Source organism: Seohaeicola zhoushanensis, from assembly GCF_014656415.1.
In the GTDB taxonomy this organism is placed as follows: domain Bacteria; phylum Pseudomonadota; class Alphaproteobacteria; order Rhodobacterales; family Rhodobacteraceae; genus Seohaeicola_A; species Seohaeicola_A zhoushanensis.
Genome location: NZ_BNCJ01000022.1, coordinates 1 through 54507 on the forward strand (window position 1 = coordinate 1; position 54507 = coordinate 54507).

General features: G+C 64.4%; 59 protein-coding genes and 1 tRNA gene (1 of these 60 only partly in view). 37 read left to right on the top strand and 23 right to left on the bottom strand.

The features are described 5' to 3' along the window. Positions 1 to 168: 168 nt before the first annotated feature. From IE266_RS27210 to IE266_RS22380, 4 genes are all read right to left on the bottom strand, one after another. Positions 169 to 303, bottom strand: coding sequence for a hypothetical protein (locus IE266_RS27210; RefSeq protein WP_268249769.1), 135 nt, complete (start codon positions 301 to 303; stop codon positions 169 to 171). A 105-nt stretch (positions 304 to 408) separates the two neighbouring features. Beyond that, positions 409 to 2037: a chaperonin GroEL gene (gene groL, locus IE266_RS22370; RefSeq protein ID WP_189682363.1), complete on the bottom strand. Its 1629-nt coding sequence runs from the start codon at positions 2035 to 2037 to the stop codon at positions 409 to 411. A 44-nt stretch (positions 2038 to 2081) separates the two neighbouring features. Beyond that, entirely contained in the window at positions 2082 to 2369 is a 288-nt protein-coding gene (locus tag IE266_RS22375) for a co-chaperone GroES (protein WP_008556373.1), read from the bottom strand. A 196-nt stretch (positions 2370 to 2565) separates the two neighbouring features. Next, positions 2566 to 2802 carry a hypothetical protein gene (locus IE266_RS22380; RefSeq protein WP_189682364.1) on the bottom strand — a complete coding sequence of 79 codons (237 nt, stop codon included), beginning with the start codon at positions 2800 to 2802 and terminating at the stop codon, positions 2566 to 2568. 148 nt (positions 2803 to 2950) lie between these two features. Here IE266_RS22380 and IE266_RS22385 point away from each other — a divergent pair, with 148 nt between their 5' ends. Further along, positions 2951 to 3685, top strand: a complete 735-nt coding sequence (locus IE266_RS22385) for a Crp/Fnr family transcriptional regulator (protein ID WP_189682365.1) — start codon at positions 2951 to 2953, stop codon at positions 3683 to 3685. 59 nt (positions 3686 to 3744) lie between these two features. Here IE266_RS22385 and IE266_RS22390 read toward each other — a convergent pair whose 3' ends face one another. From IE266_RS22390 to IE266_RS22400, 3 genes are all read right to left on the bottom strand, one after another. Beyond that, a complete protein-coding gene (locus IE266_RS22390) occupies positions 3745 to 3933 on the bottom strand; it encodes a hypothetical protein (protein ID WP_189682366.1) in 189 nt (62 codons plus the stop codon). A 214-nt stretch (positions 3934 to 4147) separates the two neighbouring features. Next, positions 4148 to 4561 (bottom strand): hypothetical protein, encoded by a 414-nt coding sequence (locus tag IE266_RS22395; protein WP_229864394.1) that lies wholly within the window; start codon positions 4559 to 4561, stop codon positions 4148 to 4150. Further along, entirely contained in the window at positions 4558 to 4983 is a 426-nt protein-coding gene (locus tag IE266_RS22400; protein ID WP_189682367.1) for a hypothetical protein, read from the bottom strand. The genes IE266_RS22395 and IE266_RS22400 overlap by 4 nt, the downstream gene beginning before the upstream one ends. Before the next feature lie 271 nt (positions 4984 to 5254). Between IE266_RS22400 and IE266_RS22405 the strand changes: the two genes are divergently transcribed. From IE266_RS22405 to IE266_RS22500, 20 genes are all read left to right on the top strand, one after another. Then, positions 5255 to 5569: a hypothetical protein gene (locus tag IE266_RS22405; protein WP_189682368.1), complete on the top strand. Its 315-nt coding sequence runs from the start codon at positions 5255 to 5257 to the stop codon at positions 5567 to 5569. Next, the gene (locus tag IE266_RS22410; protein WP_189682369.1) at positions 5566 to 5952 is read left to right on the top strand and encodes a hypothetical protein; all 387 of its coding nucleotides are present in this window, start codon (positions 5566 to 5568) and stop codon (positions 5950 to 5952) included. The genes IE266_RS22405 and IE266_RS22410 overlap by 4 nt, the downstream gene beginning before the upstream one ends. Further along, a complete protein-coding gene (locus IE266_RS22415) occupies positions 5949 to 6425 on the top strand; it encodes a hypothetical protein (RefSeq protein ID WP_229864396.1) in 477 nt (158 codons plus the stop codon). The genes IE266_RS22410 and IE266_RS22415 overlap by 4 nt, the downstream gene beginning before the upstream one ends. Further along, a complete protein-coding gene (locus IE266_RS22420; RefSeq protein WP_189682370.1) occupies positions 6422 to 7426 on the top strand; it encodes a hypothetical protein in 1005 nt (334 codons plus the stop codon). The genes IE266_RS22415 and IE266_RS22420 overlap by 4 nt, the downstream gene beginning before the upstream one ends. A 34-nt stretch (positions 7427 to 7460) precedes the next feature. Next, positions 7461 to 8303: a transglutaminase-like domain-containing protein gene (locus IE266_RS22425; RefSeq protein WP_189682422.1), complete on the top strand. Its 843-nt coding sequence runs from the start codon at positions 7461 to 7463 to the stop codon at positions 8301 to 8303. A 118-nt stretch (positions 8304 to 8421) separates the two neighbouring features. Beyond that, positions 8422 to 8838, top strand: a complete 417-nt coding sequence (locus tag IE266_RS22430; protein ID WP_189682371.1) for a hypothetical protein — start codon at positions 8422 to 8424, stop codon at positions 8836 to 8838. A 130-nt stretch (positions 8839 to 8968) separates the two neighbouring features. Further along, positions 8969 to 9277: a hypothetical protein gene (locus IE266_RS22435; protein WP_189682372.1), complete on the top strand. Its 309-nt coding sequence runs from the start codon at positions 8969 to 8971 to the stop codon at positions 9275 to 9277. 221 nt (positions 9278 to 9498) lie between these two features. Beyond that, positions 9499 to 10380 carry a transglutaminase family protein gene (locus tag IE266_RS22440; protein WP_189682373.1) on the top strand — a complete coding sequence of 294 codons (882 nt, stop codon included), beginning with the start codon at positions 9499 to 9501 and terminating at the stop codon, positions 10378 to 10380. A gap of 1138 nt (positions 10381 to 11518) precedes the next feature. Next, positions 11519 to 12673: a M20 family metallopeptidase gene (locus IE266_RS22445; RefSeq protein ID WP_189682374.1), complete on the top strand. Its 1155-nt coding sequence runs from the start codon at positions 11519 to 11521 to the stop codon at positions 12671 to 12673. A gap of 28 nt (positions 12674 to 12701) precedes the next feature. Further along, complete coding sequence (locus IE266_RS22450) at positions 12702 to 14138, top strand: 4-hydroxyphenylacetate 3-hydroxylase family protein (RefSeq protein ID WP_189682375.1); 1437 nt, start codon at positions 12702 to 12704, stop codon at positions 14136 to 14138. 5 nt (positions 14139 to 14143) lie between these two features. Continuing rightward, the gene (locus tag IE266_RS22455; RefSeq protein ID WP_189682376.1) at positions 14144 to 14830 is read left to right on the top strand and encodes a GntR family transcriptional regulator; all 687 of its coding nucleotides are present in this window, start codon (positions 14144 to 14146) and stop codon (positions 14828 to 14830) included. Next, on the top strand, positions 14830 to 15822 hold the full coding sequence (locus IE266_RS22460) for an extracellular solute-binding protein (RefSeq protein ID WP_189682377.1): 993 nt from the start codon (positions 14830 to 14832) through the stop codon (positions 15820 to 15822). Before IE266_RS22455 ends, IE266_RS22460 begins: the two co-directional genes overlap by 1 nt. 83 nt (positions 15823 to 15905) lie before the next feature. Further along, the gene (locus IE266_RS22465) at positions 15906 to 16985 is read left to right on the top strand and encodes an ABC transporter ATP-binding protein (protein WP_189682378.1); all 1080 of its coding nucleotides are present in this window, start codon (positions 15906 to 15908) and stop codon (positions 16983 to 16985) included. Next, the gene (locus IE266_RS22470; protein WP_189682379.1) at positions 16985 to 17845 is read left to right on the top strand and encodes an ABC transporter permease; all 861 of its coding nucleotides are present in this window, start codon (positions 16985 to 16987) and stop codon (positions 17843 to 17845) included. Before IE266_RS22465 ends, IE266_RS22470 begins: the two co-directional genes overlap by 1 nt. Continuing rightward, positions 17845 to 18648, top strand: a complete 804-nt coding sequence (locus tag IE266_RS22475; protein WP_189682380.1) for an ABC transporter permease — start codon at positions 17845 to 17847, stop codon at positions 18646 to 18648. Before IE266_RS22470 ends, IE266_RS22475 begins: the two co-directional genes overlap by 1 nt. An 11-nt stretch (positions 18649 to 18659) precedes the next feature. After that, positions 18660 to 19166, top strand: a complete 507-nt coding sequence (locus IE266_RS22480) for a flavin reductase family protein (RefSeq protein ID WP_189682381.1) — start codon at positions 18660 to 18662, stop codon at positions 19164 to 19166. A gap of 3 nt (positions 19167 to 19169) precedes the next feature. Then, positions 19170 to 19517 (top strand): RidA family protein, encoded by a 348-nt coding sequence (locus IE266_RS22485; protein ID WP_189682382.1) that lies wholly within the window; start codon positions 19170 to 19172, stop codon positions 19515 to 19517. A 27-nt stretch (positions 19518 to 19544) separates the two neighbouring features. Continuing rightward, on the top strand, positions 19545 to 20816 hold the full coding sequence (locus IE266_RS22490) for an NAD(P)/FAD-dependent oxidoreductase (protein ID WP_189682383.1): 1272 nt from the start codon (positions 19545 to 19547) through the stop codon (positions 20814 to 20816). Positions 20817 to 20819: 3 nt separating this feature from the next. After that, positions 20820 to 21518 carry a DUF1028 domain-containing protein gene (locus tag IE266_RS22495; RefSeq protein WP_189682384.1) on the top strand — a complete coding sequence of 233 codons (699 nt, stop codon included), beginning with the start codon at positions 20820 to 20822 and terminating at the stop codon, positions 21516 to 21518. Beyond that, positions 21515 to 22375: a carbon-nitrogen hydrolase family protein gene (locus tag IE266_RS22500; protein ID WP_189682385.1), complete on the top strand. Its 861-nt coding sequence runs from the start codon at positions 21515 to 21517 to the stop codon at positions 22373 to 22375. The genes IE266_RS22495 and IE266_RS22500 overlap by 4 nt, the downstream gene beginning before the upstream one ends. 59 nt (positions 22376 to 22434) lie before the next feature. Here the strand turns inward: IE266_RS22500 and IE266_RS22505 are convergent, their stop codons facing one another. Beyond that, positions 22435 to 23034, bottom strand: a complete 600-nt coding sequence (locus IE266_RS22505; protein WP_189682386.1) for a TetR family transcriptional regulator — start codon at positions 23032 to 23034, stop codon at positions 22435 to 22437. Positions 23035 to 23170: 136 nt separating this feature from the next. Between IE266_RS22505 and IE266_RS22510 the strand changes: the two genes are divergently transcribed. The 4 genes from IE266_RS22510 (at position 23171) to IE266_RS22525 (ending at position 30253) form a co-directional block, all read left to right on the top strand. Further along, the gene (locus IE266_RS22510) at positions 23171 to 24373 is read left to right on the top strand and encodes an efflux RND transporter periplasmic adaptor subunit (protein ID WP_189682387.1); all 1203 of its coding nucleotides are present in this window, start codon (positions 23171 to 23173) and stop codon (positions 24371 to 24373) included. Positions 24374 to 24384: 11 nt separating this feature from the next. Further along, entirely contained in the window at positions 24385 to 27528 is a 3144-nt protein-coding gene (locus IE266_RS22515; RefSeq protein ID WP_189682388.1) for a multidrug efflux RND transporter permease subunit, read from the top strand. 91 nt (positions 27529 to 27619) lie between these two features. Then, positions 27620 to 29002: an efflux transporter outer membrane subunit gene (locus IE266_RS22520; RefSeq protein ID WP_189682389.1), complete on the top strand. Its 1383-nt coding sequence runs from the start codon at positions 27620 to 27622 to the stop codon at positions 29000 to 29002. A 117-nt stretch (positions 29003 to 29119) separates the two neighbouring features. Beyond that, positions 29120 to 30253 carry an acyl-CoA dehydrogenase family protein gene (locus IE266_RS22525; protein ID WP_189682390.1) on the top strand — a complete coding sequence of 378 codons (1134 nt, stop codon included), beginning with the start codon at positions 29120 to 29122 and terminating at the stop codon, positions 30251 to 30253. Between the two features lie 2 nt (positions 30254 to 30255). Here IE266_RS22525 and IE266_RS22530 read toward each other — a convergent pair whose 3' ends face one another. Genes IE266_RS22530 through IE266_RS22540 form a run of 3 tightly spaced genes read right to left on the bottom strand, consistent with a single transcriptional unit; the run spans position 30256 to position 32528 of the window. Continuing rightward, positions 30256 to 31218 (bottom strand): glutathione S-transferase family protein, encoded by a 963-nt coding sequence (locus IE266_RS22530; protein WP_189682391.1) that lies wholly within the window; start codon positions 31216 to 31218, stop codon positions 30256 to 30258. A gap of 3 nt (positions 31219 to 31221) precedes the next feature. After that, positions 31222 to 32055, bottom strand: a complete 834-nt coding sequence (gene ygiD / locus IE266_RS22535) for a 4,5-DOPA-extradiol-dioxygenase (RefSeq protein WP_189682392.1) — start codon at positions 32053 to 32055, stop codon at positions 31222 to 31224. A 50-nt stretch (positions 32056 to 32105) separates the two neighbouring features. Then, the gene (locus tag IE266_RS22540) at positions 32106 to 32528 is read right to left on the bottom strand and encodes a DoxX family protein (RefSeq protein WP_189682393.1); all 423 of its coding nucleotides are present in this window, start codon (positions 32526 to 32528) and stop codon (positions 32106 to 32108) included. Positions 32529 to 32645: 117 nt separating this feature from the next. On the opposite strand from IE266_RS22540, the gene IE266_RS22545 reads away from it, so the two are divergent. Then, the gene (locus IE266_RS22545; protein ID WP_189682394.1) at positions 32646 to 33542 is read left to right on the top strand and encodes a LysR family transcriptional regulator; all 897 of its coding nucleotides are present in this window, start codon (positions 32646 to 32648) and stop codon (positions 33540 to 33542) included. 12 nt (positions 33543 to 33554) lie between these two features. On the opposite strand, the gene IE266_RS22550 is transcribed toward IE266_RS22545, so the two are convergent. Beyond that, entirely contained in the window at positions 33555 to 34163 is a 609-nt protein-coding gene (locus tag IE266_RS22550; RefSeq protein WP_229864398.1) for a TetR/AcrR family transcriptional regulator, read from the bottom strand. 117 nt (positions 34164 to 34280) lie between these two features. Here IE266_RS22550 and IE266_RS22555 point away from each other — a divergent pair, with 117 nt between their 5' ends. Genes IE266_RS22555 through IE266_RS22570 form a run of 4 tightly spaced genes read left to right on the top strand, consistent with a single transcriptional unit; the run spans position 34281 to position 38168 of the window. Beyond that, positions 34281 to 35597, top strand: coding sequence for a flavin-containing monooxygenase (locus IE266_RS22555; RefSeq protein ID WP_189682396.1), 1317 nt, complete (start codon positions 34281 to 34283; stop codon positions 35595 to 35597). Then, positions 35594 to 36490, top strand: a complete 897-nt coding sequence (locus tag IE266_RS22560; RefSeq protein WP_189682397.1) for a bile acid:sodium symporter family protein — start codon at positions 35594 to 35596, stop codon at positions 36488 to 36490. Before IE266_RS22555 ends, IE266_RS22560 begins: the two co-directional genes overlap by 4 nt. After that, complete coding sequence (locus IE266_RS22565) at positions 36487 to 37410, top strand: SDR family oxidoreductase (protein WP_189682398.1); 924 nt, start codon at positions 36487 to 36489, stop codon at positions 37408 to 37410. Before IE266_RS22560 ends, IE266_RS22565 begins: the two co-directional genes overlap by 4 nt. After that, a complete protein-coding gene (locus IE266_RS22570) occupies positions 37407 to 38168 on the top strand; it encodes an SDR family NAD(P)-dependent oxidoreductase (protein WP_189682399.1) in 762 nt (253 codons plus the stop codon). The genes IE266_RS22565 and IE266_RS22570 overlap by 4 nt, the downstream gene beginning before the upstream one ends. A gap of 122 nt (positions 38169 to 38290) precedes the next feature. Here the strand turns inward: IE266_RS22570 and kce are convergent, their stop codons facing one another. Continuing rightward, entirely contained in the window at positions 38291 to 39220 is a 930-nt protein-coding gene (kce, locus tag IE266_RS22575) for a 3,5-dioxohexanoate:acetyl-CoA acetone transferase (protein WP_189682400.1), read from the bottom strand. A 116-nt stretch (positions 39221 to 39336) separates the two neighbouring features. Between kce and IE266_RS22580 the strand changes: the two genes are divergently transcribed. Beyond that, positions 39337 to 40113 (top strand): SDR family oxidoreductase, encoded by a 777-nt coding sequence (locus IE266_RS22580; protein WP_189682401.1) that lies wholly within the window; start codon positions 39337 to 39339, stop codon positions 40111 to 40113. Between the two features lie 151 nt (positions 40114 to 40264). Here the strand turns inward: IE266_RS22580 and IE266_RS22585 are convergent, their stop codons facing one another. The 5 genes from IE266_RS22585 to IE266_RS22605 all read right to left on the bottom strand — a co-directional run bounded on the left by IE266_RS22585 (position 40265) and on the right by IE266_RS22605 (position 45445). Next, a complete protein-coding gene (locus IE266_RS22585) occupies positions 40265 to 40996 on the bottom strand; it encodes a proteasome-type protease (protein WP_189682402.1) in 732 nt (243 codons plus the stop codon). 39 nt (positions 40997 to 41035) lie between these two features. Beyond that, the gene (locus tag IE266_RS22590; protein WP_189682403.1) at positions 41036 to 41833 is read right to left on the bottom strand and encodes a transglutaminase family protein; all 798 of its coding nucleotides are present in this window, start codon (positions 41831 to 41833) and stop codon (positions 41036 to 41038) included. A gap of 14 nt (positions 41834 to 41847) precedes the next feature. Beyond that, positions 41848 to 42789 carry an alpha-E domain-containing protein gene (locus IE266_RS22595; RefSeq protein ID WP_189682404.1) on the bottom strand — a complete coding sequence of 314 codons (942 nt, stop codon included), beginning with the start codon at positions 42787 to 42789 and terminating at the stop codon, positions 41848 to 41850. 3 nt (positions 42790 to 42792) lie between these two features. Beyond that, positions 42793 to 44220, bottom strand: coding sequence for a circularly permuted type 2 ATP-grasp protein (locus IE266_RS22600; RefSeq protein ID WP_189682405.1), 1428 nt, complete (start codon positions 44218 to 44220; stop codon positions 42793 to 42795). A 244-nt stretch (positions 44221 to 44464) separates the two neighbouring features. Further along, the gene (locus IE266_RS22605) at positions 44465 to 45445 is read right to left on the bottom strand and encodes a DMT family transporter (protein WP_189682406.1); all 981 of its coding nucleotides are present in this window, start codon (positions 45443 to 45445) and stop codon (positions 44465 to 44467) included. 132 nt (positions 45446 to 45577) lie between these two features. Between IE266_RS22605 and IE266_RS22610 the strand changes: the two genes are divergently transcribed. Next, entirely contained in the window at positions 45578 to 46090 is a 513-nt protein-coding gene (locus tag IE266_RS22610) for an SRPBCC family protein (protein WP_189682407.1), read from the top strand. A 375-nt stretch (positions 46091 to 46465) separates the two neighbouring features. Here IE266_RS22610 and IE266_RS22615 read toward each other — a convergent pair whose 3' ends face one another. Together IE266_RS22615 and IE266_RS22620 are read right to left on the bottom strand one after the other, a co-directional pair. Beyond that, positions 46466 to 47053 (bottom strand): HEPN domain-containing protein, encoded by a 588-nt coding sequence (locus IE266_RS22615; protein ID WP_268249778.1) that lies wholly within the window; start codon positions 47051 to 47053, stop codon positions 46466 to 46468. After that, positions 47050 to 48129 carry a ParA family protein gene (locus IE266_RS22620; RefSeq protein WP_189682409.1) on the bottom strand — a complete coding sequence of 360 codons (1080 nt, stop codon included), beginning with the start codon at positions 48127 to 48129 and terminating at the stop codon, positions 47050 to 47052. The genes IE266_RS22615 and IE266_RS22620 overlap by 4 nt, the downstream gene beginning before the upstream one ends. 284 nt (positions 48130 to 48413) lie before the next feature. Here IE266_RS22620 and IE266_RS22625 point away from each other — a divergent pair, with 284 nt between their 5' ends. Further along, positions 48414 to 49343 (top strand): ABC transporter ATP-binding protein, encoded by a 930-nt coding sequence (locus IE266_RS22625; RefSeq protein ID WP_189682410.1) that lies wholly within the window; start codon positions 48414 to 48416, stop codon positions 49341 to 49343. After that, positions 49340 to 50101: an ABC transporter permease gene (locus tag IE266_RS22630; RefSeq protein WP_189682411.1), complete on the top strand. Its 762-nt coding sequence runs from the start codon at positions 49340 to 49342 to the stop codon at positions 50099 to 50101. Before IE266_RS22625 ends, IE266_RS22630 begins: the two co-directional genes overlap by 4 nt. Before the next feature lie 225 nt (positions 50102 to 50326). On the opposite strand, the gene lipB is transcribed toward IE266_RS22630, so the two are convergent. Further along, positions 50327 to 51004 carry a lipoyl(octanoyl) transferase LipB gene (gene lipB / locus IE266_RS22635; protein ID WP_189682423.1) on the bottom strand — a complete coding sequence of 226 codons (678 nt, stop codon included), beginning with the start codon at positions 51002 to 51004 and terminating at the stop codon, positions 50327 to 50329. After that, positions 51001 to 51648: a DsbA family oxidoreductase gene (locus IE266_RS22640; RefSeq protein WP_189682412.1), complete on the bottom strand. Its 648-nt coding sequence runs from the start codon at positions 51646 to 51648 to the stop codon at positions 51001 to 51003. Before IE266_RS22640 ends, lipB begins: the two co-directional genes overlap by 4 nt. A gap of 150 nt (positions 51649 to 51798) precedes the next feature. On the opposite strand from IE266_RS22640, the gene IE266_RS22645 reads away from it, so the two are divergent. Next, positions 51799 to 51885: transfer RNA gene (locus tag IE266_RS22645), tRNA-Leu, on the top strand. 78 nt (positions 51886 to 51963) lie between these two features. On the opposite strand, the gene IE266_RS22650 is transcribed toward IE266_RS22645, so the two are convergent. Next, positions 51964 to 52680 (bottom strand): helix-turn-helix transcriptional regulator, encoded by a 717-nt coding sequence (locus tag IE266_RS22650; RefSeq protein ID WP_189682413.1) that lies wholly within the window; start codon positions 52678 to 52680, stop codon positions 51964 to 51966. An 825-nt stretch (positions 52681 to 53505) separates the two neighbouring features. Here IE266_RS22650 and IE266_RS22655 point away from each other — a divergent pair. Together IE266_RS22655 and IE266_RS22660 are read left to right on the top strand one after the other, a co-directional pair. Beyond that, a complete protein-coding gene (locus tag IE266_RS22655; RefSeq protein WP_189682414.1) occupies positions 53506 to 54420 on the top strand; it encodes a helix-turn-helix transcriptional regulator in 915 nt (304 codons plus the stop codon). After that, a protein-coding gene (locus tag IE266_RS22660) for a hypothetical protein (protein ID WP_189682415.1) crosses the window boundary here: on the top strand, positions 54417 to 54507 show its start. Its footprint extends 431 nt past the window's final position; the window shows 91 of its 522 coding nt (coding positions 1-91); the start codon lies at positions 54417 to 54419; its stop codon lies beyond the right edge, outside the window. The genes IE266_RS22655 and IE266_RS22660 overlap by 4 nt, the downstream gene beginning before the upstream one ends.

A 54507-nucleotide genomic window follows, 5' to 3' on the forward strand; every position in this document is an offset into this window, starting at 1 on the left:
GGCCCGCCAGTGAGCGCGAGGCCCATGAGGAGCTACACCACTTCCCGGGACATCATCCTCCGGATCGCTCGGGCCGAGATGAGATAGCGTTCACGGTGAAGAAGATTTGACGTAAGGAAATCCAGCGTCAAGTCTGCAAAACTCATCGAGTGGGACCACCACAAGCGTTTATTTCTTCTTGTGCTCGCCCAGATTGGTCAGGCCCTTGCCCTTCGTGAAGTGGGCTGTCGCAACGACCTTTTCCTTGGCCTTCTTGGGCTTCTTCGCTTCGCGGTTGCCGCGTTGCTTGTCACCTTTGGACATTTCGGTTTCTCCTGATTGCGGATTCTATTCCTCTGTTGATCGGTGCTCTTGCCATCAACCGGGTGATTTCGTGTCCCGGGATTTCAGCCCGCGGGACGCGGCGGTTCACATCATCCCGCCCATGTCGGACATTTCGCTGCCTGCACCGGCCTTCCCAGGCTTCTGCGCGACCATCGCCTCCGTCGTGATCAACAGCCCTGCAATGGACGCGGCGTTCTCGAGTGCGATCCGGACGACCTTCGTCGGATCGATGACACCGGCCTTCAGCATGTCGCCGTATTTCTCGGCCTGCGCGTCGAATCCAAAGCTCGGGCTGTCGTTCTCGATTACCTTCCCGACAACGACAGAACCATCGACCCCGGCATTTTCGGCGATCTGGCGTAGCGGTGCCTGGATCGCGCGGCGGACGATCTTGATCCCGGCGTCCTGATCAGTGTTCTCACCCTTCAGCGTCGCCAGCACCCTGCCGGCATGAATCAGGGCCACGCCGCCACCGGGCACGACACCTTCCTGGACGGCGGCGCGGGTTGCGTTCAAGGCATCATCCACGCGGTCCTTGCGCTCCTTGACTTCGATTTCGGTCGCCCCGCCGACTTTGATGACGGCGACGCCGCCTGCGAGTTTCGCAAGACGTTCCTGCAGCTTTTCCTTGTCGTAATCCGACGTGGTGTCTTCGATTTGCGTGCGGATCTGAGACACGCGCGCCGCGATCGCGGCCTTGTCGCCGGCACCGTCGATGATCGTCGTATCATCCTTCGTGATTGCGACTTTCTTCGCCGTGCCGAGCATGTCCATAGTGACGTTTTCCAGCTTAGTACCCATTTCCACGGAAATCACCTGACCGCCTGTCAGCACGGCTATGTCTTCCATCATCGCGTTGCGGCGATCCCCGAATCCGGGCGCCTTGACGGCCGCAACCTTCAAGCCGCCGCGCAGCTTGTTGACAACCAGCATCGCCAGCGCGTCGCCCTCGATATCCTCGGCCACGATCAGAAGTTGCTTTTCGGCCTCCATCACCGCCTCAAGCAGAGGCACCATGGATGCGAGGGTGGTCAGTTTCCTTTCGTGAAGCAGGATGACGCAGTCATCTAGCTCGACGACCATCTTCTGAGCGTTCGTGATGAAATAGGGGCTCAGATAACCGCGGTCGAACTGCATGCCCTCAACCACTTCGGTCTCGGTCTCCAGTCCCTTGACTTCCTCGACGGTGATCACGCCCTCATTGCCGACCTTGGCCATCGCATCGGCGATCTGACGGCCGATCGCGACCTCTCCGTTCGCCGAAATGGCGCCGACCTTCGCGATCTCGTCGCTGTCGCCGACGGGTCGGGACATGGTCTTGATCTCGGCCACAACCGATGCGACGGCTTTGTCGATCCCGCGCTTGAGATCCATCGGGTTCATGCCGGCCGCAACCGACTTCATGCCCTCCCGGACAATCGCGTGGGCGAGTACGGTCGCGGTCGTGGTTCCGTCGCCAGCTTCGTCATTGGTGCGCTGCGCGACCTCCTTGACCATCTGCGCGCCCATGTTTTCGAAATGGTCGGACAACTCGATTTCCTTGGCGACGGTCACGCCGTCCTTGGTGATGCGCGGAGCCCCCCAGGATTTGTCGAGAATGACGTTCCGGCCCTTGGGTCCAAGGGTGATCTTCACGGCGTTGGCCAGCGTGTTGATGCCTTTCAGCATACGGTCGCGGGCATCTGTACTGAATTTGACGTCTTTGGCGGGCATGGTCGGGTGCTCCTGAGAATGAAATTTCGGCGTCGCTGTCGCGGTCAGGTCATGACGCCGAGAATGTCGCTCTCCTTCATGATCATGAGATCTTCGCCATCGAGTTTGATTTCCGTCCCGGACCATTTTCCGAAAAGGATCCGGTCGCCAGCCTTGACGTCCATGGCGATGCGCTCGCCATCCTCATCCTTGGCGCCGGCGCCGACCGCGACGATTTCACCTTCCTGTGGTTTCTCTTTTGCGGTGTCGGGGATGATGAGCCCGCCTGAGGTCTTCGCGTCGCCTTCGATGCGGCGGACGAGAACCCGGTCGTGGAGTGGAGTGAACGACACGTAATTGCTCCTTCTTCGGTTATCCAAGGGAGCATGGCGATGTTGGGATGTGCATTGGCACTCGCCATACCGGAGTGCCAATGCTATTGAAGTGATGGCTGAGCAGGGGTTCTACAATAGCGCCTCAAAGAATATCTTTTTTGCTTTCCATGAGTGCATATCCATAAATGCTCCCGCCCACTGTTGAAGCTTGACGTCACAAGCGCCGAACAGAGTTGCCGCCAGCAATGATCGCGTTGATCAAGTCTGCGACGGCTCGGTGCCTTTCCGTTTCGAGGTCGGTCCCGACCGCGTTCTCATGCGTCGCTGCGGCGTCGCGAAGAACCCCCAGGATCTCGTGCTCCGGCAGCAGCGCGCGATCTTTCAAGGCAAGCAGGAGCGCCTCGCAGATCGATAGGGCGGCCTCGCCTGCATGTTCGCTCGCCGTGGACATCCGGGTTTCCTTCCTTGGCATCGTGAACCGGTGAAAGGTGAGGCTCAGATGCATCCGTACTTTTCGCAGGAAGTGTTCTATGCTGGACTGATCCAGAGCAGTGTCCGGGCGATTTCCGCTCTTGGGTCAAGACAAAGCGAGTGGCCACATGAAATCCGCAGAACACAGCCCCCTGACCCGCAAACTCTCGGCCTTCGTCGCCCTGTCTGATGTCGAGCTGGCCGTGCTTGAACGACTGCACCAACGTCGCCGATCCTTCGTCGCGGGGCGCGAGATGGTGCATCAAGGTCAGACGACTCAGGCCGCGTATATCCTTTCCGCGGGTTGGGTCTGTTCCTACAAGCTGCAGGCTGACGGGACTCGGCAGATCGTGGATTTCCAGGTGCCAGGGGATTTTCTGGGGTTGCGTAGCGTCCTCTTGCGGACTTCGGACCACAGCTTTGAACCGGTTGTAGACATCGAGGCTGCCAAAGTAATGAAAAGCGACCTACTTGATGCGTTCGTGCACAACCCGCGTCTTGCGACCGCCATACTTTGGGCGGCGTCTAGGGACGAGGCGATGGTGGTGGAACATCTCGTCGGCATCGGTAGGCGTGACGCGGAAGCCCGCATGGCGCATTTCCTGCTGGAACTGGGATCGAGGCTTGCACTGGTCGGCATCGGCAGCAAGGAAGGGTTCGACTGTCCGCTGACGCAGTACCATCTCGCCGATACGCTGGGTTTGAGCGCGGTCCATGTAAACCGCATCCTGCGGCAACTGCGCGAGAGCGGACTGGTGACATTTCGGGACGGTCATGTGACTTTTCACGACCATCGCGGGCTGGTGAGCCTTGCCGACTTCGATCCGGCATATCTGGATCAGACCGGACCTCTTCTGAAATAGCGAGGGCCGCCCTCCTTTGCTCGGCAGGCGGCCCCGGTGATCAGGTCAGACGCTGGAGATCACGCAAGGGCGTGGGTCGCCGCATCTAGTTCCTTGTTCGTCTCGGCGTCGTTCCGCGCCGTATTCGCCTTCTCGGCGGCCTGGTAGTGTTTGAGCGCCGCATCTTTCTTCGGGCCGGCGGGCGCCTTGTCCCATGCGGCCTTCACGGTCGTCATCTTCTCGGCAGTCTTTTTCTGTTCGGGAGTCATTGGCTTTGTCCTTTCCTGGACGTTCCGAGAATAAGACGCGCGCCGACATGCCCACCTTGTTAAGGGTAGGCATGCCCACACGCGTCTCGGGTAATCGGAAAATTGCGCCACCAAACATTCAGTGGGCAGGTCCTACATAGCCGATGCCGCTACCATGTGGCACTGATGCAGGTTAGCCCTTGCCCCTGCAGCGGACCGATTGGCGCTTCGGCATTCACGTGACCGCGGTTTGCTGGTGGCAAAGCCTCAGCCAGGTGTCGTCGTCGTTGATATAGGTCGAGGTGCAGAGGGCCTTGTAGATCGGCACGCCGGCCTTCTCTGCCGAGACGAAGTAGGTCAGAATGGCGATGTCGCCACAGCACATCACGCGCCGTTCGGACAAAAGTACCGACCGCCAGCCGGTCCTCTGTCGAAGATGAACCCAGATCTGGTCTCCCTGGAGGATACCGGGCGGATAGGGAAAGACCATGACGGCGTTGGTCGCCGTCGTCGCCCGCGCACTGTCCGCGCCGCTGGTCCAGAAGTGTTCCTCGATGCCCCACAAAACCTCCTGTTCGCTTTGCGATAGCGTCCCGGAGGTGCGGGCTGCATGATGGCGTGTCCCGGCAGTCCCGCTTGAAACGGTCATTCGCCAGACCCCGACGCGCCAACTATAAACATCTGAAACAGCACAAAGATGATCGCAAGCGCGGCCCAGATCGCGCCGCTTGTACCCGGGCGACCAACGGCCGCCGTCGAGGTAGCTCGCTTCAGAGTACTCGGCGTCGAGCCATCCGGGAGCAGTTGGCTCAAGTCCCGTGCGGCCCTGCGGTGATCGCTTTCTAGCGTGGGAACATTCGGAAATCGAGCAAGCAGCTTTCCCAACCGCAATCGCGCGGCATCGCGCCCCAGCGCGACCAGGTCAGCGGTTTCTTTCCATGGATCGAGGCCGAGCCGCGCGAGCTTGGAAACGACCGTGATGACATATCCGTTTCGATCCTCGCCGACGGGCGCATAGAGAAACCGATCAAACTCGTGCGAGTGCGGGTTGAGTAAATTGGGGTCAGCCATTGTCATTCCATTCCTCGGTTGCAGGAACGCAGATCGCCCCTGTTTCCCAAAGGATACGACCAGGTCGGTCTCGTCGAACTTACACAGGTCAGTGCGGGCGACTGCCCCGGGAGAGTCGCAGCCGGTTCGGTGCCCAAGACTAACATGCGTCAGCACAAGTCGGACGATCCCGAGGTACAAGACACTAAATCGTTCGACTGGTCCGTCCCGGACTCCAAGGGGCCGTCAACAGTGGTGAGCGACGGATCTACCAACATCGCGGAGACCAGAGATGACCATGCGGTCGACCAGATCGACGGTGACGTTTTCGAACCCGTTCACCTTGCCAGAGTATCCGGGCGAATTGCCTGCGGGCGACTACGAAGTTCTTGTCGAAGAAGAGCTGATCCAGGGACTGAGCTTCGAGGCCTATCGGCGGACGGCGACCTACCTGACAGTGCGCGGCAGAGGCCGTCATGTAGGACGCTTCGAGTTACGCGCAATTTCTGACAGTGATCTGAAACAGGCGCTGAGCCGGGACCAGGGCGCAGCCAAGAAGAACGATCACAGCGATGCGGCGCTTTTCCCGCAGGAGGATGGAACATGAACACTCCCGAATGGCTAAAACCCGGCATTTATGGCGCAGTGATCGGCGCGGTCTTCGTCGGGGTCGTCGGATTCACATGGGGTGGCTGGGTGACCGGCGGAACCGCGAATGACAGGGCGATGGCGATGTCCCGAGACAATGTCGTCGCCTCCATGGTACCGGTGTGCCTCGACATGGCGCGCTCCGACCCGGCGCGGGCGGACAAGATGGAGACGATCCGGGCCGCCTCGACCTATCAGCGGCGCGATGCTGTCATGTCGGCAGGCTGGGCGACGGTTCCCGGAACCGATGCTCCGAACCGGGATATTGCGCAAGCTTGCCTGGCAGCCCTCGATGTCGATGGGTCGCCGGAGCCTGCGGGAACCGCGGTTGATGGAGGATGAACCACATCATGCCAATGGCGTCCCCCCAGACCACCGACCTCGAACGTCGTGTGCTCGCCCACGAACGAATCCTGCAAGCTTTGATCGCCTACATGGCCCGTACGGAGCCGCGGTTCATCGATCATTTGAGAGCACGGTTCGTCGAGCCGATGAGTATGGCCCGGCACGAACATGACTACCGCGAAACCGACGACTACGCGGAAGAATTCGTTCGCGCCGTGATGCTCCTCGGAGAAGCGCGCGCACCGAAATCGAAGGAGCCGGACATAGCCGAGAAGCAGCTCGTGCCGCCCAGAAAAAAAGGGGAAAAGGGGTCTTCCATGGAGGACCGGCCAGCGCAGCGCGATGGGGTAGAGGTACGCGAAAGAAACGGCATCTGGGAGGTGCAGGTCGACGGCAAGTTTCGCGGCGACTACTACCAGAAGGAACATGCGCTTGCGGCTGCGGCCCTGCACAAGCTGTCATTACGATGACCGATAGCACCCGCCCAACACTCCCGCAGGACTTCCCGATCGAGGTAGCTGAGAACGAAGGCATGCCGCCGGGACCAGATTCCAAGGGCTTCTCGCCACCATTCGCACCCACCCGACGGGTCACAGGTACGCTCACGCTTGCACTGTCGAAGACACGCGCGGCGACCGACGGGCTCCGGTCCGCAAAGGAAAAGCTGATGAGACATCCCGAGGAACCAACAAAACACCCGCTGGCAAGGCTGATCGCCAGGATGGCAGTCGTGGCCGGCATGATCGCCTCCCTGGCGTTTCCGGTCCTTGCGCAAGACGGCACCGGACCGATGCCCGAGAATGCGGAGGCACGAAATTATGGCGGCGGTTGGAACTGCGTGCTTGGATACCGGGTGACCGGTGAGGAGTGTGTTGCCATCGACATTCCGGAAAATGCCTATGCAACCGGTCGGTCCTACGGTACGGGCTGGGCATGTCGGCGCGGGTACGAAGAAGTAGGAGGCAGCTTCTGCGCAGCGATCCCGGTGCCCGACAATGCGTTTCTGCGATCCTCCGGCTATGACTGGCAGTGCGATCGCGGATACCGGCAAGATCGCGAGACTTGCGTTCCAATCGTTCTGCCTGACAACGCCTATCTCACCGACGACACGTCAGGCTCCGGATGGACCTGCGAACGCGGTTTCACGGCCAGTTCTAGCGCCTGCGTTCCGATTGCAATCCCCGAGAACGGCTATCTCACCAATGCGGACTACGGTGACGAATGGGCCTGCGAAAGGGGCTTCTTCGAAATCGATGGCCGCTGCGATCCCGTAGCGCTTCCGGCGAACGCCTTTCTGGACCCGGCGTCCTACGGCCCGGGATGGCGCTGTGAGCGGGGATTTGAGACCGTCGACACCGCCTGTGTCGCGATCGACCTACCGGCAAACGCGCATCTCGATCGATCCGGAAACACATGGCGCTGCGATCGCGGCTTTCAACTTGCTGAAGGAGAATGCGCACTTGGACGATAAATCGCCCCGATCAGACCACGGCGACGCCGCCGGCATCCGGATGCGGATCGGATGCCGGCTGAAGTACCGGCTAACCCAACCGACGCCACTCATTGCCATGTTGAACGTGCACTATTCGCGCTTCGGCGACCTGGAGCGCGCCGATTATCTTGTGACCTCGCCCAGTGTACCGCTCGAAAGCTATCGCGACGGTTTCGGAAACTGGTGTACGCGGATGGTGGCGCCGGCCGGCGACTTCACGGTGTCCACGGACGGGATTTTCCGGGATGGCGGACTGCCCGATCCGGTCGCGCCCGACGCTACGCAAGCGGCCGTGCAGGATCTGCCCTTCGAGACGCTGGTCTATCTTCTCGGCAGTCGCTACTGCGACACGGATCTTCTGTCGGAAGAGGCGTGGCGCCTGTTCGAGAACACACGGCCGGGTTGGGCGAGGGTGCAGGCGATCTGCGACTTCGTGCACAATGCTGTCTCGTTCGATTACATGAAGGCCGACGCGACGCGCACGGCGTCGCAAACGCTGGCAGGTCGGCACGGTGTCTGTCGGGACTTCACGCATCTAGCGATTGCATTCTGCCGGTGCATGAACATTCCGGCCCGCTACTGCACCGGCTATCTGAGCGACATCGGCGAACCTGAACCCTATCCGCCCGGTGACTTCGCGGCATGGATGGAGGTCTATCTGGGCGGCCGCTGGTGGGTCTTCGATCCACGCAACAACGCGCGGCGCAAGGGGCGGATCCTGATTGCCCGCGGCCGGGACGCCGCCGATGTGCCTCTGACCCAGACATTCGGGCCGAACACTCTGACGCAATTCGAAGTCTGGACCTGGGAAGCGAGACACGACCCGGCCGACACGACGCCTATTTCTCGCAATTAAACGGCAACGTCCCATCGCAGGGCGGAAGTGTTCATTCGTCGTCGGCTCGCGAGGCCGGCCGCTCTGCCGGTGTTCCCGTCATGGCATCCCAAATCACCGATTGTCCTGGAGACCCTCGATGACCAATTCGATCAAGACGACTGCCGTATTCCTGCAACCGTTCCAGCTTCCGAGCTTCAACGAGACCCTTCCGCCGGGCGAATACGAGATCGAGACCCAGTTGCTGGAACCTGTGGACTGGAGCGAACCGGGCACATGGACCTCGTCCGTGCTCGTCCAGCTGCATCCGCGCGCCTCACATCCTGGGCTCAGCCGAACGCTCACCGTGCCGCTCGCCGAACTGGAGCATGCGGTTGCCAAGGATAAGCTGACCGGCAAGGCACTCATGGATTTCTTCCTTGAGGAAATGCTGGCCGATCCGATGATCCGCCTTGTCATGCAAGCGGACGGCGTAGCCGAGTCGGACCTCCGCGATCTCTACTCGCGCCGGTCGGACCGAAGGCAGGCAGAGCAAGACCACCCGTCCAAGACGTGAGAGCCCCGCCGCGGGATAATTACGGATGTTTCCGGCCGACGGTCCGGAAGCGCGCGCCCGGGCATCGGAGAATGACTGCCATGTCGGGCGGATCGTTCGCCGTCCGCGGTTGGATTGGCGGGATTCCGAAATGACCGATGACCCGATCAATCTCGACGGCCGCAGGTCCGTTGCCGGACAGCGTGCGTCGGAAATGCGACGGCGCCCTGCGAATGGCCAGCCACCACTTGCACTTCCGCAGCATCCTCACCTTGAAAGCCTTGAAGATCAGATGCTGGCGGAGCCGGCGTGGACATGGGCCGAAGTCCTAAAAAGATGGCGGTTCCTTCTCGACCGTTACGCGATGACGCCCGAGGCTGGCGATGAACGCATTCAGAAACTCATCAAGCGCGCACTTGGCGACATGGAGCGATTGAGAAAACGCGAGGAGCGGAAATGACGATCAAGTCTGCGGAGACCGATTTCGGGACAATCAAGGCAACGGCCGACGTTGCTGCCGCGCAGGCGTGCCTGAGATGCAGGTCGACCTTTTGGAGCGAAGGGTTCGGCGAGCGAATATGTTCTCGTTGCAAGGGATCGGCCGTCTGGCGCTCTGCAATTTCCGAGGGCGGCGGCCAAGGTCGGCGTCGCTCTGGCGGCCGGTTGTCATAGGTCGCGCCAATGCCATCCGTCACGATTACGCACGCGACCACTTATCGTTATCGAGCCGAGGTCCCTCTCGGACAGCACAGGCTGATGCTGCGTCCGCGCGAGACCCGGGATCTAAGCCTGACGTCCTTCGACCTAGCGATCAGTCCCGAGGCCCGCATCGACTGGTCACACGACGTTGCCGGCAACGCGATCGCAACCGCACAGTTCGACACCAACACGACGATGCTTTCGATCCGGTCGTGCGCGCGTGTGGAATTGCGCGCCCCGGTCTGGCCGGTCTTCCCGATTGCCGCTGCCGCGGCCTCGTACCCGTTCGTGTATTCACCCGACAATTGGACCGATCTCGGCGCCCTGGCCGTGCCGCAATATGCGGACGACACAGGGCGGCTGTCGCGGTGGGTCGAGAGCTTTGTCATGGCACGGCCAACGGACACGCTTTCGCTGCTGAAAAACATCGGCAATGGCATCACGGCCCAGATTTCCTACCAGAGCCGGGAGACGGAGGGCACGCAGGGACCGCTGGAGACGCTCGACAGGGGATGGGGATCCTGCCGGGACTTCGCCGTGCTGTTTGCCGAGGCGACCCGGACGCTTGGCTTCGGGGTTAGGCTCGTGTCGGGATACCTGTTCAATCCCGCCGGAGATCGGGTCGGATCAATGGACGCCGGTTCTACGCACGCGTGGGTCGAGGTCTTCGTTCCCGGAGCGGGCTGGATCCCGTTTGACCCGACCAACAGATCGGTCGGATCCACCAATCTCATTCCCGTCGCCGTTGCGAGGAGGATCCAGCAGGTTGCCCCGGTTACTGGCAGTTTCCATGGGAGGCCGACAGACGTCTTGTCGATGGAAGTGCGCGTGGACGTCGAAGACGCCATGTGCATGTGCTCCTGAGTGACGAGGTGGAGAGGGGAATTGTCTGTCGAAGCTGGCAGCGGGCTTCAGAACTGATGGCACGGAGGAAGATACACGATGTTCCGCTGGATAAACAGCGTAACCCCTGGAGGTATGCAGTTTGTGTGCAACGCAAATTGAAGGTCCGCAAAGCGTGTCACAGCAGCCACGTGCACATACGCAGCGAATTCACACTTTGTCCCGCTTAGCCGACATCCGCTGTGGTGAGGATGCTGCGCGGCGGCGCGGACGTCCGCTATTCGTACGCGGCGCCGCGGCGGCCAGGCCTCGCATAAAGGGCGCAGATATTGGCAAGGCCGTTGCCCGACAGCCCGAAGTCTGCCGACAGGCGGCTCATGGGCGTTTTCCAGACCAGGGAGTATGGTACTTCGCGCGACACCTGGCGGCGCGGCAAAGCGGGCGTATGATTCATGTTATGAGTCTCTGGCTTGTTTCTGCCGGACGGTCCAGACCACAGCCGCCGAAAGTGGCATAGGGCGGGAACGTCACTTGCAGCATGGAAAGCTCAGCAGATTACTAGGCTCTTCATCCGTACCGGCGTCATCCGGATTGTCGAGCAGCGCATTCATCACGCCCACACTGTTCGCGGCCTCGCGCTCGGATTGGTTGAGAAAATCGTTCTAGCGCTCAGAGTAGATGCCGGTTGCCGACGGATCTTATGCTCAGACACAGCATCTAAGTTCCGTTCGGCAACAGCGGTTGCGCCCTCCCGCAACCAACCTGAAAAACAAGCCGGACCTCGTGTCCGGCTTTTTTTCTTTTCCTGTGCCTGAAGTCGCAAACTGGACTGTTTGTCAATGGCGGGCCCGCCCCGAGCAAATCAGATCAGAGCGAATACGCCAAGACCTTGGCGCATTGCTCTTGGGGCCATCAGGCTCCGTGTGCCGATAGCTGATGCTGAGCCGCTGCAGCACGCGTTGACGCGGTCTGATATCGGTTCGCTCCACGATTGGAGGCGGCAGGGCGGTACGTCGTCAGCGTACCGCATGGGCAAGAACGTATCAAAGCTGTGCATTTTTTGAGCGCATTAGAACTTGATGCCAGAGAACATCTTTTTCCCCTTGAACTCTGCGCTCCAGGATTCCAGTATTCCTGTATACAACGACTGGAGAACACTGTGCCACTTGCTGCAAAGTTCAACGAAACCTTCCGCTCGCGCCTGGACCTCATCCTGGCAGACATCGCGGAGCTCGTTGCGATCGAGAGCGGTTCCTATGACGTCGAAGGCGTCACCCGTACCGCGCATTGGATTGGCGACCGGCTCGAGGCGCAGGGGTTCGAGACGCTGTACGAGGCCGTTCCCGAGCGTGGTGAGCGCCTGACCGCTGTCCGCCGCGGCACCGGCAAGGGCAAGGTGATGATCCTCGGCCACGCCGATACCGTCTGGCCCCGTGGCACGCTGGAAAACTGGCCGTTCGAAATCGACGGGCCGCTCGCCACGGGACCGGGAGTGGGCGACATGCGTGGCGGTCTGGTCCTGGCGCTGCACGCGCTGGCGGTTGCCACTGCCGCGGGCAATGCGGACTTCAAGGAGATCAAGTTCATCCTGGTCAGCGACGAGGAGCTTGGCAGCCCGCTCTCGCGGACCTGGATCGAAGAGAACGCGCAGGCTTCGGACTGGGTTCTGACGCTGGAGCCCGGACGGCCCAACGGCGGATACTTCACCTCGCGCGGGGCCGTCGGGGCGTTCTATATCGAAGCGACGGGCAAGACTGCCCATGCCGCCGCGAACTATCGCAAGGGCGCCTCGGCGATCCGGCCGCTGGCGACCCTCGTGCCGCAGCTCGAGGCGCTGACCGACCTGGATGCCGGCACCATCGTCAATATCGGCGTGTTCGAGGGCGGCAGCGCGCGCCAGGTGATCCCCGGCTTTGCCAAGCTGCACGTTGACATGCGCGCCCGCACCCCGGAAACGGCCGCGGACCTGCAGGCGAAGGTCGAGGCGCTGATCGCTTCGGTCAACACGCCCGAGGTACCCGTTGTCCTCAAGGGCGGATGGACCCGTCCGGCCTGGGCCAAGTCCGAGGGCACGCAGAAACTCTTCGACATCGTCGCGGCCGCGGCCGAGGAGATCGGCACGCCCTGTGTCGAACTGACCAATATCTCGGGCGGATCCGACGCCAGCTTCTGTGGTGCGCTCGGCGTGGCCACGATCGACGGGCTGGGGCCGACCTGCAACGACATCTGCTCGCGCGATGAGACGATCGTGGTCGAGAGCCTTGTCGGACGCGGCGCGGTCTTCGCGGCGCTTCTGGCAGAACTTTCCAATTAAAACAACAGACTAAGTATAGGGCAAGACCATGACTCTGCTGACTGGTGCCGAATATATCGACAGCCTGCGTGACGGGCGCGAAGTGTGGATGGATGGCGAGCGCGTCGAGGACGTGACCAAGCACCCCGCCTTTGCCGGCATGATCAAGGCCGCCGCGCGCATGTATGACATGCAGCACGAAGAGGCCTTCCAGGACCAACTGACCTATGTGGACGAGGCGGGTGTGCGCCGGTCGCGGTTCTACAAGCTGCCGGAAACCCACGAGGATCTGGTCAACCGCCGTCACATGACGATGTCGATCCTGAACGAGGTTTCCTCGACCATGGACCGCTTCGGCGACGAGACGGTGACGCCGCTGTTCGTGATGCATGACCGCAAGGACCTGCTCGACAAATACGACACGCGCTATCATGCCAACGTGGCACGCTGGCTCGACAAGCTGCAGCGCACCAACCTGTTCATGTCCTCGGCCAACACCGACCTGAAGGGCGACCGCTCGAAGCAGCCGTTCCAGCAGCCGGACAAGGACCATTACCTGCGCGTGGTCGAAGAGCGCGAGGACGGCATCATCGTGTCGGGCGCGAAATACGAGACCGGCGCCTCCTATGCGCATGTCGCCTTCGTCAAGCCGACCGTGGGCGCCTGGATCCCCGAGAACACCGATTTCGCCGTCGCGTTCGTGGTGCCGATGAACGCCAAGGGGGTGAAGCACATCTGCCGCGCTCCGCTGGCGCGCAACGTCGATGAATTCGACCGTCCGCTGACCGCGAAATTCGACGAGATCGACACGCTGCTGGTCTTCGAGAACGTGTTCATTCCGTGGGAAGACGTCGTCTTCTCGCGCAAGCCGGACCTCGCCGCCGCGATCCGCGCCGACCTGACCCGCTGGGCGGCGCAGGGCTTCCTGCTGCGTTCGCTGGCCAAGGCCGACACGCTGGTTGGTGCGGCGCTGCTGGTCTCCGAGCAGTCGCGCGTCGACACGGTGCCGCAGGTCAAGGATCGGATCTCCAAGATCATGGTCTACCGCGAAGCGCTCAACGCCTTCATCCTGGCGGCCGAAGCGGCGGCGCAGCGCACGATCAGCGGGCTCTGGATGCCGAACCAGGCGATCCAGAATGCCGGCCGGGTCTATGCCTCGACCAACTATCACCACGCCGTGCACGACCTGCGCGACGTGATCGGCGGCAGCCCGATCGTGGTGCCCTCGCGCAAGAGCCTCGAGAGCAACGAGATCGGTCCGATTGTCGAGAAATACTTCCGGATTGGCAATACCGGTGCCGAAAACCGGATGCGGGCGATGAACCTGGCCTGCGATCTGACCAACTCGGCCTATGCCGGGCGGGCGCAGTGCTACCAGATCTTCGCCGAGACCCCGATCTTCGCACAAAGTATGGCGCTTTATAGCACCTTCGACCGGGATGGTGCTAAGATGCGAGCCGCCAAGATGGCAGGCATCAGGGAATAAGCACAATGGATTCAACCGGGAAAGACAATTTCACTTCGGCGGCGATTGCGGATCTGGGCGACTTGCGCCTGGCGCCCGTCAGCTCGGCGGATGCGGTCTATGAACTGCTCCGCTCGCTCATCCTCGATGGGCGGCTCGAGCCGGGGCAGCGGCTGCGCGAAGTGGAAGTGTCGAAAAGTCTCGGTGTGAGTCGAACACCACTGCGGGAGGCGTTTACGCGCCTTCTGTCCGACCGCCTGCTGGAAAAGACCTCCACCGGGGTGATCGTGTCCGACACGAAAACCCGGCTGGACGGCATCCGGGCCATCCGCATCGCGCTGGAGGGCTACGCCACGCGGCTGGCGGTCAAGAACCTGACCGAAGAGGATTTCGCCTATCTCGAACGGACAATCGAGATTGCGAAAGCCCTGCCGATCGAAGCGGTTACCGAACGCGTTCGGAACAACACCGCCTTCCATCGTCGGATCTTCGATGCCTGCGGCGTGCCCGAGCTGCACGACGCAATCGAAGGATACGCCGGGTTCTTCATGAGTGAATCGAATCTCGCGGCGCTGAACCGCGAGCAGTCGCGAGAGGCAATAGAAGACCACATAAAGCTGGTCGCGGCGATCAAGGCGCGGGACGCGGACGAAGCAGAGAGGATCATGCGCTTCCACGTCACGCGAGGCTTCAACAATCCAACGAGGGTATGATGAACTTCAAAGCGGTACTACTGGGATGCACCCTGCTCGCACCGGGGATGGCGCTGGCAGAGGATGTGACCGTGCAGGTCTGGGGATCGACCTGGAAAAGCCTGCTCGAACCCCTGTCCCAGCGCTTCGAGGCCGAGACCGGCATCAAGGTCGAAGTCGTGACGCAGTCGTCTTCGGGCGAAGGCCTGGTCAAGCTGCAGGCCGAGCGCGCCAACCCCACCGTCGACGTCTGGTTCACCACCAACTCGGTCGCGGCCAAGGCCTCGAAAGACCAGGAACTCTTCACCAAGATCCCGGCCGCCGAAGTTCCGAACACCGCGGGCCTGCTGCCCGGCGCGTTCAACGAGGACTGGGTGGCGATGTATTACTACCCGATGGGCATCATCTATGATGTCGATGCCGTGCCGGCCGAGCCGACCTCGTGGGAAGACCTCTGGAAGCCGGAATACGCCGGTTCAATCATCGCGCCGAGCATGTCGATCTACCAGGGCTCGCTCCTGCTGGTCGCCAATGAGCTGAACGGCGGCGCAATCGACAACGTCGATCCCGGCTTTGAAGCGCTCGAGAAGCTGAACCCGAACGTCTCGCTCTACTACACCTCCGATTCGCAGGCCCGCCAGTCGGTGGCGCAGGGCGAAGGCAGCATCCTGATCGGCCAGTCGGCACACTTCCGCCGGCTCAAGGATGAAGGTCTGAACGTCAAGATGATCGCCCCGAAACCGGCGCCGATGTATTTCGACGTGATGATGATGGTGAACGGCGACAACCAGGCCAACGCGGCCAAGTTCATCAACTTTGTCGTTTCGGAACAAGAGCAGCAGATCCTGGCGGATGCCGAATACATGACCCCGGTTCATGCCGGTGTTAAGGTTCCTGCCAGCCTCGCCGACATCATGCCCGCCGAGGGCGCCGGCATCGTGTTCGACGATCAGAAGATCGCCGAAGAGATCGCCGACTGGAACGCCCGCTTCGAGTCCATCGCGACGCGCTGACCCCCCGCTGACATTGAGATAAGACCCGCGCGGGCGGTCAAAGCGCTGCCCGCGTACGCCACCACTTTGCCGGACAGCCCCACATGAAAAAGATGCAGAGCAGCTCATTGCGCCTTGAGCAACTCAACAAGACATACGACACGTTTCAGGCTGTGACCGATGTCAATCTCGACATCCCCGGCGGTTCGATCCTGACACTGCTGGGCCCCTCGGGCTGCGGCAAGACGACGATCCTGCGGATGATCGCGGGCTTCTCGAACGTGACCTCGGGGCGCATCCTGGTCGATGGCACCGACATCAGCGGGATCGAGCCCAACTTCCGCGATATCGGCATGGTGTTCCAGAACTATGCCCTCTTCCCCCATATGACCGTAGCCAAGAATGTCGCCTTCGGTCTGCAGATGCGCGGCGTCTCGCGGTCGGAACAGGCCACCGCCGTCGCCGACGCGCTGGTGATGGTCAAGCTCTCGCACCTGGCCGACCGTTACCCGAGCCAGCTCTCGGGCGGGCAGCAGCAGCGTGTGGCCCTGGCCCGCGCGCTGATCATCAAGCCGAAGCTCCTGCTGCTGGACGAGCCGCTCGGCGCGCTCGACCGGCATCTGCGGGAAGGTCTGCAGATGGAACTGCGCAACCTCCAGCGCGAGTTGGGGATCACCACTGTCCTCGTGACCCATGACCAGGAAGAGGCGCTGTATCTCGCCGATCACCTGGCTGTCATGAACAAGGGCCGCGTCGAGCAACTCGACAATCCGCTGAGCCTCTACGACCGCCCGCGCACCGAATTTGTCGCTCGCTTCCTGGGCGTGCCGAACATCTTCGACGCGGTCGTCCTCGACAGCGGCGCGACCGGAACGACCATCTCGCTGCGCGGTCATGCGATCACGCTGGACCGCAAGCTCGGGCTGGCCACCGGCGCCGCCTGCAAGGTCTCGGTGCGGCCCTCGCATGTCGAGCTGGTTGCCGCCGATGACCCGCGCCCCGGACTGGCGGCGAATGTGGTGATCGGCCGCGAGCTGGGCGAGCGCACCGCCTATCATCTGGAATCCGGCGGCCTGATGATCGAAGCCAATGCCTCGCGGATGCGCAGCGTCGAGCGCTTTGCCGAGGGCAGCGCCGTCAAGCTGGTCTTCGACCCGGTCCACACCGTGGTTCTGGAGGCATGATGGAACGGCAGAGCAACAGGCTTGCCGTCCTGCTGACGCCGGCGCTGATCCTTGCGATCGTCATCGTCTCGGCCTACGGCTATTTCGCCTATTCCAGCCTCTTCGCGAAAGGCCCGATGGGCAGCGGGTTCGCCGGGACCATCACCTTCGAGAACTATACCCGCGTGCTGGCCTCGGCCTCGAACCGCTCGGTGCTGTTCACCACGCTTTATGCCTCGGTGGTGATGTCGGTGCTGACCATCGCGATTGCCGTGCCGATGGCCATGGTGATCGTGCGGGCCAAGCGGCAGTGGGTCGCCAACCTCATCATGCTGGCAATCGCCGTAACCTTCTTGTCAGGTGGCGTGACGCGGGCCTATTCCTGGCTGATCCTGCTGGGCAACAAGGGGCTGTTCAACCTCGCCCTGACCGAGCTCGGCATGATCGAACGGCCGCTCAAGCTGCTCTACAACTGGCTCGGCGTCGGCATCGCGATCGTCCACTACCTGCTTCCTTTCGCGGTATTCACGCTGGTCGGCGCGGTGCGCAACCTCAACCCCTCGGTCGAGGAGGCCGCCCGCAGCCTTGGCGCCTCGCGCAGCGTGACCTTCTGGCGCGTCACCATGCCGATGCTGCTTCCGGGCCTGATGGTGACCCTGACGCTGATCTTCTCGATCGCCCTGGCGTCCTTCCTGTTCCCCATGCTGCTGGGCGGCGGCAAGGTTCGGATGATCGCCAACCAGATCTATGACCGCATGTTCGTCGACTACGACATTCCCTATGCGGCGGCGACCTCGGTTGTCTTCCTGGTCAGCGCCTTCGTTGCCATCTGGCTGATGACCCTCCTGTCCAAACAAGTGAAAAGGCTGAACGAGCGATGATGAGACGTGATCTTGAGGCCAAGTTCGGTCCGGTCGTGATCCTTCTGGCCACCTTCGCGACGATCTTCCTGCTCTTGCCGGTGATCTTCGTGGTGCTGCACTCGTTCAGTCCTACCCGCTATTTCCAGTGGCCGCCTACCGAGTTCACGCTGAAGTGGCACCAGGACTTCTACACCTCGACGATGTTCATGGAGGCGGCGCGCAACTCGCTGGTGATGGCGCTGATCGTCACCCCGCTGAGCCTGGTGATCGGCGTGCCGGCCAGTTATGCGCTGGTGCGCGGCACCTTTCCGGGCAAGGCGCTGATCCAGCAGGTGATCCTCTCGCCGCTGATCATCCCCGGCGTTGTGACCGGCGTCTCGCTGCTCTCGCTCTATTCGGCGGGCGGTCTGCGGATCGGGATGTTCGGCCTCTGCCTCGGCATGTTGATCTTCGCGCTGCCCTTCGCGGTGCGGGCGATCTCGGCCAACCTGATCGGCATCGACCCGCGGGTGGAGGAAGCCGCGCGCAGCCTTGGCGCCGGGCCCCTGCGCACGTTTTTCGTGGTGGTGGTGCCGCAGCTGAAATCGGGCGTCCTGGCGGCATCGGTCTTCATCTTCGTCGAGGCGGTCGACAACTTCTCGATCGCGGTCTTCCTGTCGAACGACCAGACCCGCGTTCTGCCGGTCGCGGCCTACCAGTACATCAAGGACTTTGACGATCCGACCGTGGCCGCGATGGCAACTGCGCTGATCGTGCTCTCGGTGGTTCTGGTGATGCTGCTCGAAAAGCTGATCGGCTTCCAGAAAAGCCTGCGGCTGTGACGGGGGCGGCAATGTCGGACCTGCCCCCCATCCCCGCCGCCGAGCTGAAGCGCGCTTTCGGCAGTTTCCCCACCGGCGTCACCGTGATGACGACACTGGACGCCGACGGAGCGCCGGTGGGCATGACCGCCAGTTCATTCAACACAGTGTCGATGGACCCGCCGCTGATCCTCTGGTCGATCCGTCTCGACAGCCAGAAACGCGCGGCCTTCAACGCCAACGACCGCTTCGCGGTGAACGTGCTTTCAGCCGATCAGTCGGGCGCCTGCTACGGTTTCGCCAGGCCCGAGGGCGCCGCTTTCGACAGCCACGCCTGGCGCCCCGGCACCGCCGGAATCCCGCTGCTCGACGAGGCGGCCGCGCATATGGAGTGCCGGGTCTGGTCGCGCCACGAGGCGGGCGACCACGAGATCCTGATCGGCGAGATCACCTCGCTCGGCGTCCGCGAGGTCGAGCCGATGGTCTTCTATGCCGGCCGACTGTGCCAGATATCCAACCAAGCAACTACAGGAAGTTAAGTAATGACCGAAGTGACCCGGATCGAGAAACTCAAGCGCACCTCGATGGTCTCGATCCACGACGGCGTGGCCCATGTTGCCGGCATGTGCGGCAATCCCGGAGAGTCAATCCAGGAGCAGACCCGCGTGGCGCTGGCCAAGGTCGACAAGTGGCTGGCCGCCGCCGGAACCGACAAGTCGAAGATCCTGCGCGCCACCGTCTGGGTCGCCGACCGAAGCCATTTCGCCCCGATGAACGAGGTTTGGGAAGAGTGGGTCGACGCCGAGAACCCGCCGTCGCGCGCGGCCGGTGTCGTGCCGCCCGCGGCCGAGGGCTATGACGTCGAAATCATCGTGACCGCGGCAATCTGACCGCAAGAAGAGAGCGTCCTGCAAGACATGCATCGCACTGGATTGAAGGTGGCCGTGATCGGCGGAGGGGTCGTCGGCCTCTCCACCGCGCTCTGGCTGCAACGCAGCGGGCACCAGGTCGTCGTGATCGACCCGGCGCCGCCGCTTCCGGGCATCGGGTTCCGTGGCGCCGCCTCGTTCGGCAATGCCGCGACGATCGCCCCTTCGGGGATCTTCCCGGTGGCCAGCCCCGGCATCCTGTGGCGCGTGCCGGGCATGATGCTCGACCGCGAGGGCCCGCTCTCGCTCTACTGGGCCGATCTGCCCGACCTGCTGCCCTGGCTGACCGCCTTTGTGCTGGCCTCGGGGATGAAGAAATTCGACCGCCTGACCTCGGAACTCTCGGGCCTGATGCGGCTGGTCGAATCCGGCCATGCGCCGCTGATGGCCGAGGCCGACTGTGTCCAGCCGCGCCGGGGCGAGGGCAGCATCCACCTCTACCGCAGCACGGCCGAAATGGACGGTGTCCGCCCGGCGCTGGCCCGCCGCAACCACGAGGGTATCAGGGCGCGGCTGCTGTCGCGGGACGAGATCCGCGCGATGGAGCCGAACCTGGCCGAGGATTACGCGGGCGGCGCGATTTTCGAAGACTGCTACATCCTGGATAGCCCCGAGGACTATTGCCGCGAGCTGGCGCGGGCAATCCAGCGGCGCGGCGGGCAGTTCGTCCAGGCCCGCTGCAAGGGCGTCGACAGCACCACCGACGGCGTGAGCGTCCGCACCTCGGGCCGCGCCGTGACCGCCGACCGCGCGGTGATCGCCGCCGGGGCCTGGTCGCGCCGCATCGCGCGGGCCTCGGGCCAGCGGCTCAACATGAACACCGAACGCGGCTATCACGTCGCCTTCGCGCCGCACGCCGGCTTGCTGAACCACGCGGTGATGTATCCCTCGGACGGTTTCTTCCTGACCCCGCTCGACCACCAGATCCGCGCCGCCGGCACCGTCGAACTCGGCGGATTGGACAAGCCGGCGCGCGAGGTGCGGCTGCGCGTGCTCGAGGCCAAGGCCCGCCGCATGGTTCCGGCCCTGGGCGAGCGGCAGGACCAGTGGCTCGGCTTCCGCCCGTCGAGCCCCGACAGCAAGCCGTTTATCGGCCCCTCCGCGCGCGATCCGCGCATCCTGTTCGCCTGCGGGCACGGGCATATGGGGGTGACGCTCGCCGGTATAACCGGCCTGCTGATCTCGCAGGTCGTCGACGGCAAGACGCCGATGCTCGATCTCGCTCCCTTCTCTCCCGGCCGTCCGCTGATGAGGATCTGACACATGACCTTTTCCATCGCCATCCGCTGCGCCGAGACCGGACACTTCGGGGTTGCCGGCACGACGTCTTCCATCGCCGTGGGCGCACGCTGTCTCTTCGTCGAGGCTGGCGTCGGCGCCGTCATCACCCAGCACCGGACTGACCCGCGGCTTGGCCAGCAGGGCCTGGCGCTGATGCGGCAGGGCTGCACCGCGCCCGAGGCTCTGTCGGTGCTCGCCCTGCGCGCCCCGGGGGTCGAATGGCGCGAGCTGGCGCTGGTCGATACCGCCGGTCGCACCGCGGCGCGTCAGGGCCTCAACCAGGAGCCGCTCTTTGCCGAGGCCCAGGCTGAGGGCATCGTCGCCGTGGGCAACATCCTGCGCGACACCCGGGTGCCGCTGGCGATGGTCGAGGCGGCGCAGGACACCGAGGGGCGCCCGCTGGCGGAACGCCTTCTCGCCGCGCTCTGGGCCGGGCTGGGCGCGGGGGGCGAGATCTATCCGCTGAAGTCCGCCGCGCTGCAGGTGGCCGATCATCCGGGCTTCTCCTCGGTCGACCTTCGGGTCGACATGTCCGAAGACCCGCTTGCCGATCTCGCGGCGCTGTGGAGCGCCTATGCGCCGCAGCAAGCTACCTTCGTCGAGCGGGTGTTCGACCCTGACAAGGGCGGCCGCGCGACCTGTTCGGCCGATATCCTGGCTTTCGAGGGAGCGCAGCTGTGAAGATCGCCGTCATCCAGACCGAGATGGGCCTCTCGCCCGACGAAACCCTGCCCCGGGCCGAGGCGGCGATGACCCGCGCGATGGAGGCCGACGAGCGGCCCGACTTCCTGCTCCTGCCCGAGTATTTCAGCTATTACGGCCTCGACAACGACAGCGCCCGCGCACTGGCGACCCCGCTGGAAGAGGCGCCCGCCTATCGCATGGCGCAGACCTTTGCCGCGCGTCACGGCGTGGTGGTGCAGGCCGGCACAATCCTGGCCCGGATCGAGGGCGACGAGCGGGTCGAGAATGTCTCAGTCGTGTTTGACCGCAAGGGCGAGGTGCTTGCGAGCTATCGCAAGATCCACCTCTTCGATGTTGACGACCTCGGCAGCGGCGCCTACCGGGAGTCGGACTACATCCGGCCCGGCAACGAGGTGGTCACCTGGCAGCTGGACGGCGTGACCTTCGGCACTGCAATCTGCTTCGACATCCGCTTCCCCGAAATGTTCCGCGAGCTGCGGCTGCGCGGCGCGCAGGTGATAACCTTCCCGGCGGCCTTCACGCTTGAAACCGGCGCGGCGCATTGGAGCCTGCTGACCCGCGCCCGCGCGGTCGAGACCCAGTGCCACCTGGTCGCCTGCGGGCTGGGCGGTTCGGTCACCTACCGCGACCAGAAGAAAGCCTGTTTCGGCAATTCGGCAATCATCGACCCCTGGGGGCGGAAGCTGGCGCAGGCCGGGCAGGGGAGCGAGTTGTTGGCCGCCACGCTCGATCTCGACGAGCAGGCCGAACTGCGGCGGCGGATGCCGATCATCTCGCAGCGCCGGCTGGCTTTCGGCTGGGATCCGGTCGAACTGGATGCGCGCAGCGCGTAACCCCGCCTGCATGACACGCCGAAGCCGCCCCAAGGGGCGGCTTTTGCCATTCCGGGGGGTCAGAGACCTTCCAGGTCGAGCAACCTTTCGAGGAAGGCGATCTTGTCGCAGGGCGCGTCGGCGGTCACGCCGGCGTCCTCGAGCAGGTCATAGCCATGTGTTGCCGCCATCAGGCGCATACTCACGTCGCAGATATCGATCCCCGAGGGAAAGGCCCCTGCTGCGATGCCGTCTTCGAGTGCAAGGCGGAGTTCGCCGCGCATCTTCAGCAGGACCTCGCAGATGGCCGCGCGCACCGGCTCTTCCTGGCGGATGTCCCAGACCTCCTTCCACAGGCGCTCGGCGGTATCCAGCGTCTCGGCGAATTCGGCGGGCAGCTGGTCCTGCGAGCAGGCCAGGATAGCCAGCAGCCGCTTGCGCGGCGGCAGGTCGCGCAGGACGGGGAGAAGCAGCGTCTCCAGCCGAGCCCAGACCTGGCCGACGGCTTCGGCGCGCAGCGCGGCGGCCGAGTCGAAATGGTGGTGGATCTGGCCAAGCGAACAGCCGGTCTCCTGCGCGATCCGCCGGACCGTCGCCGCTGCCAGGCTTTCCCGCGACAGGATATCCGCTGCCGTGTTCCTGATCTGCTCGCGGCGCTCTTCGCGTGACAAATAGGCCACGTCACCTCCTTTAGTCGATCGTCCGTCATTTGATTTGCAACAGAGTCAGCATTTCAATCTGGACACGCGTTCAAAAATATTGGACAGACGTCCAGAAATCAATCTCTATTCGCTTCCTCTCTTCAAGGGATCCGACATGCCTTTCCTTCGCCCCCTGTCCAGCGCGGCTGTTGCCGCGCTTTTCGCCTTTGTATTCGCCGCCTCGCAGGGTATGGCGCAGGACGGCCAGAAGATGCCACCCTCGGGCGTCGGCGTGATCATCCTCCGTAACGAGACCATTCCCGTGACCTCGGAACTGCCGGGCCGGATCAGCGCGACCCGCGTTGCCGACGTGCGCCCGCGCGTCAGCGGCATCATCGAGAGCCGCGAGTTCGAGCAAGGCAGCGTCGTGCAGGAAGGCGACGTGCTGTTCAAGCTCGACCGCGCGACCTACGAGATCGCGGTCGATGCGGCCCGCGCCAATGTCGCCCGCGCCGAGGCAGTGCTGGCCGACGCCAATGCCACCGAACGCCGCTACATCTCGCTGAAAGAGCGCAACATCACCAGCGAGGCCGAATACGACGCCGCCGTCGCCGCGCGGCTGCAGGCCGCGGCCTCGCTGGCCGAGGCGCAGGCCCAGCTGCGCGCCGCCGAGATCAACCTCGGCTTCTCCGAGATCAAGGCCCCCATATCCGGCCGCATCGGCCGCACGCTGGTGACCGAGGGCGCGCTGGTCTCGGCCCAGGGCGAGGTGCTGACTACCATCCAGCAGCTCGACCCGGTCTATGCCGACATGCAGCAGCCCGTGTCCGAACTGCTGCGCCTGCGCAAGGCGCTGGCCTCGGGCGAGCTGGAACAGGTCGACGCCGGCGCGGCGCGTGTGGTGCTGCATCTCGACGACGGGTCGCAGTATCCGCATCCCGGCAAGCTGCTCTTCGCCGAGGCGACGGTGGAACGCTCCAGCGGCCAGGTGACCCTGCGGGCCGAGTTTCCCAACCCTGAGGGGCTGCTGCTGCCCGGCATGTATGTGCGTGTCTCGGTCGAGCAGGCAACCCAGGCCGATGCCATTGCAATCCCCAGCCAGGCGGTCCAGCGCGATGCCTCAGGCGCGGCCCAGGTCTATGTGGTCAACGCCCAGGGCGCGGCCGAACTGCGCCCGGTCAAGCTGGGCCGGATCAGCGGCAACCGCATCACCGTGCAGACCGGGCTTGCGGCCGACGACATGCTGGTTGTCGACGGCTTCCAGAAGATCGGACCGGGCGCGCCCGTGGCCCCGGCCTGCTGGAGCGATCCGTCGAACCCCGACCTTTTCCCCACCGATGCCTGTGAAAAGCGCATTGCCAAGCCTGCCGGCAACTGAGGTCTGACATCATGGCGCGTTTCTTCATCGACAACCCGGTCCTGGCCTGGGTCATCGCGATCTTCATCACCCTCGCCGGTGTGCTGTCGCTGCCCAACCTGCCGGTCTCGCAATATCCCGACGTCGCCCCGCCGCAGGTGACCATCTCGACGCGCTTCTCGGGCGCGGCGCCCGAAGACCTGTATCAGCAGGTGACGCAACCCATCGAGGAAGAGCTGAACGGCATTCCCGGCCTGCTCTATTTCGAATCGACCTCGGACGCGACCGGATCGGTCTCGATCAACGCGACCTTCGAGTCGGGGACCAAGATTTCGCAGGCCGTGGTGGACACCCAGAACCGCCTGCGGCGCGTCGAGTCGGCGCTGCCGCAGCAGGTGCAGCAGCAGGGCATCACGGTCGAGGAGGCTGGTTCGAGCTTCCTGATGGTGGTCGCGCTGACCGCCACCGAAGAGTCGGGCTATGACGCCACCGCGCTGGGCGACTACATCTCGCGCAACGTGGTGAACCAGGTGCGCCGGGTGCCCGGCGTCGGGCGGGCGCAGGTCTTTGCCACCGAGCGCGCGCTGCGGGTCTGGATCGACCCGGCCAAGCTGGTCGGCCTCAACCTCTCGGTGACCGATGTTACTTCGGCCATTGCCGAGCAGAATGCCCAGGTCGCCGCCGGCTCGATCGGCGCGGACCCTTCGCCGCCGGGCACCCAGGTGCAGGCGACGGTGATGGTCTCGGGCCAGCTCGGCACAATCGAGGAATTCGGCAATATCGTGCTGCGTGCGCAGGACGACGGCTCGCTCGTGCGCCTGCGTGACGTGGCGCGGATCGAGATCGACGCCGAACTCTACAACTTCCGCACCTTCCTCAACGGTCAGGAAACCGCGGCCATCGGCATCCAGCTCTCGCCGACCGGCAATGCGCTCGATACCGCCGCCGGGGTGCGCGGGGTGATGGAGGGGCTGAAACCGCTGTTCCCCGAGGGTGTCGGCTACCAGATCCCCTATGACACCACGCCCTTTGTCTCGGCCTCGATCGAGAAGGTGGTGCACACCCTGCTCGAGGCGGTGGGGCTGGTCTTCGTGGTGATGTTCCTGTTCCTGCAGAACTTCCGCTATACCGTGATCCCCACGCTGGTGGTGCCGATCGCGCTGTCTGGCACGCTGGCGGTGATGCTGGTCTCGGGCTTCTCGATCAACGTGCTGACCATGTTCGCGATGGTGCTGGCCATCGGCATCCTGGTCGATGACGCCATCGTCGTGGTCGAGAACGTCGAGCGGATCATGTCCGAAGAAGGGCTGCCGCCCAAGGAGGCCGCCAAGAAGGCCATGGGCCAGATCTCGGGCGCCATCGTCGGCATCACGTTGGCGCTCATGGCGGTCTTCGTGCCGCTGGCCTTCTTCCCCGGATCGGTCGGGGTGATCTACCAGCAATTCTCGCTGACCATGGTGGTGTCGATCGCCTTCTCGGCCTTCCTGGCCCTGTCGCTGACCCCGGCGCTCTGCGCGACCTTCCTCAAGCAGGTTCCAAAGGGCCACGGCCATGCCAAGCGCGGCTTCTTCGGCTGGTTCAACCGCGGTTTCGACCGGGCCTCGCGCGGCTATGGCGGGCTGGTCGGCGGCCTGGCGCGCCGGGCCAAGCGGATGATGGTGGTCTACCTGGCGCTGGTCGTCGGCATGGGCTGGTATTACATCCAGATTCCGACCTCGTTCATCCCGCAGGAAGATCAGGGCTTCCTGCTTGCCAACATGCAGGGCCCTCCGGGGGCGACCTCGTTCCGACTGCGTGAAGTGACCAAGCAGGCCGAAGCCTTCGTCGCCAATACCGAGGGCACCGACAGCATCGTGGTCGTGCAGGGCTTTTCCTTCTCGGGGCAGGGCGCGAACTCGGGTCTCGCCTTCATCACCCTCAAGGACTGGTCCGAGCGCGAACGCCCCGACCTCAGCGCGACGGCCATTGCCGGCAAACTGAGCGGGATGCTCTTCTCGATCCGCGACTCGATCGCCTTCGCGCTTTCGCCGCCGCCGATCATGGGGCTTGGCACCAGCTCGGGCTTCTCGTTCCGGCTTCAGGATCGCGCGAACCACGGCAACGCCGCCTTGCAGGCCGCCGCCGGGCAGATCCTTGCGGGCGCGGCGCAAAGTCCGGCGCTGGGTCAGCTCTATACCGAGGGGCTGCCGCCGGGGCCGCAGCTCAGCCTCAAGATCGACCGCGAGAAGGCCAATGCCTTCGGTGTCACCTTCGGCGAGATCAACCGGACCATCTCGGTCGCGCTCGGCTCGGCCTACGTGAATGACTTCCCGAACGACGGGCGGATGCAGCGGGTGATGGTCCAGGCCGACGCCGGTGCGCGCACCGATATCGAGGCGGTGATGCGGCTCAACGTGCGCAACACGCTGGGCGGCATGGTCCCGCTGTCCTCCTTCGCGACGGCGGAATGGGGATACGGGCCGGCGCAGATCGTCGGCTACAACGGCTATCCCTCCGTGCGCATCAACGGTGCGGCCGCTCCCGGCTTCTCCTCGGGCGATGCAATCGCCGAGATGGAGCGCCTGGCCGGGCAACTTCCGGCGGGCTTTGCCTTCGAGTGGACCGGCCAGTCCTTGCAGGAAATCGAGAGCGGCAACCAGGCGCCGCTGCTGATCGGGCTGTCGGTGCTCTTCGTGTTCCTTTGCCTCTCGGGCCTCTACGGCAGCTGGTCGATTCCGCTGTCGGTGATGCTGATCGTGCCGATGGGGGCCATCGGCTCGGTGGCGGCGGTGACCTGGGCGGGGATGGCGAACGACGTATTCTTCACCGTGGGCCTCATCACCATCGTCGGTCTGTCGGCCAAGAACGCCATCCTGATCGTCGAGGTGGCCAAGGACCTGATCGCCGAGGGGAAGGACCTCATGTCGGCCACCGTCGAAGCCTGCCGCCTGCGCTTCCGGCCAATCCTGATGACCTCGCTGGCATTCACCATGGGCGTGGTGCCGATGGCGATTGCCACCGGCCCTTCGGCCGCGGCGCAGAACGCGATTGGCACCAACGTGGTCGGCGGGATGATTTCGGCCACGGTTCTGGGTATCCTTTTCGCGCCGGTCTTCTTCGTCTTCGTGATGAATTTGTTCGGCACGCACAGGAAAATCGCACCAGAGCGCGGCGTAATGAACACGCCTGCGGAATGATTGTCGAAGGGGGGCGGACAAAAGTTCGCCCCTTGCTATGATAAGGAAACGATTTCGGTCAACGAAACGTAAAAAAATTGAGAGCAGTGACATGAGCAGCACCCGGTTTCCAGCAAACCTCGTCCCGCCGCGGCGGGTACTTCTGTCCCTTCTGATGGCGACCGCGCTGACGGGCTGCGCCACCACGCCCTTCGTCGCGCGCGCGCCGGACCTTGCGAATTCCTTCTCGGTCGCCGCGCCGGCGCGGACCGCGCAGGCTCCCTGGTTCCAGAGTTTCCAGGACCGACGGCTCGACGAGCTGATCCTTCGCGCACTGGCGCGCAACCTTTCGATCCAGGAGGCGCTGGCCGTCATCGACGAGGCCGAGGCCGGCACCCAGCTGGCGCGGGCTTCCGATTTCCCGACCCTGCGCGCTGGCGGCGCGGCGGTGCGGGGCGATCCGGATGCCATCGGCCGCGTGAGCGACTCCACTTCTGCCACACTCTCGACCTCGTGGATGCTCGATCTCTTCGGTGCAAACCGGGCGAACCGCGCGGCGGCAGTCGCTGAACTCGAAGCTGCGCAGATCTCGGAAGAGGTCGCCCGTCGTGCCGTCACGGCGGCGGTCAGCTCGGCCTATATCGACCTGCGCTTCTTCCAGGAGAGCATCGCCCTGACCCGTCAGAGCGTCGCCAGCCGGAAAGAAACGCTCGACCTGACCCGGTCGATGCTGGAACTCGGACAGGCCAACCGTCTCGACGTGCTGCAAGCCGAACAGGCGGTGGCCCAGGCCGAGGCGAACCTGCCCTCGCTGCAGATCGGCTTCGACCAGTCGCTGAACCGCTTGGCCACGCTCACCGCTTCGCGGACAGCGGAGCTGCGGCCCATGCTGCAACGGGGCTCGGCACAGCCGGTTGCCCGCTTCCGTCCCTCGGTTGGCGTGCCGGCCGAAGTCATCCGCGCGCGCCCCGACGTGCAGGTGGCCGAGCGCCAGCTTGCCTCCGCCGCCGCGCGTATCGGCGTGGCCGAGGCGGCCTTCTGGCCGTCGGTCACCCTGTCGGGAACCATCACCCCGACCGACATCAAGGGCGGCGGCAGCCTTACCTCCTGGTCGATCGGGCCGCAGATCAGCCTGCCGATCTTCACCGGAGGCGCCAACAAGGCCCGCCTGAAGGCCGCCGAGGCCCGTGCGCAGCAAGCCGAGACCCGCTGGCGCGCTTCGGTGCTGGATGCCATCGAAGAGGTCGAGAACGGGCTGTCCGCCTATAACCGCGGTGCCGCCAACGTTGTCGCGCAGCGCCGGCTGGTGGCCTCGGCGCAGGAAACCGTGTCGCTGGCGCGCGAGATCTATCGCTCGGGGCAGAGCACCTTCTTCACCGTGCTGGATGCCGAACGCAACCTGCTGTCGGCCCGCGCCGCGCTGGCCTCGGCGGTGCGCGACCATGCGGCCGGCTATGTCGCGGTCAGCGTCGCGGCCGCCGCGCCGCTGGGCTGACAGACCAACCGGGGCGCCAGGCGCGCCCCGGACCTGCCGCCGCGCGAGGCCTTGACCTCGCGGGCGAAGCGGTCAACCTGAGCGCCGGCAAATGACCGGCAGGACAGGGAGAGCGGCATGATCCTCGACGAAAACCAGCGCATGATAGAGGACATGGCCCGCCGTTTCGCGGCGGACCGCCTGTGGCCCGGCAGCGCCGAATGGGACCGCTCCCACAGCTTTCCGAAAGAGGTCATCGCCGAGATGGGCGCGCTGGGCCTGATGGGAATGCTGGTGCCCGAGGAATACGACGGCACCAAGACCGACCACATCGCCTATGCCGTCGCGCTGGAAGAGATTGCGGCGGGCAATGGCGCGGTCTCGACCATCATGTCGGTGCACAACTCGGTCGGCTGCGTGCCGATCCTGTGCTATGGCAACGAGGAGCAGAAACAACGCTTTCTGCGCCCGATGGCGCGGGGCGAACAGCTGGGCGCCTTCTGCCTGACCGAACCCCACGCCGGGTCCGACGCCTCGGCGCTGAAGACGCGGGCCGAGCGGACCAATTCCGGCTGGGTGCTGAACGGGGTCAAACAGTTCATCACCTCGGGGCAGAACGCCGATGTCGCCATCGTCTTTGCGGTGACCGACCCGGCGGCGGGGAAGAAGGGCATTTCGGCCTTCATCGTGCCGACGGCCACTCCGGGCTATCGCGTCGCTGGGATCGAGAAGAAGCTGGGCCAGAACCTGTCGGACACCGCCCAGATCGCCTTCGAGAACTGCGAGATCCCGGCCGAGAACCTGCTGGGCGCGGAAGGCGAGGGCTATCGCATCGCGCTCTCCAACCTCGAAGGCGGGCGCATCGGCATCGCCTCGCAATCGGTCGGCATGGCGCGGGCCGCGCTGGAGGTGGCGGTTGCCTATGCGGGCGAGCGCGAGAGCATGGGCTCGAAGCTTATGGGCCACCAGGCCGTCGGCTTCCGGCTGGCCGACATGGCGACCCGCCTCGAGGGCGCGCGCCAGCTGGTGCGCCACGCCGCGGCGCTGCGCGATGCGGGCCAACCGGCGCTGAAAGAGGCCTCGATGGCCAAGCTTTTCGCCTCGGAAACCGCCGAGGCGGTCTGTTCGGCGGCGATCCAGACGCTGGGGGGCTATGGCTATACCGAGGACTTCCCGGTCGAACGCATCTACCGTGACGTCCGGGTCTGCCAGATCTACGAAGGCACCTCGGACATCCAACGCATGGTCATCGCCCGCGCGCTGGCGGGCTGAGGTCAGAGCCCGGCGAGCAGTGCCTCGACATGGGCGAGGCCCGCCGGCACGATGCCGTTGGGGTTGAGCGAGCGGATCGAATAGTAACCGCGCTTGATATGGTCGAGGTTCACCGTCTCGGCCAGGCCCGGCAGGCGCAGCATCCGCTCCATATGGGCCGACAACCGGGGATAGTCGGCGATCCGGCGCAGGTTGGTCTTGAACAGCCCGTGATAGGCGGCGTCGAAACGGATCAGCGTGACGAACAGCCGGATATCCGCCTCGGTCACGGTATCTCCGAACAGCCAGTCGCTACTCAGCCGCGCCTCCAGCTCGTCGAGCATGGCAAAGACCTCGGCCACAGCCTCGTCATAGGCGCCCTGCGTGGTCGCAAAGCCCGCGCGGTAGACACCGTTGTTCAGCATCCGGTAGACCCGCGCGTTCAGCGCGTCGATGCCGGCGGCATGTTCGGCCGGGTAGAGCCGCAGGTCTGACGGCACGAGGTCCTCGAAGGCGGTGTCGAGCATCCGCAGGATGTCGGCGCTCTCGTTGTTCACCATCACGTTGCGCTGCATGTCCCAGAGCACGGGCACGGTCGCCCGCCCGGTGTAATGCGGATGCGCGCGGGTGTAGATCTCGTGCATGTAGCGCGCCCCGAACAGCGGGTCTTCATCCGCGCCGGGCATCCCGCCAAAGCGCCAGCCCTGCGGCGTCAGCTCGGGGTTCACCACCGTGACCGAGATCACCGCGTCCAACCCCTTGAGCTTGCGCGCGATCAGCGTGCGCGAGGCCCAGGGGCAGATAAGCGCAACATAGAGCCTGTATCGCCCGGCCTCGGCGGCGAAGCCGCCCTCGCCGGTCGGCCCGGCGCTGCCGTCCGGCGTAATCCAGTTGCGGAACTCCGAGACCTGCCGGATGAAGCGGCCCTTCTCGTCGGCCTTCTGCACCGGCTGCCAGTCCTCGGTCCACTTGCCCTCGACCAGCATGGCTCAGGCCGCCTTGCGGTCGTGGAAGACGAAGGAGCGCATCGAGACCGAGCCGAGGTCGATGGCGTCGGTCATGAAGGTCAGGTCGTCGCGCGCGTCCGAGGCACCGGCCACGGTGAGCGCCGGCAGGTAGTGGTCGACGGTCGGATGCGCCATCCGCAGCAGCGAGCCAAGCTTGGGCCGGTCGGCCAGCGCATCGAAGTCACGTGCTTCCAGGCGGTCGGCGAAGAGGCTGTCGAACTCCAGCGCGAAGTCCTGCGGACGGCCGCCGGGCCGCATGGCGCGGAGGTTGTGCACGACGTTGCCCGACCCGAGGATCAGCACGCCGCGGTCCCGCAGCTCCGAAAGGGTGCGGCCGATCTCGACATGGTGGGGCAGGTCCTGCGTCATGTCGATCGAGAGCTGGAACACCGGCACGTCGGCCTCGGGGTAGAGGAACCGCAGCACCGCCCAGGCGCCGTGGTCCAGACCCCAGCGGTCATCGGTCTCGGCATGGTGGCTGGCAAGCAGCGTCGCCACCTCGCGCGCCAGCGCCGGGTTGCCGGGGGCGGGATAGGTCATCTCGTAGAGCGGCCGCGGGAAGCCGTAGAAATCATGGATCGTGCGCGGAAGGGCCGAGACATCGACCAGCGTGGTGCCCTCGGTCATCCAATGCGCCGAGACCACGAGGATCGCCTCCGGGCGCGGCAGCGCGCGGCCGAGGTCGGTCCAGGCGCGGCTGTAGGCGGTGTCCTCGAGGGCGTTCATCGGGCTGCCGTGGCCGAGGAAGACCAGCGGCATCCGGGCGCTGGGCGCAAGGCTGTCACGCAGCTGCGAAAGGGTGGGGGCCTTGGACATGACGGGTCTCCTCGAATGAAGGGGCCGCCCCGTGGGGCGGCCCGCAGGGGTCAGGCGAACTGGCCGAGCGCCTTGTCGATCGCCGGAAGGCGCAGGGCAAAGGCGCCCCGGCCCAGCAGGCCGATCGCGGCCTGGGCGATGGCCCAGAACAGCGGGTATTCCCAGCCGCCGCCGGGGGCCGAGAAGCTCCAGCCATTGCCGGCATGGGCCCAGGCGGCGCCCAGAAGAACGGCGACCAGCGGGACCGAGACGGCGCGCACGCCGACGCCGAGGATCAGGGCCAGGCCACCGCCCAGTTCGGCAAGGATGGTGAGATAGGCGACAATCGCCGGGAGGCCGAGGCTTTCGAAGAAACCGACGGTGCCGGGGATCGTGAAGACAAGCACCTTGGTCAGCCCGTGGGCGACGAGAAGGGCGCCGCTGGAAACGCGCAGGGCGAAGGCGGCAAGGTCGGTGAGCGATTTCTGTTCCATGTCGTATTCCTTGATGTAGCGCGGGGTTTTGAACTGTCCCGAACATAGGCCTTGATCTATTTCCACGAAATGGCGACTTTGCCGAATGAGTATCCACAAAATGTTCCGGATCACACCATGGACATCACCGACGAGCTGCGCGCCTTCGTCGCCACTGCCCAGACCGGGTCCTTCACCGCGGCGGCCGGGCAGCTGGGCGTGTCGAACCGGCTGACATCGAAATACGTCGCAGCGCTCGAGGCCCGGTTGGGAGTCCGCCTGCTGCAGCGCACCACGCGGCGGGTGGGTCTGACCCCGGCGGGCGAAGACCTGCTGGCCCGCGCCCCGGCGCTGCTCGACGATCTCGACGAGTTGCTGGCCGGTGTCTCGGAGGATTCGCACGGCTTCTCGGGGGTGATCCGCATCTCGGCCCCGGTCACCTTCGGCGAGGAATATGTGACCGGGATGCTCGACCGTTTTGCCGCCGGGAATCTCCGGCTGACCTTCGACCTGCGGCTCGACGACCGCTATGTCGACCTCGCCTCCGAAGGGATCGACCTGGCCTTTCGCGTCGGCGTGAGCGACACCCTGTCGATCAAGGCCCGCAAGCTGGGGATGATGCGGGTAATGATGGTGGCCAGCCCCGCCTATCTCGCAGCGACCGGGCGACCGGAGCGGCCCGAGGATCTGGCCGGGCACAGCTGCATCGTCGACAGCAACCGCCGCCAACCGCGCCGCTGGCTGCTGCACCGCGACGGGCAGGAGGTGCCGGTCTCGATGGACGGCCGCTTCATCGTCAATTCGGCGCGGGCGGTCTGCCAGCTGGCGCTGGCCGGGCGCGGCATCGCCTTCCTGCCGCGCTTCGCCGCGCGCGAGGAACTGGCCGACGGCCGTCTCGTCCCGGTGCTGCCGGACCATGCGGGCGAAGAGATCCCGGTCAGCGCGGTCTATCTCGAAGGCCGCCAGCTGCCGCGCAAGATCCGCGCACTGATCGACTTCGCCGTCCGCGACATCGCCCAGGCCGACATCCTCTGAGCCGGGGCGGCTCTAGCCGCGCCCCCCCGCCGCCGCGCAGAGACCGCAGGCGCAGAAATGCAGCAATCGGTCGACATCATCCCCCGCCGGCGCGCTTTCGGCGGCCAGGGCGCGCACCCGCCATTGCGAGGTGAGATGCGCCAGCATGGCCGAGACGGCATAGACGAAGCCGCGCGCCACCGCCTCGCGCGGGGCCTGCGGCAGCCGCGCCGACAGCTCGGCGATGAAGACCTGTGCCGTCGGGTCGAAATGCGCCGCCGAGATATGTGCCCAACGCGGATCGGCCGAGACATGGGCCACCAGCCGCGCATAGGCGCGCCAGCGCGGATCGGTCTCGGCCAGTGCGAGGAAGGGGCGGAAGAAGGCCGCGAGAATCGCCTCAGGATCGGGTTCCCCGGCCGCCTTCGCTGCCTCCAGCGCGGCGAGTCGGGCGACGGCAAGCGCCTTGGCCCGGCGCGCCACGGTCTGCTCGAAAAGCTGTTCCTTGCTTTCGCCATGGTGGTGCACAAGGCTCACCCTGACCCCGGCAAGCTCTGCCATGTCGCGCAGGGTGGCACCGTCGAACCCATTGGCTGCAAAGACAGTTTCCGCCGCGTCGAGGATCTTCTCACGCGTTGCCACGGCCCGCTCCGAAGGGGCGCGCTGGCGTTCCCGTCCTGACCTGACTGCGCTCTGCATCTTTTCAGCTTGCCTTATATAGAACGCTTGTTCAATCTAATAAGCGAACGGAGGACAACCATGACAGAGACGCGCGACCAGTTCGCCCTGATCGGGGCGGGGCCGATGGGCCTTGCTGCCGCGAAGCTGATGGCCGAGTTGGGCCTGCCCTTCCGGGGCTTCGAGATGCATTCCGACGTCGGCGGCTTGTGGGACATCGCCGCCCCCCGCTCGACCATGTACGAGAGCGCGCATCTGATCTCGTCCAAACGGATGACAGAGTTCACCGATTTCCCGATGCGCGACGAGGTGGCCGAATACCCCTCGCACCGCGAGATGGCGCGCTATTTCCGCGACTTCGCCAAACGCTATGGTCTCTACGACCGCTATACCTTCAACGCCGAGGTGTTGTCCTGCACCCCGCTCGGCGGTGATGGCGAGGGCTGGACCGTTCGCTGGCGCGACGCCGGGGGCGAGCACGAGGCGGTCTTTGCGGGCGTGATGATCGCCAACGGCACGCTGTCCGAGCCGAACCTGCCCGCCTTCAAGGGCACGTTCGCCGGCGAATTCATCCACGCCGCGCAATACAAGTCCGCCACCCAGTTCGACGGCAAGCGCGTGCTGGTGATCGGCGCGGGCAACTCGGGCTGCGACATCGCGGTGGATGCGATCCACCACGGGGCCTCCTGCGACCTGTCGATGCGGCGCGGCTATTACTTCGTGCCCAAGTATGTCTTTGGCCGGCCGGCCGACACGCTGGGCGGCGCGATCAAGCTGCCGATGTGGCTCAAGCGCAGGGTCGACGCGATGATCCTGGGCTGGTTCGTCGGCAACCCGCAGAAATACGGCTTCCCCAAGCCTGATTACAGGCTCTACGAAAGCCATCCGGTGGTGAATTCGCTGGTGCTCTACCATGCCGGCCACGGCGACCTGACGATCCGCCCCGACATCGACCGCTTCGACGGGCAGACGGTTCACTTCAAGGACGGCTCGCACGCCGACTACGACATGATCCTGGCCGCGACGGGCTACAAGCTCGACTATCCCTTCATCGACCGGGCCGAGCTGAACTGGCAGGGCGACGCGCCGCACCTGTTCCTGAACGCGATGCATCCCGCGCGCGATGACCTCTTCGTGCTGGGCATGGTTGAGGCCAGCGGCCTTGGCTGGCAGGGCCGCCACGAACAGGCCGAGATGGTGGTGCGCTATGTCCAGGGCCTGAAGTCGGGCAGCACGGCGGCGAAACTGCTCAAGGACGAGAAGGCCGGCGGTTTTGCCCGCGCGACCGGCGGAATGAATTACCTCAAGCTGCCGCGCATGGCCTATTACGTCGACAAGGCCACCTATCGCGGCGCGGTCAAGGGCTGGATCAAGGCGCTGGGCGGAGGCACGAAATGATCGACGATGTCACGCTGAACTTCAGCCCCGCCTCGCTGACCCTGTTGAACGCGATCCTCGCGGTGGTGATGTTCTCGATCGCCATCGACTTGAAACCGCGCGACTTCCGCGCCCTGCTGCGGGCGCCGCGGTCGCTGGTGGTGGGGCTCACCTCGCAGTTCCTGCTGCTGCCGGCGCTGACCTTCCTGCTGGTCTCGGTCGTGCAGCCGATCCCTTCGATAGCGCTGGGGCTGATCCTGGTCGCCGCCTGTCCGGGCGGCAATATCTCGAACTTCATCACCCATCGCGCCGGCGGCAACGCGGCGCTCTCGGTCTCGATGACGGCGATTGCCACGGTCGGGGCCATCGTGCTGACGCCGTTCAACATCGCCTTCTGGGGCAACCTCTATGCCCCCACGCGCGAGATCCTGCGCGCCACCCATATCGACCCTGTGCAGGTGGCGGTGACCGTTGGTCTGATGCTGGTGTTGCCGCTGGTGCTTGGCGTCTCGCTGAATGTCGTGCGCCCGGCGCTGACGGCGCGGCTGAGGAAGCCGCTGCAATGGCTCTCGATGGGGATTTTCGTGGCCTTCATCGTGCTCGCCCTGGCGGCCAACTGGGGCTATTTCCTGCAATACGCGGGCTATGTCGCGCTGCTGGTGGTGATCCACAACGCGCTGGCGCTGGGCGGTGGCTATGCGCTGGCGACGCTGGCCCGGCTCAGCCCCTATGACCGCCGCGCCGTGACCATCGAGACCGGGATCCAGAACTCGGGCCTCGGCCTGGTGCTGATCTTCGGCTTCTTCGGCGGGCTGGGCGGCATGGCGGTGGCGGCGGCCTTCTGGGGCATCTGGCACGCGATCTCGGGTATCGGACTGGCCGCGTTGATGGCCCGCACCGAGGCAGCGCGATGATCCTCGTGACCGGAGCCGCCGGCATGGTTGGCCGCGCCCTGCTGGCCGAACTGGCGGGCGAGGATGTGGTCGCCACCGACCTGCGCGCCGATGCCCTGCCCGAGGGCACTCGGTTCGAGCGGATGGACGTCACCACCGACGACCCCGCCCGGCTGATCGCCCGGCTGCGCCCCGAGGTGGTGGTGCATCTTGCCTCCATCGTCACCCCGCCGCCTGGGATGGGGCGCGAGACGGCCTATGCAGTGGACGTCACCGGCACCCGCAGGGTGCTCGACGCTTGCCTGGCGAACGGCGTGCGGCGGCTGGTCGTCACCAGTTCCGGCGCGGCCTACGGTTATCACGCCGACAACCCGGTGCCCCTGCGCGAAAGCGATCCCTGCCGCGGCAACCCGGAATTCGCCTATGCCGACCACAAGCGCCAGGTCGAGGAGATGCTGGCCGAGGCGCGCGCCGCGGCGCCGCAGCTGGAGCAGGTGGTGCTGCGCGTCGGCACCGTGCTTGGGGCGGGGACCGAGAACCAGATCACCGCGCTCTTCCGCAAGCCACGCCTGCTGGCAATCGCCGGCAGTGACAGCCCCTTCGTGTTCATCTGGACCCGCGACCTCGCCCGCATTCTACACCGCGCCGCGACCGATGGGCCGGCGGGCATCTTCAACGTCGCGGGCGACGGCGCGTTGACGGTCGACGACCTCGCCCGCGCGCTGGGCAAGGGCGTGCTGCGCCTGCCGGCCTGGGCGCTGAAGGCGGCGCTGGCGCTGGCCCATCCACTGCGCCTGTCGCGCTACGGCCCGGAACAGGTGCGCTTCCTGCAATACCGCCCGGTGCTGGCCAATGACGCGCTGAAACGGGTCTTCGGCTATGTGCCCGAACTGACCTCGGCGCAGGTCTTCGATCTCTGGCGGCGCGAGGCGGGGCTGTGAAAACGGCGGTCATCTCCGGCGGCAACGGCGGTTTGGGCCGGGCACTGGCGCGCGCGCTGCAGGCGCGGGGCTGGCACACGGTGCTGCTCGACCGCGACATCGCGGGGCTGGAGACCACCAGTGCACAGACCCCGGTACAGGTCGACCTGACCGACCCCTCCGCGCTGGACGCGGCCATCGCAAAGGTCGTCGCCGCGCGTCCCTCGATCGATCTGGTGATCTACAACGCCGGAATCTCGCAAATCGCCGCCTTTGAGGACACCCCCGACGCCACCCACCGCCGCGTCTTCGAGATCAACTATTTCGCCGCCGTCGCCATGGCGCGCGGCTTCCTGCAACCGCTGCGGCAGGCCAGGGGCACCCATCTCGCGATTTCCTCGGTCGCCGGCTTCAGCCCGCTTTACCGGCGCACGGCCTATGCCGCCTCGAAACACGCGCTCGAGGGCCTTTTCGGTTCGCTCCGCTCCGAGGAAGCCCCCCATGGCGTCCGCGTCCAGATCGCCGCGCCGAGCTTTGTCGCCACCAACCTCGGCAATGCCGAGCGCACCGAGGACGGCATCGTCCGCCCCGGCTCGGCAAAGGACGGGGTGGACTACATGACGCCAGACGACGCGGCGGCAGTGATCCTCAGGGGGCTCGACAGGGGCGCGCCCTTCATCCCGGTCGGCCGGGTCGCAAGGCTGGCCTGGTGGATCAACCGCCTGTCCCCCTCCCTGTTCGAACGGCTGATGGTCAGGAACATCAGCGGGCAGTCCTAGCAGCCCGCCACAAGCGCGACCTGTCCTGCTTCGACCGGCCCCCTGATCTTCTTCTCTTTCCAAATATCTCCGGGGGAGCCGCCGAAGGCGGCGGGGGCAGCGCCCCCTCTCTCGCTACGCATTCAGAACGCCGTCCGGTCCGCGCCCTTCAACTGCAGCATCTCCCGCGCCTCGGCCGGGGTGGCGATCTCCAGACCCAATTGCTCGATGATGGTGCGCACGCGGCTCACCTGCTCGGCATTCGACCTCGCGAGCTGGCCCGGCCCAATCCAGAGCGAATCCTCCAGCCCCACGCGCACGTTGCCGCCCATGGCGGCGGCGGTGGCGGCGATCGACATCTGGTTCTTGCCCGCGCCCAGCACCGACCAGCGATAGGCGTCGCCGAACAGCCGGTCGGCGGTGCGCTTCATATGCATCACGTCCTCGGGGTGGCCGCCGATCCCGCCGAGGATGCCGAAGACCGACTGCACGAAGAAGGGCGGCTTCACCAGCCCGCGGTCGACGAAATGCGCCAGCGTGTAGAGGTGGCCGATATCGTAGCACTCGATCTCGAACCGCGTGCCGTTCTCGGCGCAGGTTGTGAGGATGCCGGCAATGTCCTTGAAGGTGTTCTTGAAGATCCGGTCGTCGGAACCTTCGAGATAGGGCCGCTCCCAGTCGTGCCGGAACTCCTTGAAACGCTCCAGCATCGGGTAGAGGCCGAAGTTCATGCTGCCCATGTTCAGCGAGGCGACCTCGGGTTTGAATGTCACGACCGGGCGGATGCGCTCCTCGACCGTCATCGCGGGCGAGCCGCCGGTGGTGATGTTCACCACGCAGTCCGAGCGCTGCTTGATCGTGCGCAGGAAGGGTTCGAAGAGTTCGGGCGACTGGTCGGGGCGGCCGTCCTTCGGGTCGCGCGCGTGCAGGTGGACGATGGCGGCCCCGGCCTCGGCGGCGCCGATGGCGGCGTCGGCGATCTCCTGCGCGGTGATCGGGATCTGCGGCGACATCGAGGGGGTGTGGATCGCGCCGGTGACGGCGCAGGTGATGATGACTTTCCTCGGGGCCATGTGGTCTCTCCTCCAGACGCTTGCGCGTCACCATGACCGGGCGCGGCGCGTCTGGGAAGGGCGTTGTCCTGCCGCGCGGGCTCTGCGAGTGTTCGGGCAGGACAGGGAGGACAGGCATGGACATGGGACTGGACGGGCTGCGGGTGGCGATCTCGGGGGCGGGGTCGGGGATCGGGCTGGAAATGGCGCGGCACTTCGCGGCCGAGGGGGCGCGGGTCTTCATCGGCGACGCCAATGCCGCCGCGCTGGCGGCGCTGGCCGGGAGCGATCCGGCGCTGCTTTCGGCGCCCTGCGACGTGGCCGACCGGGGATCGGTCGCGGGCTGGCTGGCGGCCTGTGTTGCCACGCTCGGGGGGATCGACTGTCTGGTGAACAATGCCGGCATCGCCGGGCCGACCGGCGCGGTGGAAGAGATCGCGCCGGAGGATTGGGACCGGACGCTGGCGGTGAACATCACCGGGCAGTTCAACCTGACGCGGCTGGCGGTGCCGCATCTGAGGAATAGTGCGAACCCGAGCATCCTGAACCTCTCCTCCGCCGCCGGGCGGCTGGGCTTCGCCCTGCGCACGCCCTATGCGGCGTCGAAGTGGGCGGTGGTGGGGTTCACCAAGTCGCTGGCGAAGGAGCTGGGCGGGGACGGGATCCGGGTGAATGCGCTGCTGCCGGGGCTGGTGGACGGGCCGCGGATCCAGGCGGTGTTTGCCAGCAAGGCGGCGGCGAAGGGGATCACGGCGGCGGAGCAGCAGGCCGCATCGATGGCGCATGGATCGCTGAAACGGCTGGTGCCGCAGAGTGAGCTGGCGGACATGGCGGTCTACCTTGCCTCGCGTCACGGGGCCTCGATTTCGGGGCAGGCGATCAGCATCTGCGGCGATCTGGAGGCGCTGAATTGAGGCGCTTCGGGGCGGGAAAACAGGGCTTCTGAAAGCGTCCCAGCTAGGACGCTTCTCAATATACTGATTTTAATGATAAAATTCAGGGAGTGAATCCGGGACACTTCGGGACAGAGTCGAAACCCCGGACTCCGAGGCCTGCCGGGGTGCCCTAGAGTTCGTACGAGGGCAGGAAGTTGAAGGCCTCGCGCAGGGCATCGCCCCAGCCGGTCGAGATCGACTGGTACATCGGGTCGTCCATGGCGATGCGTATCTGCCGGTCGACCTTGAAGCTGTCCTTCTCGTAGGTCTGCAGGTCGAAGGGCAGGCCGACCGAGAGGTTGGCCTTCACCGTCGAATCGAAGGAGACCAGCAGCAGCTTGGCCGCCTCGCTGAAGGTCATCTCCGGATCGAAGGCGCGCACCAGGATCGGCTTGCCGTATTTGGCTTCGCCGATCTGGAAATAGGGGGTCTCGGCCGTGGCCTCGATGAAATTGCCCTCGGGGTAGACCAGGAACAGCGTCGGCTGGCTGCCCTTGACCTGTCCGCCGACGATCAGCGAGGCGCGGAAGGGGCTGTCGCTGTTGCTGCCGGTGGGGGCGCTTTCGGCGATGATCTCGCGCAGGGTCGCGCCGACGAGGCGGGCGACCTGGAACATGGTCGGCGCCCGCAGGATCGAGGGGTCACGCTCGCGCGTGGCCTTGGAACGTTCCTCGAGCAGGCTGATCAGCGACTGCGTCGTCGCCAGGTTGCCGGCGGTCATGATGGTGATGAGCCGGTCGCCCGGCACTTCCCAGGTGAACATCTTCCGCGTCATCGAGAAGTTGTCGACACCCGCATTGGTCCGGGTATCGGACATGAAGACCAGTCCGCGGTTCAGTTTCAGGCCGACACAATAGGTCATGAAGGGATCCGGCTGCCGACGTTGCGCATTGCAGCATCATTACTGCTGCACTTGCAGCGACACAATCATGGTTTCGTTGCCAAAGCCTTGCCGCATCCCCGCGGCGGGCGCGGCCTGGCGGTAATCCAGCCCCGAGGCGACCCGGACATAGCGGTCGTCCGGGCAATATCCGTTCGAGACGTCGAAGCCGACCCAGCCCAGATCCGGCAGCCAGGCCTCGGCCCAGGCGTGGCCGGCCTCCTGTTCGATCCGGTCGTCGAGCATCAGGTAGCCGCTGACATAGCGCGCCGGCACCCCCGCCGCGCGCGCGGCCGAGATGAAGATCTGCGCGTGGTCCTGGCAGACGCCCTTGCCGCCGGTCAGCGCATCCTCGGCCGGGGTGGCGGCATAGGTGGTGCCGGGTTCATAGGCGACCTGGCCCGCGATCCGTTCTGAAAGCGCGTGCATCGCCGCGAGCGGCCCGCCGCTGGTGTCGATCTCCTCGGCCAGCGCCCGGATCGCCGCGCCCGGCTCGGTCAGCGCGGTCTGCTGGCGATAGTGCCACATCGGCACCGGGCTTGGCACGAAGCCCAGCACGCCGACGGTGTCGGTCGTCTCGACCTTGCCGCGCGCAGTGATCTTCAGCTGGTCGGACCCGTCGTCCATCGACACCAGGTCGGTCTGGTTGCCGTAATGGTCGATGTAGCTCACCTGCCGCTGGCCGCCCTCGATGTCGAGATCCCAGGACAGCACCTTCTGCTGACGGTTGCTCAGCGGCCGCAGGCGCAGCCGCTGGAGCGCATAGCTCACCGGGGCGTCATAGGTGTAGACGGTTGTATGGGAGATGGTCAGTAGCACGCGCCGGTCCTGGTTTAGCCATTGAAACGGTAATCGGTTTCGATCTGCGCGCCCAGCGCGTTGTTCATCCCGATGAAGCGGCTGATGTATTCGTGCAGCCCCTCGTCGAAGATCTCCTCGATGGTCCGGTTGCGCAGCCGCGCGCGGATCTGCGAGGCCAGTTCGTAACAGGGCCGCTGGTCGCCGTATTCCTCGCCCAGCAGGTCGAGGTTCTTGACCGTCTGGTCGGCGCAGAAGGCCAGCGAACGCGGCAGGCGGCGGTCGAGGATCAGGTAGCGCGCGATGCCGGGGGCGGTCATGTCGTCCTCGCCCAGCCAGCGGTAGGAGCGATGCGCCGAGACCGAGCGCAGGATCGTCTCCCACTGCACGTTGTCGAGGTTGGAGCCGACAAAGCTCGAATGCGGCAGCAGGGTGTAATACTTGACGTCGAGGATACGCGCGGTGTTGTCGGCCCGTTCGATGAAGGTGCCCATCCGCGAGAAGTAGTAGATGTCGTTGCGCAGCATGGTGCCGTGCAGCGCGCCGCGCACCAGGGCGCTGTGCTGGCGGATGGTGTTCAGCACCTCGGGCAGTTCCGCCTCGCGCACCGGCTTGGCCAGCAGCTGGTTCAGCGTCATCCAGTTGTCGTTGACCGCCTCCCAGACCTCGCCGGTCAGGGCGGTGCGGACCAGGCGCGCGTTGTCCCGCGCGTTCTTCACGATGGTCAGCACGCTCGACACGTTCGAGGGATCGCGCAGCATGAAGTCGATGACGTCCTTGGCCGTCCACTTGTCATAACGCGCGTTGAAGGCATTCAGCACGCCTGACGTGGTCAGCACGGACTCCCATTCCGAGGCCGAGATGGAGGAGCGGGTGAGGGCCATGCGGAACCCGGCCTCGACGAGGCGCGCGATGTTCTCGGCGCGCTCGAGGTAACGGAACATCCAGTACAGGCCGCCTGCGGTCTTGCCGAGCATGGTCTAGTCCTCCAGCACCCAGGTGTCCTTGGTGCCGCCGCCCTGGCTGGAGTTGACGACGAGCGACCCCTCCTTGAGCGCGACACGGGTCAGCCCGCCGGGCACGATGTCTATGCCGCGCGGGCTGGCCAGCGCGAAGGGCCGCAGGTCGACGTGGCGGGGCGCCAGCCCCTTGTCGACCAGGATCGGCACGGTGGAGAGTGCCAGCGTCGGCTGGGCGATGTAGTTGCCCGGGTTGGCCTTGAGCTTGGCGGTGAAGGTCTCCAGCTCGGCCTTGCTGGCGGCGGGGCCGACCAGCATCCCGTAGCCGCCGGAGCCGTGGACTTCCTTGACCACCAGCTCCTTGAGGTTGTCGAGCACGTATTTCAGTGCCTCGGGTTCGCCGCAGCGGAAGGTGTCGACGTTCTTCAGGATCGCCTTCTCGCCCGAGTAGAACTCGACGATGTCGGGCATATAGGAATAGATCGCCTTGTCGTCGGCGATGCCGGTGCCGGGCGCGTTGGCGATGGTGATGTTGCCGGCGCGGTAGACATCCATGATGCCGGGGACGCCGAGCATGGATTCCGGGTTGAAGGTCAGCGGGTCGAGGAAGTTGTCGTCGACCCGGCGATAGAGCACGTCGATGACCTTGTAGCCCTGGGTCGTGCGCATGGCGATATGGCCGTCGATGACCTTGAGGTCATGCCCCTCGACCAGTTCCGCGCCCATCTGGTCGGCAAGGAAGGAGTGTTCGAAATAGGCCGAGTTGTGGATGCCCGGCGTCAGCACCGCGATGGTGGGCTTGCCGGTGCAGCTCTCGGGGGCGCAGGCCGCGAGCGAGCGGCGCAGGCTCTTGGGGTAGTCGCTGACCTGCTGCACCCGCACCCGGCTGAACAGCTCGGGGAACATCTGCAGCATCGTCTCGCGGTCTTCGAGCATGTAGGAGACGCCCGACGGGGTGCGGGCGTTGTCCTCGAGCACGTAGAAGTCGTTCTCGCCGGTGCGCACGATGTCGGTGCCGACGATATGGGTATAGACCCGCCCCGGCGGGGTGAAGCCGAGCATCTGCGGCAGGAAGGCCTCGTTCTCGGCGATCAGCCGTTCGGGGAGGCGGCCGGCGCGCAGGATCTCCTGGCGGTTGTAGATGTCGTGCAGGAAGGCGTTGATCGCCGAGACGCGCTGCTCGATCCCCTTGGCCAGCCGCGCCCATTCGCGCGCCGAGAGGATGCGCGGGACGAGGTCGAAGGGAATCAGGCGCTCCTGCGCCTCGCTTTCGCCGTAGACGTTGAAGGTGATGCCGACGCGGCGGAAGAAGGCCTCCGCATCGGTTGATTTCTTGGCCAGCCGCGCCGGGTCCTGTTCCGAGAACCAGGCGTGATAGGCGGCATAGGCGGGGCGGATGCTGCCATCCGGCGCGATCATTTCGTCGAAGGGGGGCGGTTTCTGGACCATGAATTCATATTATTCAGACCGATGCGGCGCACAACTGGGCGCAAGCGTTTCCGCCGAAAATGGTGGCAGATGGAGGTAACCGCCTGTTTCTTGGGCAAATTAACGCTAGGTAAACGGCTTCTGGGTTGCAAGCCATTTACAGATTCAACTTCAGGTAGTATTCAGGGGCCATGCCGGGCATGCCCGGCGCCCCCTTGTCCCGGACCCTCTCCCCTCCAGGGGTGAGGGGGCAAAGCCAGCCCGCCTAGCGTCGCCAGAACCGCTTGGTCCCGGCTACCGCTCGTGCCTTGATCCGCTCGCGGGCAAAGACGAAGAGGCCCGAGGCGGCGATCAGCGACATGCCGGCCCAGACCGGCAGGCCGGGCAGGGTGGCGAAGAAGACCCAGCCCCAGAACACCGCCAGCAGCAGTGCCGAGTATTCGAAGGGGGCGATGGTGGCGGCATTGGCCAGCCGGTAGGCCTGGCTCAGGCAATAGCCGACCAGGGTGGAGTTGAGCCCTAGTGCTGCCAGAATCCACCAGTCGCTACCTTCGGGCATCTGCCAGGCGCGCAGCAGGAAGACCAGGCTCGCACTCTCCTGGCCCTCGGCGAAGCGGCCGTCGCCGGCCACGGCGTAGAAGGCCAGCGAGACCAGGATGAAGGTGACCTGGATATAGACCGTCATCACCGAGGCGCGGGTGCTGATGCCGAGCCGACGGGTCAGCACCTGCTGGAAGGCATAGCAGAGCGCCGAGAGCACCGGCAGCAGCATCACCCAGCGGCTGACCCCCAGCGTGGCCGACCCGGCCCAGGGCTGCTGCATGATGACCACCCCGGCGAACCCCACGGTGACCGCGCCCAGGCGCAGCGGGCCGACACGTTCGCCCAGCACCGGCACCGAGAGCAGCGTGATGAACAGCGGCGCGACGAAGAACAGGGCGGTGACATCGGCCAGCGGCAGCACGGCGAGCGCGGCGAAGTAGGTCATGTTCGAGACCACCACCAGCAGCCCGCGCAGGGCGTGCAGCAGCGGCGTGCGGGTGCGCAGCAACCCGAGGCCGCCTTCGATCTGGACCAGCAGCAGCGACAGGCCGATGCCGAAGATGGCGCGCAGGAAGACGATCTGGTGCAGGGCGTAGCCGCCCGAGAGCGACTTGATCATCACGTCGTTGACCGAGATCCCCAGCATCGCCGCCAGGACGAAGCCGATCGCCGCGCCCGGCCGGTTGCTCGTGCTGCCCTGCATGTCCGCCTCTCCTTGCCTGTAGCGCCGAGCTAGCAGAGCGCGATGGCCTGCGGAAGGCCGCGCGCGACGGCTTGGCCGCGCGGGTGGCTTGGGCTAGGACTCGGGAAACGGCGTGCAGATGGAGGAACGATCATGCAGATGAGCGAACAGCGCGAGATCAAGGCGGAACCGGCCACCGTCTATGCGGCGCTGCTGGACCCCGAGGTTCTGAAACTCTGCGTGCCGGGCGCGCAGGAGGTGAGCGGCACCCCGGCCGAGGGCTATACTGCCACGGTGGTGCAGAAGGTGGGGCCGGTGAAGGCGACCTTCACCGGGCAGGTCACCATGTCGGACATGGTCGAGAACGAGAAGCTGACCATCACCGGCGAGGGCAAGGGCGGCGCGGCGGGGTTCGCCAAGGGCGGCGCGGTGGTGAGGCTGAGCCCGATCGAGGGCGGCACCCTGCTGGCCTACGAGGTCGAGGCGAAGGTCGGCGGCAAGCTGGCCCAGCTCGGCAGCCGGCTGATCGACGGCTTTGCCAAGAAGATGGCCGACGAGTTCTTCTCGCGCCTGGTGAGCCACCTGGAGGGTCCGTCCGAAACCCCCGAGGGGGAGCCGGAGGGGGAGAAAAAGGGCTGGCTCGGGCGGCTCACCGGACGGGGGTGAGGCCGTCCAAAGGCGTGTCCCAGCTAGGACAGGGAGCAAGGGATTGATTTTGCTTGGTTTTGGGTGAGTGACGTTTTTTTGGGGGGTGAGGCGAGGTCGCACAGATGCCTTCGAGGCCTAGGCTTGGGGCAAACCCTGTACTGCGTGGCGTGGGAAGCAGCCACTGGCGGAGATTAGGCGGGAGAATAAGAGTATTCTGCGCAGTTCCTCAATGCCATAGTGAAATGGCTCGGCTCAGCCTTGCGCTGCACCGTGAGTGCGAGGCGCAATCCCTGCCCAGCACACAATAGTGTAGGGGCAGTGTAGGACATCGATGACTGATGCTGCTCTTAATGTAAATGGCATTTTTGCCGCAGCTGTCATCTTTGGGGAAAGTCATGATGCTAAGTTTTCAAGAACATCAGTAATGGCTTTGGCTAGGGACTCGAGAAAATCAGCTGCTTCAATTGCGTCCTCGGAGTAAATGCTCCAATAGGTAAAGCTAGAGTTGCTGGGCACCAAATCTCCTTCATGGGCGATTCTGTTTCTCCATCTCCAGATGGTGTCCAGTCTTTTTCGCGTTTCTTTAATGTCTAAGCCTTTTGTTTTCTCGAGTTCAGGCCAAATATTTATCGAGATTGAAGAGAAGCAATCCTTAAGGTTTGCTGATCCGACAAAAGAACGAAAAGAGTTCTGTTTTCGTATCAGGAGATCGATTTCTGTTCCTAATCGGTCTTGGCCGCGTGCGGTAACGCTCAGGGGTACCTGAAGGCTAACGCTCTCGGGATCGGATGCAACTCTCCTTGCTGTCTCGACGCGGATCACTTCATGGATAAAGAAATCGAAAGCGCCAACAACAAGCATAAGACTTCCGCGGATGGCGGTATTTTGATCGTTAATGGATAGGATTGAGGCTGATATTATCAAGCTCCTTGCGTCCGCAATGCACTTCTCAAACCCATCCTTGGCGAAACCAAATATCATTGGAGGTGTTGGAGGGCGAGGTTGACTTTTTGAGCTGCACTTGAGTAAATGCTGTCAAATGTAGCTACGCTTGCGATTTGGTTATTGGCCACCGATCCAGATGTGTTTATATCGTCTCTCGTAAGGGTGAAAACAGGTTTTGAAAGATCCTGGGATATCGCCATCAGGCTGTTGAAGTCTGGCACTTCTACCATAAACTCTTTCGGGTTAGATTTCATGCCTTGGTAGGCGTCTTGTTCAAGTAGGAAGCCTGCCTTGTTGAAGCTTTCGAAAAGATCAGATTCCAGGACTGACTTAAGGTTGTTAAACCATTTTTCAAACGCGCGGGTTGGTCGATCTTCCCCGTCGCGGATTCTCTTTCGGTAGTTTTGTACTATCGATCCAATGAATTTAACAGGCTTTCCAGTCCAAGGGTAGTCTGCTGATTTGAGTGTTGCGTTCTCGCCGGCGTGCTTTGACCACTCTCCCCAGACTGGAAGCGTTTTTGCCAAAGATCTAAGTGCCATCGCTGAGAAAAAATCTGGTGCCATTGGTATGATGAATGCATCGCTGCTCATAAGGATGTTCTGATTTATTGCTCCGAGGCTGGGGCTTAAATCGATGAGAACAACGTCGATACCATTTTTTTCTGCTGTAATGTTTATGGCGTGAGCAATTGCTCCTGGGATGTTTTGGAAGTTGACTAGAGCTCCGCCGAGTTCGTGTGCAATCGCCAGTCTGCTTTCGTATTCTGACAGTCCGACATGGCCTGGAAGAATGAAAAGGTTCGGTCTCCCTGGGACGGATTGAATTTCAGATACTTCAATCGGCCGAGGCCGGCCATCAAATGCGGGCGAAACAGAGTCTCGAATGTTTCTTGGGTGTCTTACGTCGCTGGATTCATACGGGTATTCATCGTCTTGAGAGTACTCCAGCATCAGTCCTGTAAGGTTACACTGTGGGTCGCAATCCACAAGAAGAACTTTCTTTCCCAGTTCTGCCAGCTTCCACCCAATGTTGAAGGTGGATGTTGTTTTTGATACTCCGCCTTTGTGATTGAATAGGGCAATTCTTGGTGCTTGAGTCTTTTTTTGCATAATGTGGTTCCGAACTATCAGTTTCGGGGCAAGTATGCACGGATCGAGGCCGTGGGCAACGCGTTAATGGCTAGGTCGGCGGTTGACGTTGCAAATGATTTCGTGGGGCAAGTTGGTGCTTTGTTAATGGCGATTGTCTATCCTAGCGCCAAAGGCACAGCTTCCCGCTCAACGCCCCCCCCTTCCCCCTCTCCCCGCACCCCCGCACACCCGCCTGTGCGCGGGCGGGGCTTGGCCGGCGGGCCGGGGCGGGCTATCTCCGGATGGTCGAAAGGGCCCATTTCATGTCAGCCATTCTCTCCATCCATGATCTGAAGAAATCCTATGCCTCGGGGCAGGTCGCGCTGAAGGGGGTGACCCTCGAGATCGAGCGCGGCGAGATCATCGCGTTGCTCGGGCCGAACGGGGCGGGCAAGACGACGCTGATCTCGATTGTCTGCGGCATCGTCAATGCGAGTTCGGGCAGTGTCACGGTCGACGGGTTCGACATCCAGCGCGACTATCGCGCGGCGCGCAAGCTGATCGGGCTGGTGCCGCAGGAGGTGGCGCTCGAACCCTTCGAGAAGGTCTGGAACACGGTGCGCCTGTCGCGCGGGTTGTTCGGCAAACAGAGGGACGACGCGCTGCTGGAGCGGATCCTGCGGCGGCTCTCGCTCTGGGACAAGCGCGACGCGCGGATCAACGAGCTGTCGGGCGGCATGAAGCGGCGGGTGCTGATCGCCAAGGCGCTGAGCCACGAACCGCGGGTGCTGTTCCTGGACGAGCCGACCGCGGGGGTCGATGTCGAGCTGCGCAAGGACATGTGGGACATCGTGGCCGAGTTGCGGGCGGAGGGGGTGACCATCATCCTCACCACCCATTACATCGAGGAGGCCGAGGCCATTGCCGACCGGGTGGGCGTGATCGCGCGGGGCGAGATCCTGCTGGTCGAGGAGAAGGCGGCGCTGATGGAGCGGATGGGCCGCAAGCACATCGTGCTGCAGCTGGCCGAGGCGGTCGAGGGCGTGCCACCGGCGCTGGCGCATCACCGGCTGGAGCCGGGGGCGGACGGGCATTCGCTGGTCTATACCTATGACGCGCGCGGGCCGCGCACCGGGCTGACGCAGCTGCTGAACGACCTGGCCGCTTCGGGGTTGCGGCTGAAGGATGTGCAGACGCGGCAGTCGAGCCTGGAAGAGATCTTCGTCGACCTGGTGCGGGAGAAAGCGGAATGAACATCACTGCCATCCGGGCTATCTATCGTTACGAGATGATGCGGTTCTTCCGCACGCTGCTGCAGAGCTTCCTGTCGCCGGTGATCTCGACCTCGCTGTATTTCGTGGTGTTCGGGGCAGCCATCGGCAGCCGGATCCAGGAGGTCGAGGGGGTGAGCTATGGCGCCTTCATCGTGCCGGGGCTGGTGATGCTGAGCGTGATCACGCAGTCGATCTCGAATGCGTCCTTCGCGATCTACTTCCCCAAGTTCATCGGGACCACCTACGAGATCCTCTCGGCGCCGGTGAGCTTCCTCGAGATCGTGACCGGCTATGTCGGGGCGGCGGCGACCAAGGCGCTGTTCATCGGGCTGGTGATCCTGGCGACTTCGACGCTGTTCGTGGATATTTCGGTGGCGCATCCGGTGGCGATGATCGCCTTCCTGCTGCTGACCTGCCTCAGCTTCTCGCTGATGGGGTTCATCATCGGGATCTGGGCCAAGAACTTCGAGCAGTTGCAGCTGGTGCCGCTGCTGATCGTGACGCCGCTGGTGTTCCTCGGGGGCTCGTTCTACTCGGTCAACATGCTGCCGCCGGTCTGGCAGACCATCGCGCTGTTCAACCCGGTGCTCTACCTGATCTCGGGGTTCCGCTGGGCGTTCTTCGGGCTGGCGGATGTGCCGGTGGGGATGAGCCTTTTCGCCATCGCGGTGTTCACCGGGGTCTGCATGGGGGTGATCTGGTGGATCTTCCGCACCGGGTGGCGGCTGCGCGTGTAGGGAAGGGCGGGCGCCGGACCGGGGGCTGGCGCTATTTCGGTTGAACGCTGCGCTTGATGGCAGCCAGGTCATCGCGGCCTTGGTGGGGGCAGTGCTTCGTCCCCAAAGCGCCAGACCGCGGGGCCGGTCTGGCGCTCGCCCGGCGCCTTCGGCTTGATTCCGGGCGGGTTGGTGCATGTGGCATGTGCGGCCCCCGGTCCGGCACTCGCCCTCCTTAAGGGCCACTCACGCGCTGCGGAGCGCGCATTTCATGCCCGCGCCGAAGACCCCGTCGAAGGTCTGGCGCAGGGCGGTGTCGAGGTCGCCCATGGCAACCGGCAGGCCGAGGTCGACGAGGCTCGTCACGCCGTGCTCGCGGATGCCGCAGGGCACGATACCGTCGAAATGCGACAGGTCCGGTTCGACGTTGATCGAGATGCCGTGGAAGCTGACCCAGCGGCGCAGGCGGATGCCGATGGCGGCGATCTTGTCCTCGGCGAGGCTGCCGTCGGCGTTCAGCGGCCGGTCGGGCCGTTCGACCCAGACGCCGACGCGGCCCGGACGGATGTGGCCGGTGACGTTGAACTCGGCCAGGGCCGCGATCACCCAGCGTTCCAGCGCGTCGACGAAGCAGCGCACGTCACGGCCGCGGGCGCCGACGTCAAGCATGACGTAGACCACGCGCTGGCCGGGGCCGTGGTAGGTATACTGCCCGCCGCGCCGCGCCTCGTGGACCGGGAAACGGTCGGGGTCGGTCAGGTCCTCGGGGCGGGCGCTGGTGCCGGCGGTGTAGAGGGGCGGGTGTTCGAGGAACCAGATGCATTCATCGGCGGTGCCCGCCGCGATGCCGGCGACGCGCGCCTCCATCACGGCCAGCGCCTCCTCGTAGGGCACGAGGCCCGGCGTGGTGATCCATTCCATCAGGCGGCCTCGGCGACGCAGCGTTGCAGGACGCGGGCATAGTTCTCGACCCCCTGCGCCCCGGTCACCAGGTATTTGCCGCCGAAGACCATTGCCGGCACGCCGGTGATGCCGTTCTGGATCCAGAGTTCGAGGCTGTCGCGGGTCTCGGCCGCGTGGCTGCCGCCTTCGAGCACCTGCCGCGCGGCCGCAGGGTCGAGTCCGACCGACTCGGCCACCTCGATCAGCACGCCGGGGTCCGAGACATCGCGGCCCTCGGTGAAATAGGCATGGAACAGCGCCAGCTTGAGCGGGTGCTGCTTGTTCAACCCCAGGGCCCAGCCGAGCAGCTGATGCGCCGCGAAGGTGTTCACGATGCGGCTGTCGTCACTGAATCGGAAGTCGATTCCCAATTCCTCGCCCAGGCCGGTCAGCCGCGCCCGCGCGGCGCGACTCTGTTCGGCGGTCGTGCCGTATTTCTCGGCCAGGTGCTCGCGCAGGTTCTGGCCTTCGGGCGGCATGGCGGGGTTGAGCTCGAACGGGTGCCAGCGCACCACCGCACCGATGCCGGTGAGGCCAAGTGCCTGTTCCAGTTGGCGAAATCCGATGTAGCACCAGGGGCAGACGACATCCGAGACGATATCGACCTGAACGACGAGTTCGGTCATGGCGCGGCTCCTTGGCTGCGAGATGGTGTCCTTCTGGTAACATAGGGCGCCGGAAGTGTGGACTCACCTCGCCGCGAGAAATTCCTGTCTCTTTGCCTCTTCACAAGCCCTCTCCCCTCGGTTATAGCCCCCGCTACCAAGCCTAGATGTGCGGTCGTGGCGGAATTGGTAGACGCGCAGCGTTGAGGTCGCTGTTCCTTAACCGGAGTGGAAGTTCGAGTCTTCTCGACCGCACCATTGGCCTGAAACCTCCAGGCCCCTTCCCAGAGCAGATCGTGACGGAAGCGCCCTTTTCAAGGGGCAAAGCTTCGTTGTTTAGGAATAGCGGGCGGGGCGCCTGTCTTCCTGGAAGCGGCGCTTGAAGTCTTCCAGGTGGCGCGAGCCCCAGAGCGCGGCCTGGGTGCGGTTGCGGACGCCGATCTTGGCGTAGCACGAACGCAGGTGCACCTTCACCGTGTTCTCGACGATGTTCAGCCGCTTGGCGATCTCCTTGTTGGAGGCGCCCTTGAGCAGCAGTTCGACGATCTCCAGCTCGCGGCCCGAGAGATGCAACGGCTGGTCTTGGTCGAGGTCGGGCGGGTCCTCGGGGTGCGCGTCGGGCAGCTCGGGGTCATCGAGGTCGATGGGCGATGGTGGCTCGGGGCGGCCGTTCGGCAGCCCGCCACCCCCGGCGAGGACCTGGAAGCCTTCGCGCACGATGGTCAGGAGGCTGATGAGGACCCTGGAGGACACGTCATCGAACAGGACCGCCTCGACATGCCCGCGCAGGAAGGCCAGCACGTCGGGCGGGGCCTTGGCATTGGCGATCGCAATGATGCGGGCGCCGGGATGGCGGTTGAGGAAGTTGGCAATGCCGAGATCGGCAAGGCGCGCTTCCGCCCGTACGTGCAGCATCACGACCGCGTCCGCCGGAAGCTGCGTGATGTCGCCGAGGTTGCCCACGAAGGCGTGAATTGAAATTCCATTCGCGGAGCAGGTCTGGCTGAGCAATTCGCCAAACAGGTTATTCTGTGATGCAATAACGATACGCATGCCGTGACACGCCTAAAACAAAAAATGATGGAATTCCGAAACAGCTTGCAGAAAATCGCTCGCCGTTTGCGGATACCTCCCCCAGGCCGAGAAAGCTAGCCCACAAGCGGTGATTCGTAAACTTTGGGGTTCCGGACGGGTTGCCGGTCAATACAACTTATGAGTGAGTGGGCGATAAAATACAGAATTTTTTCCGCTTATCTAATGCTCTGCGTTAGCACGATATTGGTAAACAGGTGGGGGTGTACGCTGGGTGAGGCGCTCATTCGCCCATAGATTGTGTGACCTTGCGTAAGCCTTGCCGGGCCATTTTTTAAGTCTCTGAAATTAATCATTTAAACTGAGTGTTCACGCCAGATCACGGGATCGTGAACGGCTCTGGGGGTGCGCTTGCCGACCATCAGGCACGGCGAAGTGCCCGAAGCGACATTCTAAAGCGCAGGTAGTAACTCTTAAGTAGTAGGTACCTGCTCCTTCCGCTTGGTCCCCCTGAGTCTGCGGAAGAGTGTACCTGGCTGGCACTCAGCGTACAAGGCAATGATCTTGCTAAGGAAACTCGCGATACCAACGGAATTAACCCTTTCAATCCCTTTCAGGACCTTTCCCGATAAACTAACATTAATCGGGTGGTGAAACGTAATAAGGTGGGAAACGCTAAAGATTAACAAATTAAAATTTGCACATTAGTCATTATCGTCACGTGGTGAACTGGGGGATACCATGGGTTTGACAAAGCCGGCCGCGGCAGTTGCGGCAATTTCTGTTTGCAAAACGATTCAGGACATCTTCGGGTCGGTCTGCGCCCATGCGGTCGACAGTCTTGTCATGGACCTGGACGTTTTCGGACCAACCGTCACGATCACGACATCGCAGCCGGCCGCGCCGGCGTCGGTGATGCTGCGCGACGCCGGGGCTGTGCTTCAGCGCGTCGATCAGCATGTTGCCGGCATCGAAGAGGCTCGGCGACTTTCCGGCCTCGAAGGGGGCGGAAGGCCTGGTCAGTGGACCTGCTTCCGTTGTGTCTTTGCCTCGGGTGTCGAGGATCACATCGCGGTGCGCACGCGTCATGCGCCGGAGGGATTCGACAGGTTCCTGCGGTCGGCGTGGCCCGGCCTGCGGCAGCTCTGCGTGCAGCAGAGCGCGGCCAAGGATGTCTCGCAGGATGCTCTGCTCTGGATGATCGACCAGAAGGTCAACGCGGCCATCCTGGTGCTGGACGCGGGGCTGCACCTGCTCCAGTGCAACGATGCCGGGGGGCAGATGATCCGCGAGGGGCAGTTGCTGGCGGTGCGCAATGGCGCGCTGGCCTGTTCCAATGACCGCGAGACCCGCGCGCTGCGCGCAGCCGTGCAGGAGAGCCTGCGCGACGAGAGCAACCGCTCGGAGTTCATCCTGATCCTGCGCGGGGCGCAGCGGAAGGCGCATGTGCCGATGTCGCTGTCGGTCTATCCCGATCCGGCGACGGGGCAGAAGCTGTTCCTGGCGATGCTGCCGATGCCGCCGGAACAGAAGCACATCGAGAAGATCGCGCTGGAGCTGGGGCTGACCCCGGTCGAGGCACGGGTGGCGGCGCTGATCCGGTCGGGTCTGTCGAACCGTAGCGCGGCCGAGGTGGCCGGGCTCAAGGTCGAGACCTTCAACACCTATGCCAAGCGGGTGCTGTCCAAGATGAACGTCAGTTGCCGTTCGGAGATGGCGCAGATGCTGACCTGGCAAACCTCGATGGAGCGGTCGCTATGAGCACGGCATCGCAACCGCGTCAGCCGCGGATCAACCTGACCGCCGAGACATCTGTCGAGGCCGTTCCCGAAGCGGAAGAGAAACCTG

Bases quoted from the DNA above. Each gene is read 5' to 3' on its own strand.
- kce (WP_189682400.1), bottom strand. From the start codon at position 39,220: ATGGCCCCGAGGAAAGTCATCATCACCTGCGCCGTCACCGGCGCGATC.
- IE266_RS27210 (WP_268249769.1), bottom strand. From the start codon at position 303: ATGTCCAAAGGTGACAAGCAACGCGGCAACCGCGAAGCGAAGAAGCCC.
- IE266_RS22580 (WP_189682401.1), top strand. From the start codon at position 39,337: ATGGACATGGGACTGGACGGGCTGCGGGTGGCGATCTCGGGGGCGGGG.
- IE266_RS22460 (WP_189682377.1), top strand. From the start codon at position 14,830: ATGAACTTCAAAGCGGTACTACTGGGATGCACCCTGCTCGCACCGGGG.
- IE266_RS22475 (WP_189682380.1), top strand. From the start codon at position 17,845: ATGAGACGTGATCTTGAGGCCAAGTTCGGTCCGGTCGTGATCCTTCTG.
- IE266_RS22560 (WP_189682397.1), top strand. From the start codon at position 35,594: ATGATCGACGATGTCACGCTGAACTTCAGCCCCGCCTCGCTGACCCTG.
- IE266_RS22545 (WP_189682394.1), top strand. From the start codon at position 32,646: ATGGACATCACCGACGAGCTGCGCGCCTTCGTCGCCACTGCCCAGACC.
- IE266_RS22530 (WP_189682391.1), bottom strand. From the start codon at position 31,218: ATGCTGGTCGAGGGCAAGTGGACCGAGGACTGGCAGCCGGTGCAGAAG.
- IE266_RS22620 (WP_189682409.1), bottom strand. From the start codon at position 48,129: ATGCAAAAAAAGACTCAAGCACCAAGAATTGCCCTATTCAATCACAAA.
- IE266_RS22380 (WP_189682364.1), bottom strand. From the start codon at position 2,802: ATGTCCACGGCGAGCGAACATGCAGGCGAGGCCGCCCTATCGATCTGC.
- IE266_RS22525 (WP_189682390.1), top strand. From the start codon at position 29,120: ATGATCCTCGACGAAAACCAGCGCATGATAGAGGACATGGCCCGCCGT.
- IE266_RS22420 (WP_189682370.1), top strand. From the start codon at position 6,422: ATGACCGATAGCACCCGCCCAACACTCCCGCAGGACTTCCCGATCGAG.
- IE266_RS22585 (WP_189682402.1), bottom strand. From the start codon at position 40,996: ATGACCTATTGTGTCGGCCTGAAACTGAACCGCGGACTGGTCTTCATG.
- IE266_RS22650 (WP_189682413.1), bottom strand. From the start codon at position 52,680: ATGCGTATCGTTATTGCATCACAGAATAACCTGTTTGGCGAATTGCTC.
- IE266_RS22455 (WP_189682376.1), top strand. From the start codon at position 14,144: ATGGATTCAACCGGGAAAGACAATTTCACTTCGGCGGCGATTGCGGAT.
- IE266_RS22655 (WP_189682414.1), top strand. From the start codon at position 53,506: ATGGACCTGGACGTTTTCGGACCAACCGTCACGATCACGACATCGCAG.
- IE266_RS22415 (WP_229864396.1), top strand. From the start codon at position 5,949: ATGAACCACATCATGCCAATGGCGTCCCCCCAGACCACCGACCTCGAA.
- IE266_RS22440 (WP_189682373.1), top strand. From the start codon at position 9,499: ATGCCATCCGTCACGATTACGCACGCGACCACTTATCGTTATCGAGCC.
- IE266_RS22520 (WP_189682389.1), top strand. From the start codon at position 27,620: ATGAGCAGCACCCGGTTTCCAGCAAACCTCGTCCCGCCGCGGCGGGTA.
- IE266_RS22450 (WP_189682375.1), top strand. From the start codon at position 12,702: ATGACTCTGCTGACTGGTGCCGAATATATCGACAGCCTGCGTGACGGG.
- IE266_RS22395 (WP_229864394.1), bottom strand. From the start codon at position 4,561: ATGACCGTTTCAAGCGGGACTGCCGGGACACGCCATCATGCAGCCCGC.
- IE266_RS22465 (WP_189682378.1), top strand. From the start codon at position 15,906: ATGAAAAAGATGCAGAGCAGCTCATTGCGCCTTGAGCAACTCAACAAG.
- IE266_RS22480 (WP_189682381.1), top strand. From the start codon at position 18,660: ATGTCGGACCTGCCCCCCATCCCCGCCGCCGAGCTGAAGCGCGCTTTC.
- IE266_RS22540 (WP_189682393.1), bottom strand. From the start codon at position 32,528: ATGGAACAGAAATCGCTCACCGACCTTGCCGCCTTCGCCCTGCGCGTT.
- IE266_RS22615 (WP_268249778.1), bottom strand. From the start codon at position 47,053: ATGATATTTGGTTTCGCCAAGGATGGGTTTGAGAAGTGCATTGCGGAC.
- groL (WP_189682363.1), bottom strand. From the start codon at position 2,037: ATGCCCGCCAAAGACGTCAAATTCAGTACAGATGCCCGCGACCGTATG.
- IE266_RS22390 (WP_189682366.1), bottom strand. From the start codon at position 3,933: ATGACTCCCGAACAGAAAAAGACTGCCGAGAAGATGACGACCGTGAAG.
- IE266_RS22435 (WP_189682372.1), top strand. From the start codon at position 8,969: ATGACCGATGACCCGATCAATCTCGACGGCCGCAGGTCCGTTGCCGGA.
- IE266_RS22430 (WP_189682371.1), top strand. From the start codon at position 8,422: ATGACCAATTCGATCAAGACGACTGCCGTATTCCTGCAACCGTTCCAG.
- IE266_RS22485 (WP_189682382.1), top strand. From the start codon at position 19,170: ATGACCGAAGTGACCCGGATCGAGAAACTCAAGCGCACCTCGATGGTC.
- IE266_RS22405 (WP_189682368.1), top strand. From the start codon at position 5,255: ATGACCATGCGGTCGACCAGATCGACGGTGACGTTTTCGAACCCGTTC.
- IE266_RS22565 (WP_189682398.1), top strand. From the start codon at position 36,487: ATGATCCTCGTGACCGGAGCCGCCGGCATGGTTGGCCGCGCCCTGCTG.
- IE266_RS22625 (WP_189682410.1), top strand. From the start codon at position 48,414: ATGTCAGCCATTCTCTCCATCCATGATCTGAAGAAATCCTATGCCTCG.
- IE266_RS22410 (WP_189682369.1), top strand. From the start codon at position 5,566: ATGAACACTCCCGAATGGCTAAAACCCGGCATTTATGGCGCAGTGATC.
- IE266_RS22595 (WP_189682404.1), bottom strand. From the start codon at position 42,789: ATGCTCGGCAAGACCGCAGGCGGCCTGTACTGGATGTTCCGTTACCTC.
- IE266_RS22630 (WP_189682411.1), top strand. From the start codon at position 49,340: ATGAACATCACTGCCATCCGGGCTATCTATCGTTACGAGATGATGCGG.
- IE266_RS22610 (WP_189682407.1), top strand. From the start codon at position 45,578: ATGCAGATGAGCGAACAGCGCGAGATCAAGGCGGAACCGGCCACCGTC.
- IE266_RS22490 (WP_189682383.1), top strand. From the start codon at position 19,545: ATGCATCGCACTGGATTGAAGGTGGCCGTGATCGGCGGAGGGGTCGTC.
- IE266_RS22495 (WP_189682384.1), top strand. From the start codon at position 20,820: ATGACCTTTTCCATCGCCATCCGCTGCGCCGAGACCGGACACTTCGGG.
- IE266_RS22385 (WP_189682365.1), top strand. From the start codon at position 2,951: ATGAAATCCGCAGAACACAGCCCCCTGACCCGCAAACTCTCGGCCTTC.
- IE266_RS22600 (WP_189682405.1), bottom strand. From the start codon at position 44,220: ATGGTCCAGAAACCGCCCCCCTTCGACGAAATGATCGCGCCGGATGGC.
- IE266_RS22605 (WP_189682406.1), bottom strand. From the start codon at position 45,445: ATGCAGGGCAGCACGAGCAACCGGCCGGGCGCGGCGATCGGCTTCGTC.
- IE266_RS22555 (WP_189682396.1), top strand. From the start codon at position 34,281: ATGACAGAGACGCGCGACCAGTTCGCCCTGATCGGGGCGGGGCCGATG.
- IE266_RS22510 (WP_189682387.1), top strand. From the start codon at position 23,171: ATGCCTTTCCTTCGCCCCCTGTCCAGCGCGGCTGTTGCCGCGCTTTTC.
- IE266_RS22470 (WP_189682379.1), top strand. From the start codon at position 16,985: ATGGAACGGCAGAGCAACAGGCTTGCCGTCCTGCTGACGCCGGCGCTG.
- IE266_RS22400 (WP_189682367.1), bottom strand. From the start codon at position 4,983: ATGGCTGACCCCAATTTACTCAACCCGCACTCGCACGAGTTTGATCGG.
- IE266_RS22640 (WP_189682412.1), bottom strand. From the start codon at position 51,648: ATGACCGAACTCGTCGTTCAGGTCGATATCGTCTCGGATGTCGTCTGC.
- ygiD (WP_189682392.1), bottom strand. From the start codon at position 32,055: ATGTCCAAGGCCCCCACCCTTTCGCAGCTGCGTGACAGCCTTGCGCCC.
- IE266_RS22515 (WP_189682388.1), top strand. From the start codon at position 24,385: ATGGCGCGTTTCTTCATCGACAACCCGGTCCTGGCCTGGGTCATCGCG.